This is a genomic window from Rhodococcus sp. NPDC003322 (genome assembly GCF_053589555.1).
Window position 1 is genome coordinate 55,500 of sequence record NZ_JBSFSC010000009.1, and the last position, 54,061, is coordinate 109,560.

A 54,061-nucleotide genomic window follows, 5' to 3' on the forward strand; every position below is an offset into this window, starting at 1 on the left:
CGTGCGCGGGCGCGGTCGCGGCGACCGCCGTGGAGAGCGGTTGCGGCATCTGCACCCACAACGCCATCCCGCCCGGGCCGGGATCGCAGCGCCAGTCGGGCAGCTCGGCGGCCAGCGCGTCGAGCAGCGCCGCCCGCTGCCCGTACAGCCGGTCTCGGCGCGCCGGCAGCACCCGGTCCGGCTCGGCGAGCAGTTCCGCGGCGGCGAGCTGCTCGAGCACCGCGGTCCCCAGGTCGAGGGCGGCACGGACGGCGAGCAGCCCGTTGATCGTCGACGCGTCCGCCCGGATCCAGCCGATCCGCAGCCCGGGCCAGAACGCCTTGGACATCGATCCGATGGTGACGACGTCGGCACGAGCCCCGATCGCGAACCGCGCCACCGGCGTCGGCGTCGGGGCGTCCAGGCCGAGATCGGTCATCGTCTCGTCGATCACGAGCGTCATCCGGGTGTCACCCGCGATCCGCACCAGCTCGGCGCGGCCCGCGTCGTCCAGGCAGAACCCGGTGGGATTGTGGAAGTCCGGGACGAGATACGCGAGTTTCGCCGCGGTCTGACGGGCCGCAGTGCGCAGACCGTCGAGGTCCCAGCCCCGAGCCTCGAGCAGCAGAGGCACCGGAACCGGTCGCGCCCCGCGCCGGACGATCGCTTCGATGGCGTTGGTGTAGGTCGGATGGTCGATCAGTACCCGCTCCCCCGGCCCGGTGAGCAGCCCCAGGAGCAGCACCAACGCCTGCTGGGCACCCGTGGTGATCATGATCTGCTCGGGATCGGTGGGGACGCCGCGGTCCCGGTAGCGCTGCGCGACCGCCTCCCGCAACGAGGGCAGCCCGTGTGGTTCGAGACCGTGGGTGCCGAGCTGTCCGGGGAGCCGGTCGAGGGCCGCGGCGTAGGCGTCGCGGATCGCGTCTGCGGGTGCGGACATCGCGGCGCAGGTCAGGTCGAGGACTCGGCCCGGCGCCGGGCCGCCCCGCGGCGGTACGACCCGGCCGGTGCGCGGCGAGGCCGCGCCGTCCGGCATCGCAACGGTGCTGCGCGAGCCCTGCCTGCTGGCCAGGTAGCCGTCCTCGCGCAGCACCGCGTATGCGGAGGTGATCGTGGTGCGGCTGAGGGCGAGGGCGGCGGACAGGTCCCGCTCGCTGGGCAGCGCGACTCCCAGCGGGATCCGGCCGTCGGCGACGAGCAGCCGGATCGCGTCGGCGAGGGCGCGGTAGGCGGGGCGGCGCCCGGTCCGGCCCACCGTCTCGTCGGACTGCCACCGGCCGAGGTCGCGGGCCAGGGAGCTCGCCCCGATCACCCGCATGGGAAACCTCCGTGTCGCGTCATGAGAGCCAGTATTCGCAAACTGGACCTGTCTTTCAAGACCAGTTGCGGCGCAGAGTGGACGCATGTTGCCCGCACTCACCTTCGTCGCAGTCCTGACCCTCCTCGTCTGCGGGTGCCAGATCGCTCGCCGCCGCGGCCGCAACGTTTTCCGGATCGACCAGTTCGCACCGGCCGCTCCGCTGGTGGGACGGCTTCCGGAGGACCGAGACACGGACCGCGCCCTCCGCGACCTCGATGCCGCCCGCTCGCGCCGGGAGGCACCCCCCTCCCGCGTCACCGTCCGACACTGAACCAGTCCAGTTGTCGACAACTGGACCTGTCGGACCCGAGTCGCATACTGGACCGGTGACCCGCTATGCGCTCTTCGACACCGCCCTGGGCCGCTGCGCCGTGGTGTGGCGCGAGACCGGTGTGGTCGGGGTGCAACTGCCGGAGGGTTCCGACACGGCCACCGTCGCCCGCCTCTGCGACTGCTTCCCCGACGCGACTCCGGACGAACCCGACGCTCCCGCCCGCCGGGCCGTCACCGGCATCACCGCGCTCCTCGCCGGCGAGCCGGACCCGCTCGCAGACGTCGACGTCGACCTGGCCGCCGTCCCCGATTTCGACCGCCGGGTCTACGCCGTCACCCGCACCATCGGCCCCGGCCGCACCATGACCTACGGGGAGGTCGCGGCCGCGATCGGCAGCCCCGGCGCCGCGCAGGCCGTCGGGCAGGCGTTGGGACGCAACCCGATTCCGATTCTGGTGCCGTGCCACCGGGTGCTCGCCGCACACGGGGCGGTGGGCGGGTTCTCCGCGGCCGGCGGCACGATCACCAAACGCGCCCTGCTCGCCGCCGAGCACACCCCTGGCTTCGACGACCCCACCCTGTTCTGATCCGCGGTCGAACCGGTAGCGGTCAGGGCATCGCGCCCGTGACGAGTGGCGCAATGACCCGCCGCGCCAGATCCCGGGCGGCCGCGTCGTCGTCGAGGTCCAGGTGGGCGCTCGGTACCAGCAGATAGCCCAACGTCACCCGGATGACCGCCTCGGCACGCAGGTTGGCGTCGCCGCCGGGCAGTCGGCCTTCCTGCTGGGCCGCGACGATGCGGGCCGCGATGAATCGATGTCCGATCTCGAGCGCGGACGGGGTTCCGGTCGACAGCATCGCCAGCAACTCCCCGCCACGGTCGACCCCACGCACGACGAAGCGCCGCCGCAACCGCAGACAGGCCAGGAATGCCTCCGCGATCCGCTCGGTCGGGTCGGTGACGGACGTGAACGTGTCGGTGATCCGGTCGAGGAAGGCCCGCAACGCGTGGGCCACGGCCGCCTCGAACAGCGAATCCTTGCCACCGAATCGGCGGAACAGGGTGGCGCGGCTGATTCCGGACCGCGCGGCGACATCGTCCATCGTGGCAGCGCGAGTGCCCTGCTCGGCGAGTACGCCGAGCGCGGCGTCGTACACGGCGACGTCCTCCAACTCCGACGGTTCCGGCGATCCCGCATGCCCGATCGCACGCTCGAACAGACGGGGAAGCGAGGCACCGGGACGAGTCACGCGACCAGTATCGACCATGCGACTATTATGCTATCAATAGTCGCATGACAGCAGGATCGGCCGCCACTGACCGTGAGATCCCGAACGACACAGCACCACTCGGCCCCGATTCGGTCGCCTGGTCGGTGTTCGGCGACCTGACATTCGTCCTCGGTGCGACCCACCGACTGCTCGTCGACGTCGCCCACCCGACCGTCGCGACCGGTGTCCGCGAGTTCTCGGTGTTCGCGACCGACACCTACGGACGTGCGCAGCGCACCCTCGACATGATCATGGGGGTCGTCTACGGCCGTGAGGATGCGTTGGCCGCGGCGCGGGCGCTCAGGGAACGGCACCGCGACATCAAAGGCCGCGGTCCCGACGGCAGACGATGGAGTTCGCTCGACGCCGAGGCGTTCCACTGGGTGCATGCCAGCCTGGTCCACGGCGTTCACGTCCAGCAGCGGGTGCTGGGCCGTGGCTGGCGACCGGGCGAGGCCGAGCAGTTCTACCTCGAGATGCGTCGGGTCGGCCGGATGTACGGGATCCGCGAACGGGACATGCCCGCCGACTGGCCGAGCTTCCTGGCCTGGTTCGACGAAATGACCGCATCCCGCCTCGAACGCTCCGACGTCACCGATCAGGTGCTCGCCGTGGCCGGCTCGCCGTCACCACCCCCGATTCCGGTGCTGCGGCTGCCGGTCCTGTGGAACCACACCGTCCGTCCGATCGCGGGGGCGGTCCTCACCCTGGTCACCGCCGGGCTGCTGACACCCGAACTCCGGGAGCTGTTCGGGCTTCGGTGGACCCGCGGACACCACCTGGCATTCACGGCCGTCGCCGCCGTCTCCCGCACCGTGATCCCGCGGCTGCCACGAACACTGCGCCTGGTGCCGCAGGCGCGCAAAGCCGTGAAAGCGGCACGCTCGGCCGACCTTCCCCACACCGGCGCGACTCCGTACGAGGTGCTGTCGATCCGTAGCGCCGACGGAACCCGCCTGCACACCGAGATCCACGGCAACGACACCGGACCGACCGTCGTCCTGGCCCACGGCGTCCTGTGCTCGACCGAGTTCTGGCACAACCAGATTCGCGACCTGGCCGACGACTTCCGGGTGGTCGCCTACGACCACCGCGGCCACGGACGCAGCGAGGCGCCGAAGCACGGACACTACAGCCTGGACCATCTGGCCGCCGACCTGCACGCGGTGCTCGCAGCCACCGTTCCCGACGGCGAGACCGCCATCGTCGCAGGGCATTCCATGGGCGGCATCGCCGTCATGCACTGGGCGGCGCGCTATCCGGAGGACGTCTCCGCGAAGACCCACGCAGTCGCCCTGGTCAACACCACGCCCGGCGAGATCCTCGACCACGTGCGGTTCCTTCGTGGCCCGCATGTGTTGAGCGGCACCCGCCGCCGGGTCGCACACGTGGCCGCACCCCTTGCCGGCCTTCCCCTGCCCGAACGGATTCCGCTCCGCCGACAGCTGGTGGCCCGCGTCTCCGTCGCCGCGGGTGCGGACGCCACCGTCGGGCGCCGGCTCGACCGCGTCATCGGAGCTACTCCCGCCCGTGGCCGGCGCGGCTACGGGACGATGCTGGTCGACCTGGTCGACAGCCTCGACCCAGCGGCAGTCACGGTGCCGACGGTCGTGATCGCCGGGCGGCACGACCGGATCGCCCCACTCCCCCGGTCCCGGTACATCGCCGAACGGCTGCCCGCCCTACTCGAACTGCACGAGGTCGACAGTGGGCACTGCGCACCGCTCGAACGGCCGGACGAGGTGACAGCCGCCCTCCGCGACCTCGCCACACCCGCATCGGTCGCCGAGGCAGCCCGATGATCCGAACCAGGAGGCACACCATGTTCCGGGCGACCCGTATCGTGTCCGCGATGGCGTTGGCGATCGCCGTCCTCGGGGTGACGCCGGTACACGCGGCACCGCCGGAAGGATTCGACGACTTCACCGGTGTGTGGCCGACAGCGGTCGCCCCCGCGACCTGCCGCCCCGGGGACCCTGTCGAGACCGGCATCCAGGGCGAGGTTCCGCTCGCCGACCGGGTATCCGGCCGCAGCCGCGAAGGCTACGGCTGCAACATCGACGTCGTCGGGCAGTACCAGGGCGTTGGCGCCGGGCCGGTCAGCCCCAGCTACCGGCACTGCTCGTACATCGCGTCGACGTTCCCGACCAATCTGCTCGGCCCCGACGCGGGCGTGCACGTCGTCGACGTGAGCGATCCGACCGCTCCACGCCGCACGGCCGTGCTCACGGAACCCGCGATGCTCGGCGGCACGTGGGAATCGCTCAAGGTGCACGAAGGACGCGGGCTGCTGGTGGGCACCGGTGTCGGGTTGATCGAAGGCGGGGGATTCATCTCCGTGTACGACATCTCCCAGGACTGCGCCCACCCGAGGCTGCTGAACACCACGACCGGGTCGCTGCCGAACATGCCGATCGCGATCACCACCCATGAGGGGGCGTTCTCGCCGGACGGCAACACCTACTGGGCGTCCGGCATCGCACCGGGGTGGGTCAGCGCCGTCGATCTGACCGACCCCGCACAGCCCATGGTCGTATGGGGCGGGCTCACCGGGGTCGCCGCGCACGGGATGGGGTTCACACCGGACGGCAACACGATGTTCCTGTCGAACCTGGCGGGCCTGTCCGTGATCGACGTCTCCGCGGTGCAGAACCGCGCACCCCGGACCGTGATCGGCCATCCGCTCCCCCATCTCGGGCAGAAGTTCTGGACCGACGGGCAGATCAGTCAGCACAGCATCCACGTCACCTACGACGGCCGGCCGCACCTGTTCGCCGTCGACGAGGGAGGATCCGGCGGGGTCAAGCTGTTCGACATCGCGGACCCGGCCACCCCGAGGTGGCGCACCAGTGCCAAACTCGCGATCAATCTTCCTGAGCATCAGGATCGTTGGGCGGCGAGCGCCGCGGGCAACGGCCTGTTCGGATACGACGCCCACTACTGTTCGGTGGACCGGGTCGACGATCCGACCACGTTGGCGTGCAGCTGGATCCAGTCGGGCATCCGAGTGTTCGACGTGCGCGACCCGGACCGTTTCCGGGAGATCGCGTACTTCAACCCACCCGCCCAGACGGGGCGGCATCGTGAGCTGCCGAACTCGCTGCACGCGACGCTCGGCGCCATCCTCGGTCCGCCGATGATCGGCACCCTGGCGACGGCCCGGGCCGTCATCCAGGGCCAGACGGGTACCGACGGGATCGTCAACGACCAGAGCCGGTTGGTGGGTGCCGACCTGTCGGCCGACTGGTGTCTGTCCCCGCCCGAGTTCCACGGCAACCTGCTCTACGTCGCCTGCATGGACAACGGGTTCATGGCGTTGGAACTGGATCGCGCGGTCTACCCGCGATGAGTGCCCGGGCGATCGTCGCAGCAGTACTGTGCTCCGCAGTGGGATTCGCCGTCGGCGTCGCCGTCGGTGGCGACGAACCGGAGCCGACACCGCTGCCCGTGCTCGGCGAGGAGGACGCCGCGTTCGCCCAACAGATGTCGGCGCACCACCAGCAGGCGATCACGATGGTGCAGATGCTCGGCCCGGAGGCCGCGCCCGACGTACGAGCACTCGCCGAACAGATCCGGTCTGCGCAGTGGCGCGAGATCGGAACCCTGACAGGCTGGCTGGAGCTGGCCGGAACACCGCAGTCTCCGGAGTCCGACGGCCACCGGCACGAGGGAACGGGCGGCATGGCCACCGGCGAGGAGCTGACCCGCCTCGCCGGCTCCGCCGGAATCGAGCGCGACGTGCTGTTCCTACAACTGATGATCCGCCACCATCAGGGCGGAATCGAGATGGCGGCGGAGACTGCGCGGACCACGGACCTCCCCGCCGTACGGACCCGGGCGGTGGCGATGATCGAGGACCAGCGTCAGGAGCTCACCCTGATGACCGTGTCGTTGAACGCGCGCGCCGCGTCGGTGTTGCCGTACCCCTGACGGCCACACCGACGCGACGACCGGGTCGGTCGATCAGCCGAGCACGTCGTGCCGGACGATCGTCTCGTCACGACCGGGGCCGACACCGATGCAGGAGATGCGCGCACCGGAGAGCTCCTCGAGCCGCAGCACGTAGTTCTGCGCGTTGACCGGCAGCTCCTCGAAGGTGCGGCAGTGCGAGATGTCCTCCCACCAGCCCGGCATCTCCTCGTAGATCGGCTTGGCGTGGTGGATCTCGGTCTGCGACATCGGCATCTCGTCGTAGCGGACCCCGTCCACGTCGTAGGCGACGCAGATCGGCACCGTGTCCAGCGTCGAGAGCACGTCGAGCTTGGTGAGGAAGTAGTCGGTGATGCCGTTGACGCGGGTCGCGTAGCGGGCGATCACCGCGTCGAACCAGCCGGTCCGGCGGGCGCGGCCGGTGGTCACGCCGACCTCGCCGCCCTGCTTGGCCAGGTACTCGCCGTGGTTGTCGAACAGCTCGGTCGGGAACGGACCGGAGCCGACGCGGGTGGTGTACGCCTTGAGGATGCCGAGCACCGTGGTGATCCGCGTCGGGCCGATGCCGGAGCCGACGGCGGCGCCACCCGAGGTCGGGTTCGAGGAGGTCACGTACGGGTAGGTGCCGTGGTCGACGTCGAGCAGGGTGCCCTGCGATCCCTCCAGCAACACCGTCTCGCCACGCTCGAGGGCACGGTTCAGCTCGAGCCGGGTGTCGGTGATCCGGTGCTTGAAGCCCTCCGCCTGGGTCAGCACCTCCTCGACGACCTGCTGTGGGTCGAGGGCCTTCCGGTTGTAGATCTTCGCCAGCACCTGGTTCTTGAATTCCAGTGCGGCCTCGACCTTCTGGGTGAGGATCTTCTCGTCGAGCACGTCGGCGGCACGGACACCGACGCGGGCGATCTTGTCCTGGTAGCAGGGGCCGATTCCGCGGCCGGTGGTGCCGATCTTCCTGGCGCCGAGGTAGCGCTCGGTGACCTTGTCGATGGCCACGTGGTACGGCATGATCAGGTGCGCGTCGGCCGAGAGCAGCAGCTTCGAGGTGTCGACGCCCCGCTCCTCCAGACCTGCGAGTTCCTCGAGCAGCACTCCCGGGTCCACGACGACGCCGTTGCCGATCACGTTCGTCACGCCCGGGGTGAGGATGCCGGACGGAATCAGGTGCAGCGCGAACTTGTCGCCGTTCGGCAGGACCACGGTGTGGCCAGCGTTGTTGCCACCCTGGTACCGCACGACCCACTGCAGGCTGCCGCCCAGTAGATCGGTAGCTTTGCCCTTACCCTCGTCGCCCCACTGGGCTCCGATGAGGACGATTGCCGGCATGACGTCTCCTAGAGTCGACAGACATCTGCGCATCTCAGCGCAGAGGCCAGCCGTCCGTGGACAGTGGCCGGGACGACAGTTTAGCCCAGCGGGTTCGGGACGCGCGCATCACATCCGGGTTCAGGCCGCGGAGTGTTCGTGCAGCCACGGCGCCGGACTGACCTGGACGGCCAACCCCGCCTCGTCGGTGGCGGACCGCACGACGCAGGTCGGCGGCGCCCACACCGCCCCGTCGGGCTGCACATAGATCGGGCGGTCCGGGTCACCGCCGAGCAGATAGCTGATACAGGCGTTCATCCGGAACCTGCCCGTCCCGTGCGCGGCGATCCGCGATGGGGCGCCTGGCACGTCGTCGGCCTGAGCCGATTCCTCCGGGTCGAGGACCAGTTCCTCGTTCGTCGTGTTGACCATGGTGACGCTGACGGCTGTCATCGGATCTCACCTCGGATGGGTCGTCCGGTTGGGTCACACACTGATTCTCACGATCTGGGGGCACCGAACGTTCGACCGCCCGGCGCGGACACGGTCACTCGGCGACCAACGCGAACCCGGGTCGTCCGTCGTTGTCGCCGGGCACGATGCCTGCGATCACCACCCCGGGACCCGAGCGGACGGCACCGTCCACCCGGTACGTCCCCTCCGGACCCGGCCGCGGTTCCACGGTTGCGGTCCCGCCGACCAGGGAGAGCATGTTGAACCACACCACCCGCACCGGCCCCGGCGGCGAGTCGGCGGGCAGGTCCGCGGTGACGTGCACCACGTCCGGTTCGACGGTGGACCGCTCGACGTCGGCGTGCACGACGTGGGAGCCGATCGCCGGCTGAACCTGGAACGGGTGACTGAGAGCGGTGGTGGGCGTGGACATCTGCCCGATGCCCAGTTCGAGGAGATCCTCGGCGGCACGCAGGTCCGCCGAGGATTCGGCGGTGCCGCCTCTTCGCATCTCGCTCACCACCGAGGTGAGCCCGGATCGGCAGAACCGGGTGACACGGGTGGGAGAGCGGCGGGTCGCGTCGGTGGTCAGCATCGGATGCTCCGATTGTCGGCTGTTGCAGCCGGTCTGCCGCTGTGGCAAGGGGTCCGGCCGCACCTATCAGGATAGAACCGCCAGGTCTCGAACACACCGGCAATTCGGCAACCATCGGACCACCGGATGGAGACCGTCGCGGCGGCGTTCGTATCGTCGGGGGCGACCGACGCCGCGGACCGACCGGAGCTGACCTTGACCCTTCACGTACTCGCCTGTGGTGATCCGGCGGTGCCCGCACCCCTGACGTCGCTGCCCGTCACGGCCGCACCGGCCGTACCCGCCAAGCCCGACTTCGACGCTCTGCTACCGGTTCTCGACGACGACCCGGATGCCCGGCTCGTCGTCGTCGGGAACGACGGCGCCCTCGCCGCGACGCTGACCCGGCTGATGCGCAGCGAGCGACTGCAGGTCGAGGTTGCGTACGTCGCCGCCGAGCGAACCCCCGGCACCAGGTTGTACGGGCTGCCCACCGGCGAGCGGGCGGCGCGCCTGGCGTTGGACGGCGCGGCGGCCGCGTTGCCGTTGATCCGCGACGACTCGGGCACCGCGCTCGTCGGCGAGGCGACGATCACCGGGCCCGACGGCGGCGCGCTCGTCGGCGAGGCGTACGCCGATTCGGAACGCGTGTTCTCCGGGGAGATCCCGGTGCTGCGCGTGACCCCGACCGTCGAACTGCCCGGGGTGCGGGCGAGCGCGGGCAAACGCCTGCTGCGGCAGCACTGGCTGCCCGCCCGGGCGGTGCAGCTCGGCGCGGTCGGCGCGGTCGTGACCCGGGACGGCGTCACCACCCCGCGCGCGCTCAAGCGGTGCAGCTTCTATCGGGACACCCGGGAGTGGCTGCTGGTCCGCTGACGGCGGTGCCGTCGATCCACAGCTGACGGCGGTGCCGTCGGCGCCGCGGCGATACTGGGGTCATGACGTTTCCCGACACCCGCCGTGCGCGGGTCCGGCCCAGCCCGGTGTTCCTGGCGGTGCTGGCCGTCGCGGTCGCGGGCGGAGTGGTGGCGTGGCGCGCGGCACCGAAGTCGACGGCCGCGAGTGTCGGGGTGTTCCTGCTCGTCGTCGCAGGCTGGGTGGTCACCGTCTGCCTGCACGAGTTCGGCCACGCGTACACGGCGTGGCGGTACGGCGACCACGAGGTCGCGGCCCGCGGCTACCTGACGCTGAACCCGCTCAAGTACAGCCATCCGCTGCTCTCGATCGGTTTGCCGGTGCTGTTCATTGCGCTCGGCGGCATCGGCCTGCCCGGTGGGGCGGTGTACCTGCGCACCGACCTGCTGCCGCCCGGGGCGGCCCGCCGGATTTCGCTGGCGGGGCCGGCGGTGAATGCGCTCGCCGCGGGGCTGCTGCTGACCGTGATCAGGTTGTTCGCCGACACCGAGAGCCACCCGGTGTTCTGGTGGGGACTCAGCTTCCTCGCATTCCTGCAGGTGATGGCGACGGTGCTGAACCTGGTCCCGATCCCGGGGCTGGACGGCTATGCCGCACTGGAGCCGTCACTGTCGCCGAAGACCCGCCACGCCCTCGAGCAGTACAAGGGCCTTGGCATGCTGGCGTTGATCGCGCTGCTGTTCGTGCCGTCGATCAACCGGGTCTTCTTCGACGCCGTCTACGGCCTGTTCGAGCTGTCCGGGGTGCCGGGTGTGTGGGCCCAGTACGGCAACTACCTGATGCGCTTCTGGTTGTGACCGCACCTGTCAGGCGGATCGGCTCCAGGCGTCGAGGACGATCCGCGCGGCCGTGACCACTGCGACGGGCTGGTCGAACACCGGGTGGTGTCCGGCTGCGGGCAGCTCCACCACCAACGCGTCCGGCCCGAACATGGGGCGCATCTGGTCGAGCAGTTCGTGGGTGATGATGCCGTTCTCGCTGCGGAAGTAGGCGACACGGCATCCGGCGGTGGTTCCGTCGAGGCTGCTGCGTCCGCCCTTGCCGATCCGGCTGCCGTCGAACTTCCAGCTCCAGCCGCCGTCGACCTCCTTCAACGAGGTCCGGGCGATGTGGTCGAAGACGTACGGCTCGGCGGTGTCCTGCGGCGGCACCAACCGGAACCGGGCCACGGCGGCGTCGACGCTGGGGTAGACCTTCGTCTTCGCGGTCAGCCGCTGGCTGCGCATCTCCTGTTCCTCGGGTGTGAGATCGCGGATCGGGGAGTCGAGGATCATGACCCCGTCGAGTCGATCGCCGTAGCGGGTCGACGCGTGGTACGAGACGATCCCGCCCATGCTGTGGCCGATGAGTGTGGGGCGCCCGGTGATCCCGCCCGCGACTGCCACCGCGAGCACCTCTTCCGCCCAGAGGTCGAGGGTGTAGTCCTGCCGGTGGTCGCTGTCGCCGTGGCCGGACAGGTCCAGTGCGACGACGCGACGGCCGACCGTGAGTTGCGGCGCGACGTGATCCCACCAGCGCGAATGTGCCATGCCGCCGTGCACCAGCACGATGCCGGGCCGGTTCTCCTCACCCCAGGCGCGGTAGGCGATCGACGCGCCTGCAACGGTGACGTGGCCGGTCTCGACCGGGGCGGCGAGGGCGTCGACGAACCATTTCGGGGCCGACTCGTTGACGATGCTCATCATCCGAAGTTACTTCGTCCACCCCGATCCGTCGCAGGCGGCTGCGCCACCCGTGCGCACTTCTGGTGGCTCCCACCACCAAAAGTGCGCACGGGCTGGGGCACCTCCCGCTTGCGGGGGACGGAGCTGCCTACAGCTCGGTGACCCAGCCGTGCAGGGTGTCGGTGCGCAGGGCGGCGGCGTGCCGCTTGCGCAGCGCCTCGCCGATCGCGCCCGGCCGGCCGGTGCCGACGACGCGACCGTCGACCTCGAGGACGGGGGCGACGCCGGCGGAGGTGCCGGTGACGAACACCTCGTCGGCGATGTACAGCTCGGTGAGGTCGACGGTGCGCTCGACGACCGGGATGCCGTCCTCGGCGGCGAGGGTGAGCAGGGTGCGCCGGTTGATGCCGTCGAGGATGTCGCAGGACGGGTCCGGGGTGATCAGGGTGCCGCCGCGGACCAGGAAGATGTTGGCGGCGCTGACCTCGCACACGTGCCCGTTGCCGTCGAGGAAGACCGCGTCGTCGTAGCCGGCGTCGATGGCGTCCTGCTTGGCGAGTACGGAGTTCACGTACGCGCCGTTGACCTTCGCACGGGACGGGATCGCCGAATCCGGGATGCGGCGCCACTGACTGGTCTTCAGGCGCATGCCGTTCTGCGGCACGATCGGGACGGCGTCGTAGACGAACATGCTGACGGTGGTGTGGCAGCCCCGGACCCGCGTGCCGGGGATGGGCTCGTCGACGTGCACGCTCGCCCGCACGAACACGTCCTCGGTGGGTGCGTTCTCCGCGACGAGTTCGGTTGCCGCCGACACGAACCGGTCGTAGTCCCAGTCGGCGGCGAACCCGTCCATCCCGATGATCTTGCAGGACTCGACCATGCGCCGGTAGTGGTCGGTCAGCCGGAACGCGGTGCGCCGGTCCCCGTCCACGTGCACCGGGAAGACGGTGTACACGCTCAGGCCGTAGAGCAGCGCCGACGTCGCGACGCTCAGGGCCGCCTCCGGGGCGTCGACGATCCGGTCACCGAAGTACACGCGAGGATGTGGGGTAGCCATGGCGGGGAATGCTAGCGAGAGCACCCCGGCGCGGGAAGCGAATTCCGGCGCGGCGCCGCATCCCGCAACCGGGCCGCCCTGAGCGGCACACTGACCGCATGCTGCATCTGCGGATCCTGACTCCGTCCGATCTGACGGACGAGGCGGTACGGATACTCGAGGACGAACCCGGGGTCAGTGGACTCGCGGTGCTGCGCGGTGTGGCGGTGCGCCCGGTCGGCGACATCGTGCACGCGGACATCGCCCGCGAGGTCGCCAACGAGGTGATCGAGCAGTTGCGCGGCACCGGCCTGCACCACCGCGGCAGCATCGAGATCGAGCCGGTGCACGCGTGGCTGTCCCGCGACGGACTCGACGCCGAACTGCGCAGCCCGGGCAGCAGCGCCGACACCGTGGTGTGGGCGGAGGTGGCGCAACGTTCCTACGAGGACGTCGAGCTCAACTGGACGTACCTCAGCTTCATGACCCTCGCCACGCTGCTGGCCGGGATCGCGATCATCACCGACTCGCAGATCCTGGTGATCGGCGCGATGGTGCTCGGTCCGGAATTCGGTGCGATCGCGGCGCTCGGGGTCGCCCTGGTCAGGCGCCGGTACGTGCTGCTGGCGACGGCGGTGCGCACCCTGGCCGTCGGGTTCGTGGTCGCGATCGTGGCGACCGCGCTGGCGGCGCTGGCAGGTCGGGCGCTGGGCTGGGTCACGCTCGAGGACGTGACCGGCCCGCGCCCGGACACGGCGTTCATCTACACCCCGGACAAGTGGTCGTTCATCGTCGCGGTGATCGCCGCAGCGGCCGGTGTGCTGTCGCTCACGTCATCGAAGCTGGGCGGGTTGTCCGGGGTGTTCATCTCGGTGACCACGGTGCCCGCGGCGGGCAACGTCGGTCTCGGGATCGCGTTCGGCGCCGGCCACGAGATCTGGGGAAGCACCCAGCAGTTGCTGCTGAACCTGACCGGGATGGCCCTGGCGGGGTGGGCGACCCTGGCGATCCAGCAGGCCGTGTGGTCTCGGGTGGCGGTGCGCCGCGCCTCCGCGCTGGACCGGCGACGCCGGATGTTGTGACGGCTCAGCGGTTGCGCCGGGCCAGCGCCTCGCCGATCGCGCGGAGTCCGGCGCGCAGCGCCGCGGGCGCCAGCACCTCGACCCCGTCTCCGAGCGCGGTGAGCTGATGCACGGCAACGTCTTCCGCCTCCAGCCGCAGGTCCACCTCCACCCAGCCGTCCGCGTCCGCGGCACCGGGTGTCACCCGGGCGGCCTCGGCCCCGACCACCACAGGCAACGATCGCCACGCGGCCGGGGACAACCGCACCCGGCACGGGTAGCGCAGCAGGGAGCGGTCGAACTCGGCGGCCGACGACGCCCACCAGGCGGCCAGGTCGAAGCCGTCGGGGCGGTGCGCACGGCTGTCGAGAATCGTTGCGTCGGTGATCCGCTCGACCCGGAACGACAGGGCCCTGTCTCGGTGGGCCGCGACCAGGTACCAGACGCCGGCCTTGGCGACCAGGCCGAGCGGGTCGAGGGTACGGGTGGTGGTGCGGGTTCCCTTGCGGTAGCCGATCCGCAGGCGCGTCCCGTCCAGCACGGCCCGGGCCACCACCGCGAGATGCGCTGTCCGATCGGGGGTCCCGAACCAGCCGGGTGCGTCGACGTGCAACCGGGACCGCCACAGCTGCGCCCCGGCGCGCAGCGGGAGCGGCATGGCCCCGAGCAACTTCGCCTCCGCGGACGCGGTCTGCTCCCCCAGCCCGAGGTCCGCGGCGAGCGCCGGGATGCCGAGCAGCATCAGCGCGGACGTCTCGGCTGCGGTCATCCCGCTGAGCTTGGACTGCCAGCCGTCGAGCAGTCTGATGCCCCCGCCGGGCCCGGTCTCGGTGTAGAGCGGCACCCCGGCGGCCTGCAGCGCGGCGACGTCGCGGTAGACGGTGCGCACCGAGACACCCAGTTGCTCGGCCAGCCGGTCGGCGGTGCTGCCGGGCCCGCCCTGGAGGCGCAGCATCAGGTCGAGCAGTCTGCTGGATCGCACGGGCGGAGTCTACGAACAATTCATGACAGAAGATGTCAGGAATTGTCCCGCAGACTGGACGCCATGACGACCTGGCAGCAGTTCTCCGACGAGGCACCCGACCTGGCCGACGCGATCCGGGCCCGCCTGACCGCACACAAACACCACGTACTGGCGACCCTGCGGGCCGACGGGTCGCCGCGGGTCAGCGGCACCGAGGTGGAGATCTTCCGCGGACTGCTGGTCCTCGGCTCGATGCCGCAGGCCCGCAAGGTCCTCGACCTCCGGCGGGATCCGCGCTTCGCACTGCACTCGAACCCGGGTCACCACACGATGGACGGCGGCGACGCCAAGATCTCCGGCCGCGCCCGCGAGCTGACCGGCGGCGAGAAGGAAGCGATCCTCGACAGCTACCCGGAGAACCCGGGCGGCGATGCGCACATCTTCGAACTCGGCATCGAGGAGGCCGTGCTGACCACGGTGTCGGACGACCGACTGCACGTCGATCTGTGGCGTCCCGGCGCCGGCGTCACCAGGCGCAGCCGGTGAGCGCCCCGGACCTGAGCGGCCGGGTCGCGCTGGTCGCCGGCGCGACCCGTGGCGCGGGCCGGGCCATCGCGGTCGAGCTGGCCCGGGCCGGGGCCACCGTCTACGCGACCGGGCGCAGCAGCCGCGCGGGGCGGTCGGAGATCGACCGGCCGGAAACCATCGAGGAGACCGGCGAACTCATCGCCGCGGCCGGCGGCAACGGTGTGGCGCTGCGGGTCGATCACCTCGAGCCGGACCAGGTGCGGGCCCTGATCGACCGGATCGACGCCGACCACGGCCGCCTCGACGTCCTGGTCAACGACATCTTCGGCGGCGACCGCTACGCCCAGTTCGGCACCACCCTGTGGGAGCACGACCTCGACGGCGGCCTGCGGATGCTGCGGATGGGCATCGACACCCACGCGATCACCAGCCACTTCGCGCTCCCCCTTCTGATCCGCAGGCCGGGCGGGCTGGTGGTCGAGATGACCGACGGCACCGCGGACTACAACGTCGCCTACCGGCACCAGGTCGGCTTCTGGTACGACCTGGTCAAGGCCGCGGTGCAGCGGATGACCACGGCGCAGGCGTACGAGCTGGCGCCGCACGGCAGCTCGGCGGTCGCGGTGACGCCGGGCTGGCTGCGGTCGGAGACGATGCTGGACATCTTCGGGGTGACCGAGGACCACTGGCGCGACGCCCTCGAGCAGGAACCGCACTTCGCGATCTCCGAGTCGCCCACGTTCGTCGGACGCGCGGTGGCGGCGTTGGCCGCGGATCCGGATGCCGGTGGGTTCAGCGGCGAGGTCGTCTCGAGCGGGCAACTGGCGCAGCGGTACGGATTCACCGACGTCGACGGCTCTCGGCCCGACTGCTGGCGCTATCTGGTCGAGGTGCAGGACCGCGGCCTGCCCGCGAACACCGACGGCTACCGCTGATCGACCGTCCGCCGCCGTGTCACCAGGTGAGGTTCTCCGCGCAGCGGCTGCCGTCGGCGGCGGACTCCACCTGCACGGTGGCGTGCCCGAGCCCGTGACCGTCGAGGACCGTCTTCGCTGCCCGCAGCACGGACTGGGTGTCGGTGTCGGTGGTCAGGTGCACGGTCGCCACGTCCATGCCGGTGGTGAGCGTCCACACGTGCAGGTCGTGCAGGTCGGTGACCCCGGGCAGGGCGAGGAGGTCGGCGCGCACGGCGTCGACGTCGACGTTCGCGGGTGACGCCTGGGTGAGGATGCGGAGGGCGGCGGCGGCCAGTTTGACGGCCCGCGGCACCACCCACAGCGAGATCAGCACGCCGACGACGATGTCGGCGTAGGTCCAGTTGAAGGCGAGCACCAGGGCGCCTGCGATCAGGACGCCGACGCTGCCGACGGCGTCGGCGAGCACCTCGAGGTAGGCGCCGCGGACGGCGAGGGAGTCCTCCGCGTCGCCGCGCAGCAGCCACATCACCACGAGGTTCGCGGCCAGCCCGGCGGCGGCGGTGAGCATCAGCGGCAGCCCGGGGATCTCGGGGGCGTCGCCGATCCGCCCGATCGCCTCGTACATCACCCACACCGCGACGGCGAGCAGGAGGACGGCGTTGGCCATCGCGGTGAGGACCTCGGCGCGGTGCCAGCCGAAGGTGCGGGCGGCGGCCTTGGACCCCTGCCGCGCGAGCAGCAGTGCGACCAGACCCATGGACATGCCGACCACGTCGGTGAGCATGTGGCCCGCGTCGGCGAGCAGCGCCAGCGATCCGATGGCGAGACCGACGACGACCTCGAGCACCAGGAATCCGACGAGGATGCCGAGAGCGAGGACCATCCGGCGGATTCGCGCCGCGGGCGGTCCCGCGATGCCGGGTTCGACGGCGCCGTGGCCGTGCGCGTGTCCGTGTCCGACGCCCATCACCCGGCTCCTCGCTCGTTCGGTCGGCCCGTGTTCTCCGGACCCGGAGCCATCATATGCACATATTCGCATATATCGAAAGGGCTACTCCGGCGGGTAGGCGGGGTTGGGCACGGTCGGCGGCAGGGTCGCGATCGCGGAGATCCGGCTCAACCCCGCCACCTGAAGCAGGTCCACGATCAGGGACCGGATCTGCGCGAACACCACGGTCGCCGAGATGCCCGCGTTCTCCACCAGTTCCGCCTTCGCGCCGACCGCGACCGAGCGCAGCACCCGCGCCGCCTCCGCCCGGTCCGGCTGCTGCCCCGGGTCGGCGAGCACCACCCGCCGCAGCACGTCGACCGCGTGCGAGAGCTTCTCCACCTCGTCCACCAGCCGCGGGTCGAGGATCTCGTCGTCCCGCACCAGGGTCAGCGACCGGCGGGCCAGGACGCGGATGTTGCGCATCGCGTTGTCGATCGGGTCCGCCGCCGCGGCGAGCCGGTCGAACCGGGACCGCGAGTTCCAGTACAGCGGCGAGAGCCGGCTGATCTCCCGCCCACCGCTCAGACTCGACCGCAGCCCTTCGATGGAGGACTGGGTGGCACGGGCCTTCTTCAAGCCCTCCTTGATCGGTTTCGGATCGTTGGCGACGAGTCCGTCCGCGACCAGCTGCAGCACCTCGGACGCGGTGCCGAGGATGTCCGCGGCGTTCTTGCGGGCTCGCAGCACCGGATGCGACGGCACCAGGGTGACGACCAGGAAACCGACGAGGCCGCCGATCAGGGCGTCGATCATCCGGTCCGCCCCGCCGCCCTGCTGTGGCGGGATCAACGTCGCCACCAGCACCGCGGAGGTCCCGGCCTGCATGGAGATGATCGGGCCGCCGTCGAGGAAGATCGCGGTCGACATCGCCAGGGCGACGACGAGGGTGATCTGCCAGGCTCCGGTGCCGATGATCGAGATCAGGGTGTCACCGACACCGATACCGACGGTGACGCCTGCGATCAGCTCGGCCGACCGCCGCACCCGGGCCCCGAGCGAGAGCCCGAGGGACACCACCGCGGCGATCGGCGCGAAGAACGGATTGTGGTGGTGGAAAAGGTCGTTGGCGACGAACCAGGCCAGGCCCGCCGCCAACGCGCACTGCAGCACCGGGAACGCGGAGGCGCGGACACGAGCAGCGGACGCCCGCAGCCGTTTCCGCGCCCGGTCACGGCTGTAGACGGGAAATCTATTCGACGCCAAGTGCTTCGGCAGCCCGCGGGTCGCAGTCCTCCAGCAGGTCCAGGCACCGGGCGTGCTCGTCGGACTCGCCGATCACCTGCGCGGCCCGGGCCAGGGCGGCGACGCAGCGCAGGAACCCGCGGTTCGGTTCGTGACTGTACGGAACCGGACCGAAGCCCTTCCAGCCGTTGCGCCGCAACTGGTCGAGCCCGCGGTGGTAGCCGGTGCGCGCGTAGGCGTAGGCCGTGATCGTCTCGCCGTCCGCCAGCGCCGCCTCCGCCAGGTACGCCCAGGCGATCGACGCGGTCGGGTGGTCGGCGGCCACCTGCTTGGGGTCGGCCTTGTTCAGGAGTTCGGACTCGGCGTCCTCGTCGCCGGGCAACAGAGTGGGCTGGGGGCCGAGCAGATCACCGAAAGAGGTCATGCCGACCATTGTGCGCGCAGCCGAACTTCGGCTGCGCCCCGACACCCCGCGTACGACGCCTCGGACCGGGTCGCTCACGTCGTAGGCTGCTGACCGTGCGCGAGGTCCGCGCCACCCGAGACCGTCACAGAACCAGGGGGCGAAGGCCGTGCCGAACCACGAACCCGAGTCCGGGCAGGACCCGGCGGACACCCCCGACGAGGCTGCCCCGGATCCGTCCGACGCCGCGACCACCGTCATCCCGCACGCGACCCGCGCCACGCCGACCCGGGTCGGCCCCGGAACGGCCGCGGGCGGGGCGCCTGCGGCGGCCCGGATCCCCGAACCGCCATCGGCACCGTCCCGGCGGCGCCGGTGGCCGCTGGTTCTCGGGGCCCTCGTGCTGCTCGGCGCGCTCGCGGCCGGCGCGGCACTGCTCTACGACCGCGTCTCCGGCGACGGCACCGAGACCGCGGTCCGAGCGGCGATCACCGATTTCGTCGACGCCCTCGACCGCGGCGACCTCGCGGCGCTGCGGGCGGGCAGCTGCGGCGAACTCGCCGCCTACTACGGACAGGTCACCGACGCCGACTTCGCGGACGTGTACCGGTCGGCGAACTCCGATCGTGCGGTCCCCGTCGTCACGAGCATCGACGCGGTGTCCGTCACCGACGACACCGCCCTCGCCCAGGTGACCGTCCACACCGCGAACGATCCGGCCTCGAGTTCGGTGCGCTCGTTCGCGCTCGAGCGGCAGGACGGCGTGTGGAAGGTGTGCAGCTGAGAACGTGGGCCGTCACAGGTCCGACAGCGGAGGGAAGACGGCAGCGACACCTGCCGGGTCGCGATGGAGCACCCGCCGCACGTCACCGCTGACCCGGGACAGGTCACCGTTCGCGATCGCGGTGTAGGAACTGACCCAGCCGTCGACCTCCCACTGCTGCGCCCCGTAACGGGCACGCGAGGCGTACGCCTCGTCGAGCGTCTCGCGGTGGTAGCGGATCGGCCGGCCCAGCGCCGCCGTCAGCGCTTCCGCCACGTCGGCCAGTGACAGCGCCGCCGGGCCCGTCAGGTTCAGCGTGTGCCCGTCGTGGCGGTCGCCGGCGAGCACGGCGGCGGCCACCTCGATCACGTCGGCGCGCGCGACCATCGCGGCGCGTCCGTGTCCGGCCGGACCCCGGATGAGGTCGTCGTGACCGACCAGCGCGGGCATCAGGTCCAGATACAGGTTGTCGCGCAGGAACGTGAACACCAGGCCGCTGTCACGGATGGCCTGCTCGGTGTGCCAGTGGTCGCGCCCGAAGGTGAACGTGCAGTCCGGTGCGGCGCCGACGAACGAGACGTAGACGATGCGCCGCACCCCGGCGGCGACCGCCGCGTCGACGGCCCGCCGCTGCAGGTCGGCGCGGTCGGGGCTCTCGGTCGCCGAGACCATGAAGAAGGTGTCCGCGCCGCGCAGCGCGTCGACGAGCGCCGGGTCGCCGAAGCTCGCCCGGATCGCGGTCGCGCCCTGCCTGCCGTGGAGGCGGGACGGGTCGCGGGTGATCAGCGTGGCCTGCGTCCCGGCCTCGGCGAGCAGATCCGCAACTCCCCCACCGATGTGCCCGCCGGCCCCGGAGACGGCGATCCGCTCGCTCATGTCCCCACCCTACGGCCGCGAAAAGACGAAAGTGCAGTTCCCGTTCGCATCGGCCGGGTGGCCGCGACGGGAACTGCACTTTCGGGGGGAAGAACTATCCGGCGGAGACCGAGCGTCCCGCGGACTTGAGGTCGTTGCAGGCCTCGATGACGCGAGCGGTCATGCCGGCCTCGGCCTTCTTCAGGTAGCTGCGCGGGTCGTAGACCTTCTTGTTGCCGACCTCGCCGTCGACCTTCAGGACACCGTCGTAGTTGGTGAAGAAGTGGCCGGCGATCGGGCGGGAGAACGCGTACTGGGTGTCGGTGTCGACGTTCATCTTCACGACGCCGTAGCGCAGCGAGTCCTCGATCTCCGACTTCAGCGAGCCCGAGCCGCCGTGGAAGACGAAGTCGAACGGCTGGGAGCCGGCGGCCAGGCCGAGCTTGGCGGTCGCGGCCTCCTGGCCCTCCTTGAGCACCTCCGGCTTGAGGACGACGTTGCCCGGCTTGTAGACGCCGTGCACGTTGCCGAACGTGGCGGCCAGCAGGTACTTGCCGTTCTCGCCGACGCCGAGCGCGTCGACGGTCTTCTCGAAGTCCTCACGGGAGGTGTAGAGCTTGTCGTTGATCTCGGCCTCGACGCCGTCCTCTTCGCCGCCGACGACGCCGATCTCGACCTCGAGGATGATGTTCGCGGCCTTCGACAGCTTCAGCAGGTCCTGCGCGATCTGCAGGTTCTCGTCGATCGGCACGGCCGAGCCGTCCCACATGTGCGACTGGAACAGCGGGTTCCGGCCGGCGTTGACGCGCTCCTGAGAGATGGCCAGCAGCGGGCGGACGAAGGTGTCCAGCTTGTCCTTGGGGCAGTGGTCGGTGTGCAGCGCGATGGTGACGTCGTACTTGGCGGCGATCACGTGCGCGAACTCGGCGAGTGCGACCGCGCCGGTCACCATGTCCTTGACGCCGAGGCCCGAGCCGAACTCCGCGCCGCCGGTCGAGAACTGGATGATGCCGTCACTGCCGGCGTCCGCGAAGCCCTTGATGGCCGCGTTGATCGTCTCGGACGAGGTGCAGTTGATGGCGGGGAAGGCGAAGGAGTGCTCCTTGGCCCGTCCGAGCATCTCGGCGTAAACCTCGGGAGTTGCGATGGGCACGGCAGCTGACCTCCATGTCGGCGTGTCGGATGGGCGCAGTCGGTCGTGTCGGTGCGCACCTGGTCCTAGCAGTATGGCAACTGCGACCCACGACGTCTCGTGCGAGTCCGCAGATCGGGCACTAAGCCCCCTCTCAGACACCGCCGGTACGCTGATGCGCGTGATTGTGCAGGCAGCCGCTGACCTCGTGACCGATGGCCGGGACTCCGTGACGAACCTGGCACTGCTGCCGGGCTTCCTGGATCCGGTGAACCTTCTGAACTCGTTCGGCACCTGGGTGCTGGTCGGCCTGCTGCTGGTGGTGTTCATCGAGTCCGGCCTGCTGTTCCCGCTGCTGCCGGGTGACTCGTTGCTGTTCACCGCGGGCCTGATCGCCGCGTCGAAGTCCACCGAGGTGGAACCGTTCGCGCCGCTGTGGGTGCTGCTGGTGACGATCCCGATCGCCGCGATCCTCGGCGACCAGGTCGGCTACTGGATCGGCGCGAAGGGCGGCGCCGCCCTGTTCAAGTCGGACGACGCGAAGTTCTTCAAGAAGAGCTACATCGACGAGTCGCACGCGTTCTTCGAGAAGCACGGCCCGATCACCATTCTCCTCGCCCGCTTCGTGCCGATCGTGCGCACCTTCGCTCCGCTGGTGGCGGGCGCGTCGAAGATGAAGTACTCGGTGTTCCTCACCTACAACATCGTCGGCGGCATCGCCTGGGGCGCGGGCGTCACCCTGCTCGGCTACCTGCTCGGCCAGATCGGCTTCATCCGCGACAACGTGGACCTGATCTTCATCGTCATCGTGCTCGTCTCCGTCATCCCGATCGCGGTCGAGGTCGGCAAGCGCTACCTCGCGTCGCGTCGCGCCCCCGCCGCCGACGCCCCGGCGACCACCGTCGCCGACGAACGCACGCCGTAGTCGATGCCGCTGGCCGTCGCCGACCTCGGACCGTTCGACAGTGTCGGGCCGGTCGTGGTGTGGCTGCTCGTCGTGACCTTCGTTTTCCTCGAGTGCGCCTTCATCGTCGGACTGTTCCTGCCCGGTGACTCGATGCTGCTGACGGCCGGGATCGTGCTCGCCGGGCACTCGGCGGGGACGGCGCACGTGTGGTCACTGTCGGCCGGCGCGGCCGCGGCCGCGATCGCCGGCAATCAGGTCGGCTACGTGATCGGGCACCGCAGCGGACACCACCTGGCGGCCCGCCGCGACGGCAAGTACCTCAACACCACGAACCTGCACAAGGTCAACGCGCTGCTCGACCGGCACGGGTTCTGGTCGGTACTCGTCGCCCGGTGGATCCCGTGGGTGCGGACCCTGTGCCCGCTCGTGGCCGGCGCCGCCCGAATGAATCACCGCGCCTACACCGTCGCGAGCACGCTCGGGGCGCTCGCGTGGGCGCCGGTGCTGTTGCTGCTCGGGTTCTACGCGGGCGAGTTCCTCGAACAGGTGCCGTGGCTGATGCCCGCGGTGCTGGCGGTGCTGGTCACCGCGCTCGTCGTCGGGACGGTCGTCGGGGTGCGGCAGTACCGCCAGGAACTCGAGAAGCCGCCGGAGGACTACGCGGTCGAGTGAGCCCGCCGGGTGTTCGCGAGGATCGCGTCGTGGACGTACCACGCGAATCCGGGTGCGATCCCGTCCCACTGATCGACGACGGCGGGGTCGGCGACGTACTCCCGCGCCACTTCGACGTGGCGGTCGGCGCCGCAGTCGTGGAACCAGCGTTCCAGGTGCCGGCGATGCTGCTCGGCGGCGTCCATCGCCTGCTCGCCGTCGGCGGGCACGCCGGCCGCCATCGCCTCGGCGAACGCGGCGATGGCACTCTCCGCCTCGGCCTTGATCTCGTGCCAGTCCTCGGCGGTGTACGCCGACGTGGCCCGCCACTCGCCGCCGGCGCCGCGGGCGGCGGCGAACAGATCCGCGAACCGGTCGGTGCCGAAGATCTCGAGTTGTTGTGCCGGGGAGAGTGCAATGCCCAGGCGCCGGGCCTCGATCTCCCGTTCCAGTTCGGTGAGCAGGTGCGCGGTCCGGGCCTGCCGCTGTCGCAGCAGGCGGTGCTGGCGGCGCAGGTGGGTGTCCGGGTCCGGGTCGTCGATCAGCGCGGCGATCGCGTCGAGGGGAAAGTCGAGCGCCCTGTAGTAGAGGATGCGCCGCAACCGGTCCAGGTCGGTGTCGGTGTAGCGGCGGTGGCCCGCCGAGGTGCGCGCGTGCGGAGTCAGCAGCCCGATCTCGTCGTAGTGGTGCAGGGTGCGCACCGACGTCCCGGACAGCTTCGCGACCTGCCCGACCGGGTACTCACCCATGGCGACGGGTTCGCTCGAGTGCCTCGGCGAGCAGGTCCGCCGCGAGCTGCCCGCACCGCGGACCCGGGTTCAGGATCGAGATCCACGACTGCGCGGCGTACACCGGATGCGGCAGCAGCCGGTCCGACTCCCGGTAGTCGTACTCGCGGTGATGGTCGGCGTGCTCCTCCGGTCCGTGGCCGAGCAGGTCCCGGAACCGGTCCCGGCCGACGTGGACGTTGAGCCGGTACACGCCGGGGCGGTCCAGGTCGGACGCGGTGTCGAACCCGGGGTAGTCACCGGTGACGATCGTCGCGAACGGGGAGCGGTCGTCGGGGGCGCCGTCGGCCGGTCCGCGATCGGCGTAGACGAACACGTCCCCCCACGCGACCTCCGGTGCGCCGTTCTCCGCTCCCGCGACGAGGATCCGGACCCCGTCCATCGCGGCCGCCCGGGCCACGGCCTCGTCGAGTGTCCAGGTGTTCTGCGATGTGCTCATGTCGGCCACGGTAGAACCTCACGCTGCGTGGGGTGCAAGCGTTTCCCGGGACGGGTCCCGGGCTCCCTCGATAAACTGGCTGCGCAGCAAGGGTTTCCCCGGCAACGGTTCCCGGTCGCCGTCTCCTCGCGACGACGAGACCACGAAGGGACGTCACCGATGTCCGAATTCCCGCCGATCGCGGAGTACGCCTTTCTGTCCGACTGCCGGACCGTCGCACTACTCGCCCCGGACGGAAGCGTCGAGTGGCTGTGCCTGCCCCGCCCCGACTCGGCCAGTGTGTTCGGCTCGCTGCTGGATCGATCCGCGGGGTTCTTCAGGCTGTCGCCGGCGAACATGACGGTGCCGTCGCAGCGCCGGTACCTGCCCGGGACGCTCGTGGTCGAGACGACGTGGTGCACGCCGACGGGGTGCCTGGTGGTCCGCGACGCCCTCGCCATCGGGACGTGGTCCGGTGCGCGCCGGATACCCGGGCACCGGCGGCCGCCCGGCAACTTCGTCGCCCTCGGCATGATGGTGCGCACCGCGGAGTGCGTGGAGGGCACGGTCGAGACCACGGCGAACTGCCTGCCCCTGTTCGACTACGGTCGCGACGCCGGATCGTGGGCGTACGTCGGCGAGGGCTACGGCCACCTGCGGTGCCGTGCTGTAGGCGCCGCGCCCGACCTGACGCTCACGCTGACGAGCAACCTGCGGTTCGCGATCGGCGGCGCCAGGGCGGGCGCGCGCACCGACCTGACGGCGGGAGAGCACGCGTTCGTCGCGCTGGCGTGGGGCGACCTGTCGCCGCCGCGGACGTTCGAGGAGGCGGAAGAGCGGATCGAGACCACCGGGCGACTCCACCGGGCGTGGTTGCGGCACGCCGCGCTGCCCGATCACCCGTGGCGACCGCACCTCGAGCGCAGCGTCATGACCCTCAAGGGGCTGACGTACACGCCCTCCGGCGCGATCATGGCCGCGGCGACCACGTCCCTGCCGGAAGCTCCGGGTGGAGAACGCAACTGGGACTACCGATTCTGCTGGATCCGCGACTCGTCGTTCCTCCTGCGGGCACTGTTCGATCTCGGACACGACTGGGAGGCGGTCGAGTACTTCGAGTTCCTGATGGACGCGATCACCGGCGGCTCGCCCGGCGACGGTTCAGCCGGGGCCGCACTGCAGATCATGTACGGCATCGACACCGAACGGGACCTGACCGAACGCACCCTCGACCACCTCGGGGGCTACGACGGAGCCCGCCCCGTCCGCGTCGGCAACGGCGCCTACGCGCAGCGCCAGCACGACATGTGGGGTCTGACGCTCGACTCGATCGCCACCCACGTCCGGCACGCCAGCCGACTCGGTCCGCCCGCCTGGACCCTGGTGACGAGTCTGGTGGAGGGTGCGGTCGCGGCCTGGCGGGAACGCGACCGCGGGATCTGGGAGATGCGGGGCGAGCCACACCACTTCACCGCGTCGAAGGTGATGTGCTGGGTGGCCCTGGACCGGGGCGCCCGGCTCGCCGCCGACCGCGGCGACGCCACCGATGCGGCGCGGTGGCGCGCGATCGCCGACGAGATCCACGCCGACGTGTGCGCGCACGGCGTCGACGACCGCGGCGTGTTCGTCCAGTACTACGGGGCCACCGCGCTGGATGCGTCCGCGCTGCTCGTGCCGCTGATGGGGTTTCTGCCGCCCGAGGACGAGCGGGTCCGGGCGACGGTGACGGCGATCGAACGGGAGCTGACGTCGGACGGGCTCGTGCTGCGTTACCGGGCGGGGACCGACGACGGGTTCACGGACCCGGAGGGAGCCTTCACGATGTGTTCGTTCTGGCTGGTGTCGACGCTGACGATGATCGGCGAGACCGAGCGAGCGCACCGGCTGTGTGCGCGACTGCTGTCCCTGGCCAGCCCGCTCGGGCTGTTCGCCGAGGAAATCGACCCGCTCACCGGCGCACAGCTCGGCAACTTCCCCCAGGCGTTCACCCACCTCGCGCTGATCGAGGCCGTGACCCGGCTGATCCGGGCCGAGGCGTGACCGGGTCCGAGCTGCTCAGACCCGGAACCGGCGGGTCGGCCGCGGCTCGAGCGTGCCGGCCGCGACGTACGCGGCCTCCATGAGCATCCACCCGCCCAACTGGACGGACAGGTCCCGCTCGGCGATGTCGGAGGCGTGCACGGTTCCGCCGGAGAAGGTCGCGATCCCGGCGCCGAGGCCGGGCAGCCGCGCCGTTCGGGTCCAGTCGCAGCCGAACAGGGGCTGGCCCTCGATCTGCAGCCGGTTGTCCCACGCGGCTTCCGCGGAGTCGAGGACGATCTGGGCGGCGATGCGCCGTGCCCGCTGGTCGGGCTCGCTGTCGCCGGGCAGCCGCGCGGCGACGTGTGCGAGGTACCGGGCGAGGATGCCGTCGAAGAGGCCGCCGTCGCCGCCCCCACCGCCGGCGATCACCCCGTCCACGGTCAGGTGCTTGTCGATCGCGTCCACGAGATCGTGTACCCGTCGCCGGTGCCGTGGCTCGTCCAGACGCAACGCCAGCTCGGTTTCCATGCCGAGCGCGACCCCCTGGCAGTACGTGTAGACGGCGCGGTCGAGGACGCCGGCGGGCACCGGTCTGCCGGAGGGGAACCGGATCCCGTCGAGGATCAGGCCCGTCGCGGGATCCTTGAGCGTGTCGTCGATCCAGTCGGCCATGGCCTGCGCCCGCAGCAGGCGACCGGTGCGGGCGAGCAGGATCGCGGCGGGACCGTTGGCCGGCGCGTTGTAGAAGTCCGAGCGGGTGCGCCACGGGATGCCGCCCCCGGACTCCGGCGCCCACGCGCTGAACACCTGCGTTTCGAGGTCGCCGATCGCGACCCGGAAGTCGAGATGGTGCAGCCGCTGCGCCCGTTCCAGCGCGATACCGAGCCACGCCATGTCGTCGTAGTACTGGTTCGTCCACCCGGTGATGTTCCGGATCCGGTGGGCACGACCGATTTTCGTGATCCTGCGACGACGGCGCGAGGTCGGGTTGCGGTCGGCGGCGTCGATGACGCAGTCCAGCAGATGGGCCTGCCACCAGTAGTGCCAGGTGAAGAACAACCGCTCCCGGCGAACCGGCGGCCACGCGACCACCGCCAGACTCGTGCCGGGCAGCGCCCACAGTCGCCGGAGATGCCGGGTGACCACCGCCTCCTCGGCGGCGTCCGCCCGCGCCGACCACTCGTGCTGCATGACAACCGATCTTGCCTATTCGAGGGACGATTCGCTACCACGACCGGCCGAGATCGGCGTGTTGCCGAATCCAGGCGTGCATCGCGATCCCCGCGGCCACCCCGGCGTTGATGCTTCGGGTGGAACCGAACTGCGCAATCGAGACAGTCATCGCGGCGGACCGCTTCGCATGGTCACTGACGCCCGGGCCTTCCTGCCCGAACAGCAGGATGCACTCGCGCGGCAGGTTCGCCGTCTCCAGCGGGACCGAGCCGGGCACGTTGTCGACGGCCACGACGGCGAGGTCCGAACTGGCGGCGTACTCGAACAGTTCCTCGGCGGTCGGGTGGTGGACGATGTGTTGGTAGCGGTCGGTGACCATGGCGCCGCGCCGATTCCATCGTCGCCGGCCGACGATGTGCACGGCGGCCGCGGCGAAGGCGTTGGCGGTGCGGACCACCGTGCCGATGTTGGCGTCGTGCCCGAAGTTCTCGATCGCGACGTGGAACGGGTGCCGCCGGGTGTCGATGTCCGCCATGATCGCGTCCCGGCTCCAGTACCGGTAGGCGTCGACCACGTTTCGCCGGTCCCCCGAGATCAGCAGTTCGGGGTCGTACCGAGGGTCGTCCGGCAGCGGCTCGCCGCGTTCGACCAGCCACGGTCCGACACCGTGCGGGTGCTCGCCCCATTCGGTGGGTCCGGGCTCGTCGCCGTGTTCGGGCCGATTGCCGTCGACGCCGTCGGAACCGCTCGTGCTCATGGGTTCATTGTCCCGCCCGCCTCGCACCCTCCGAAGTCCGGGCACCCGGAGACACGACTGTGGGCGGGTGCCGCGCAGTCGCGACACCCGCCCACAGTCGAGAGGGGGGCGTTACCCGGCCTGGTCTCAGGCGGCGTCGGCGGACAGGCTCGCGACCGAGCCGCCCAGCTCGACGAGGCCGGAGGCGGCGTCACCGAAACCAGTGAGCAGGTTGCCGAAATCGCCGAGAGCGGAGAGCAGGCCGATGATCTGATCGATGTCCATGAGCGTCCTTCGCGTCAGCACGGCTGGGCCGTGGAGGTTTCGCATCACCGGATGGCGACGACGACGCGTTGAACAGTAAGGGCAAGGATAGGCTTACCTCAACACGCTCGAATGTGAGTTGACCCACACGGTCGGTCAGAAGGTCTCGTTGGAGTTCGACGAGATCCGGAAGCCGTGCCCGGTGTCGTCCTTGCGGCAGGTGATCCCGTCCGCCGCGGACACGCAGGTGAATCCGAACGACGCCACGGTCTGCCCGACCGGCAGCACCGGGTCGGTGCCGCCGGAGGTGTACACGAGCCCGCCGGAGCACAGGAACTCGGCCGGGCCGGTGCCGGTCACCCGGATGCCGCTGCCCCAGTTCACCATGCAGTTCTCCGGTCGCGGCGGGACCGGAGTGGTGGTCCCCTGGCAGCCCGCCTCCGTGCGGGTGGCCAATTCGATTATGCCGCACTGAAATCCACCGGCCGGGGCGGTGAAGTAGACCGCCTCGTTGCGCCGGTAGGTGGTGGTCGGCGGTGCGGTGGTGGTGGTCGGCGGCGCGGTGGTGACGGTGGTCGTCGTGGTCGGTACCGCGGTCGTTGTCGGCGCGGCCGTGGTCACCGGCGCGGTGGTCGTGGTCGTCGGCGCTGCCTCGTCGGCATCGGATGCGCCGCAGGCCGTCACCACCATTGCCGCGGCCGCCGTTCCCAGTACCGCCAGCACTCGACGCGAACCCACCAGCACTCCCCTTCCGTACGGATCGCGAACGACCCTACGGCCTGCCGTCGGTCGGGCGAAACCCACTGTCAGGTGTGCGTGATCCGGCGGTTGAGGGCCCGGCTCGCCCATGCCGGCGCGAACCGGGACGCGAGCAGCATCAGGAGGGCCTGAGCCCCGACGGGATAGTGAACCTTCGGCATCACCCGGGGCCGTCGGCGCACGGCGGACGCGATCTCGTCCGCGACGTCGTCAGCGGTCAGGTGGATGCCGAGCGAGGCCACCGCCCGCGTGTCCATGTCGTCGGTCATCGCGGTGCGCACGAACAGCGGCCAGATCGCGAGCACCCGAATTCCCGATGCCCGCCACTCCAATTCGAGGGCCTCGGTCAACCCGCGGATGGCGAACTTGGTCGCGCTGTACGTGGCGAGTTCGGGTTGCCCGTAGATCGCCGAAGCCGAGCACAGGTTGACCACGACCGCGCCCGGCGTTGCCGCGAGATACTCGTGGGCGGCCGCGCATCCCGCGACCACCCCTCCCACGTTGACGTCGACCATCGCCCGGTGCGCGGCCGGGTCGGTCTCCGCGAACGGGCCCGAGGACAGCACGCCCGCGTTGTTGACGAGGACGTCGAGCCGGCCTCCGGAGTCCGCGGTGAACTCGGCGAGCCGCTGCCGCCACTGCGCGGCATCGGTGACGTCGAGGGTGCCGGTGTGCACCGCACCACCGTGCGCGCGGATCTCGTCGGCGAGCACCGCCAACCCCGGTCGGTCGACGTCGAACGCCCCGACGAGGTACCCGTCGCGGGCGAACCGTCGAGCCGTCGCACGTCCGATACCGGCTGCCGCACCGGTGATGACCACCGCTCGCTTCGTCATGTCGCGAGGGTAGTTCGCGCGCCTACCCTGGAGGTGGAGGATTCGATGTTCCACGAACGGATCGCGCGCGTGGTGCTGGCCGTCACCGCCGGGTATCTCGTGATCCTCGGGTTCTGGCTCGGCTGGCTGCTGCCGCACACCCCGCCGGCGACGATCCCGTTCCAGCTCTGCGGACTGCTCGCCGCATACGGTTCGGCGCTCGGTCTCGGCATGATCTGGGCGGATCGGCCACCGCGCGCCGATCGCCGGATCGAGCGTCGCGGCCTGGAGGGCTGGGCGACCATCGACCGCTCCCGGTTCCTCGCCGTCACGCCGCGCCACGGGCACCTGACCTCACTGCACCTGCAGCTGACGGTGCCCGGCGAGCAGTCGTACTCGGGAAGCATCGTCTACGAGGTACCCGAGGGCATGGACAAGCGGTTCGCCCCCGGCAAGGTCGTGTCGATCCGCGTCGACCCCCGCGACCGCGATCGCATCGTCCTGTTCCCCTAGGACGTCATCCCCTCGACGAGCAGTGCCTGTGCTGCGGCATAGCTGGCGAGGATGACGCCCTCGGCGGCGCGCCGGCCCGCGGTCCCGCGCACGAAGAGGCGCCGCACCACGATCAGCGCGTCGGATCCGGTGAACAGCAGCCCGCCGAGACCGAGCCGGCTGCGCGGGTCCGCGTTCGGGACCACGTTGCCCGCGACGACCCGCGCGCCCGGAGCCAGTGACGGATCCGCGGACAGCGTCGACGTGGTGCCGAGCACCGCGCCGTACGCGGTGAGCGTCGGCGCGACCCGACGCGCCCGCGCTCGCAGCAACCCGGCGGCGCCGAGCCACCCGAGCAGCCGCGGCACCAGCGCCGGGGCGGTCGGGCGGGCGCCTCGCCGAGCGAGCACGGTCGAGTACCCGACCTGCATGACCGCGAACGAGCGCGCACCGTTCATCAGCCGGGTGTCGTCGTCGGGGTCGATCATGAACACGTCACCGACGGTGGCCGCGGCCAGGGAGCCGAGCAGGACGGCGGTGTCGACGCGGTCGATGTTGCCGCGCCGGCGCAGCACCCGCGCGGCCAGCGCCGGCGCGATCAACGGCTTCGCGACCAGTTGCAGCTTCTCGTTCTCGACGACCGCACCGACGACCGTCGCCGCGGTCGCACCGAGAAACACCGCATGTTCGAGCTTCATCCCCACCTCCGGATCCGGGTACTGCGGTGAGGGTAGCTGCCGGGCGATGGCCATATCCTCGGATCATGACGTTCATCAAGATGTGCGGACTCCGGGACGAGGCCACCGTGGATCTGGCGGTCGGGCTCGGGGTCGACGCCGTCGGGTTCGTCTTCGCCGACAGCCCCCGCAAGGTGACGCCGGAGCAGGCGGCGCAGCTGCGGACCCGGGTTCCCGAGGGGGTTCTCCCGGTCGGGGTGTTCGTCCGGATGGGCCTGGACGAGATCGTCGCCGCCGCCACGGCCGCGGATCTGGACCACGTGCAGGTGCACGACCTGCGCTCGGCCGCGGATGTGTCGGCGCTGCACGACGCCGGGCTGACGGTGATCCGCGCGGTCAACACCGGCGGCGCGGAGGATCTGGCCGACGATCTCGGAGCGGACCTGCTGCTGGTGGACGGCGCCGTCGCGGGTGCCGGGGTGACGTGGGACTGGCAGGACCGCAGTGCCCTGCCGTCCGGCCGGTGGATCCTGGCCGGTGGACTCACCCCGGAGAACGTCGCGCGGGCGGTGACAACGTCCGGGGCCTGGGGGGTCGACGTGTCCAGTGGCATCGAATCGAGCCGTGGCGTCAAGGATCCCGCGCTGATGTCGGCCTTCGCGGCGGCGGTCCGCTCCGGCACCTGACCCATTTCCGACCCTGCTCCGGGTCTCACACACGGTTTACATACATAGTTTACCTATGCAATAATCTTGACTCATGGCGACGACAGGCGACCCGGAGGCAGTCAGCGACACCGAGGCCCACCTGCGCCGGGTGCTCGCGGAACTGGTGACCAACTCGTCCCGCTTCACCCGACTCGCCTCGTCCATGTCCGCCGACACGTGGTCCCGGCCGTGGATGCGCGCGCTGTCCCTCCTCGAGGAGTACGGCGCGCTGCGCGTCAGCGAGGTCGCCCGACTGGACAGTTCCTCGCAGCCGACGGCGACCGCCCTGCTCAAGCAACTCGGCGCGGCGGGACTGGTTCGGCGGCAACGCGATCCCGAGGATTCCCGGGCCGTGATGATCGAGATGACCGATGCCGGACGCGCATGGCTGGCCGAGGCACGCGACAACATCGGCGCCACCCTCGCCGAGCATCTGCCGGGCATCGACGCCGGGCAGATCGAACGACTCTCCCTCAGCCTCCGCGATCTCCGCGAGGTCGTGAAGGAGTCGAGAAAACAGCAATAGCAGACGATTTCACGCAAAGGAGGTGTCCGTGACCACCACCGCCACGGCCCCCGCATCCGAAGCGGAGGACACCAGCATCCTGCATCAATCGAAGGCGGTGTGGGCGGTCGCCTTCGCCAGCGTCATCGCCTTCATGGGCATCGGTCTGGTCGACCCGATCCTCAAGCCGATCGGCGAGGACCTGCACGCCACACCCTCCCAGGTTTCACTGCTCTTCACCTCGTACATGCTCGTCACCGGCGTCGCCATGCTGGTCACCGGTGCCATCTCCAGCCGCATCGGCTCGAAGAGGACACTGCTGTCCGGTCTGGCGATCATCGTCGTCTTCGCCGCGCTGGCGGGCACCTCGGACACCGTCGGCGGCATCATCGGCTTCCGCGCCGGCTGGGGCCTGGGCAACGCCCTGTTCATCGCCACCTCCCTCGCGACGATCGTCGGCGCCGCGTCCGGCGGTGTCGGGAAGGCGATCATCCTGTACGAGGCGGCACTCGGCGTCGGCATCGCGGTGGGTCCTCTGGTCGGCGGCGTGCTCGGCGACATCAGTTGGCGTGCACCGTTCTTCGGCGTCGCCGCGTTGATGGCGGTGGCGTTCATCCTGATCGTGGCGATGCTCCCGGCGGCCCCGGTCCCCAAGTCCGGGCACACCTCGCTCGCGGCGCCGTTCCTCGCACTGCGCCACCGAGGACTGCTGACCGTCGCCATCACCTCACTGCTGTACAACTACGGCTTCTTCACCCTGCTCGCGTACACCCCGTTCCCGCTCGACATGGGTGCGTACCCGATCGGTTTCATCTTCTTCGGATGGGGCCTGGCACTGGCGATCTCGTCCGTCTTCCTGGCGCCGCGACTGCAGCGCCGGTTCGGCACGCTCCCGATGATGATGGTGGCGCTGGGACTGTTCGCCGCCGACCTCGCGGTGATGGCGATGTTCACCGAGACGAAGGCCGTGTTGATCGTGTGCGTCGTCCTCGCCGGCCTGTTCCTCGGCGTGAACAACACGCTGATCACCGAGACCGTGATGATCTCCGCGCCGGTCGAGCGTTCCACCGCCTCCGCGGCCTACAGTTTCGTCCGCTTCGTCGGCGGCGCCGCCGCGCCGTGGGTGGCGGGCAGGCTCGGTGAGCACCACGCGAACCTGCCGTTCTGGGTCGGTGCGGCATGCACGGTGGCCGCGATCCTCGTGTTGTCCACAGGGCGAAAGATCCTCGCGCACGTCGACGACCACGACCCGGCACCGCACAGCGTCGAGGAGGCGACCGCGGTCGCCGTCGGCGACGCCGACTGATTCCCACCGTCGGCGACGCCGACTGACCGCCCGTGGATGGGAGGTCCGCGGCCCGGTTTCGCGTGAAACCCGGCCACGGACCTCCCCTTCCGCATTCTTCCCGGTGCACCGCCCGGTTGGGCTTGCGATCGAACGTGTGGCAGCATGAGCCGGCGCCGACGGCGGACCGACTCGTCCACTCGCTCGGCCGGGGGAATCGACAGACGAATACAGGGGGACATCCATGAACATCCGTCGCTGTGCCGTGCGCGCGTTCGGGGCCACTGCCATCGCCGCCACCGCTCTCACGGGCGTCGGCGCCACCGCGACCGCCGCGCCGACGCCCGCGCCGGTCGTGTACTCGACGCTGGCCGGCCCGACATTGGCGGCGATCGGCCAGAACTCGTTCTGCCACGGGCTGATCGACACGTCGATCGAAACCGACCCCGCCCGCCCGGGTGTCGCAATCGTCGTGTTCACCTCGCGCGGCATGCACGGCCTGACCCCGGACTGGGCGGCCGATCCGTACTGCCGTTTGGATGCCGAAATCGTCTACGGAACCGCCTTCGGCGTCGCCCAGGTCGCATCGGTCCCCCTGCGTTTCGGTGAGAGGCCGGGAGAAACGGTGCGCAGCGAGGTCGTTCCCGGTTCCGGACTCGCCGTGATCTCCGTTCAGGCGACCTTCACCAACGCGAGCTGGACCCAGCTGCGACCCCAATTCGGTGTCACGGTCAAGGGCAACCTGATGATCCCCTGATCCCCCCTGTCTCCGGCCGACACGCCGGAGCCGGCTACCGAACGCGACTCACCAGCGGTTGTGGACGTCCTCTGCCCAGCCGACGACGTCCTCGACGCGTACCCAGGCGCCCGAGTCGTCCCGCACCTTCCCGGACCAGTGGCCGAAGCACTGGTGTGTCTTGGACGCGAAGACCTTGAGGTCGGTGACGGACTCCTTGAGGTGAAACGGGGTGAACGTGAGATCGACTGTCTCCCCGGCGATTCGCCACGGGGCCATCCAGTCGCCCCGGTCGTAGGTCCAGACCAGTTCCTCACTGATCTTCGACAGGTGTCCGTCGACGAGCAGTGAGTTCTCCACCGATCCGGTGCCGTCGGTCCACTGGCCGCCCACCTGGATGCCGATCACCCGGCCGTCGGTGCGGCCCGATCCGGCACCCCAGTTCCAGCGCACCGAATACGGCCAGCGGCCCCGACCGTGGTCGAGGGTCGCCCAGGACTCGCCCTCGGGCACATCGTGGGCGACACCGTCGACGCGAATGCTTCCCGTCGCGGGCCGGGCGACGTCCTTGACGGTGTACTGGAAGAGCCGCTCGGTCCAGGGGACGACCACGCCGAGGCATTCGTGTCCGTCGGGCCGGTGGGCGATCACGTCGATCTCCACCCGCTCGCCTCGGGCCCGCAGCCGGGTCCCGCCGTCGACCTCGTCGATGTCGATCCGCACCTTCTTGGTACGGGAGCGGGCCGGGCCGGCGCCGAGGGTCGCGGGCAGGGTGGCGCTGCGTCCGCCCACGCCGATCGCGTCGTAGGAGATCGCCTGTCCGGTGGTCCGATCGAGCAGCCAGATGCCGTGCACGGCCGCGTAGTCGATGTCGGAGAGCACGAGCGCGACGACGTGGGTCGGCGTGGTCACCGCCCAGTACTCCCACCGTTTGTTGCGACCCTTCCCCACGCGGCCGCGGCCGATCCCGTCCGTGGTGATCAGGGGTGTCCGCGTCCACCCGACCGCGTCGGGGTTCAGGCGCCCGTCGGGCAGGGTCAGCGGGACCGGCTCGGTGATCTCGCGTTCGGACACGGCGAGTGGGAGCGCCGGCCCGCCGGCCGCGTGGTCGTGCCGCTGGCGCAGACGCCGGTTCGAGGCGCGGACCGCCTCCGCGTCGACCTTCAGCACCCGGCGGTCGTAGGTCATCAGACCGTTGGTCTCGTCCTCCACGTCGGCGAGCTGGGTGTAGACGAAGGCCGTCAGGCCCTCCTCGACGGCAGGCCCGACCTGCGCGTGCTGCAGCCGGAGGAACGCGCGCTCGAAGGCCCCGCGGTCGGCGTACTTGCGGTAGCCGAACTCCTTGTCGTTCCACACGTGTCCCGGCACCCGGTGGGAGTAGCCGCCGTACTCCGACAGCACGGCGGCGCGCTCGTCCACGGCGTCGGCGCGCGAGAGCCGGTAGGGCCGGAAGTAGACGTGCCGGCTGGCCATGTCGCCGCCGCGCTGGTCGTGCCAGCCGCTGACGTGGTCGACGGGCCGGGTCGCGTCGAGCGCCTTGACCCGCTCGGTGGTGGCGTTGGCGTCGAACTGCCCCCAGCCCTCGTTGAACGGCACCCATGCCGCGATGCTGGGAACCGAGCGCAGCAGTGTGACCGTCGCGTCGAGTTCCTCGAGGAACTCGGCCCGGCCCGCGGCGTCCTGCCGTCCGAACAGCGCGTACCGCGAGTCGTCCAGTTTCACCGGCAGGAGCACGGGCGCGGTCACGACGGCGGTCCGGTAGCTGCGGCCGCCGTTGACCATGTCCTGCCAGACGAGCATTCCGAGCCGGTCGCAGTGGTGGTACCAGCGCATCGGCTCGATCTTGATGTGCTTGCGCAGCATCGTGAAACCGAGTTCCTTGGCCGTCCGGATGTCGTGCACGAACGCTTCGTCCGACGGCGCGGTGTACAGGCCGTCGGGCCAATAGCCCTGATCGAGCAGGCCCGCATGCAGGTAGGGCGCACCGTTGAGCAGCAGCCGCGTGCGACCGGACGCGTCGGGCCCGAGCCCGAACGAACGCATCCCGACATAGCTCGAGACGCGGTCGGCGGCGAGCGTCACCTCCACGTCGTACAGGAAGGGGTCGTCCGGCGACCACCGGCGCACGTCCTCCCCGAGCCGCAGCCGGGTCCGGGCACCGACCGCGACGGTCTCGCGGACCACCTCGCGCCCGCCGGCGCCGACCGCGACCTCGGCCACGGATGCGCCTGTCCCGCCGGCCACCACACAGACCTCGACCTCACCGGTCTCCAGGTGCGGGACCAGTTCGAGCCGGTCGATCCACCGCTCCGGGACCGACTCGAGCCAGACGGTCTGCCAGATCCCCGACTGCGGCGTGTACCAGATGCCGCCACGATCGAGCTTCTGCTTTCCCCGGCTCCGCCAGGACGTGTCGGTGACGTCGCGGACCCTGACGACCAGCTCGTGGGTGTCGCCGCTGTCGAGGGCGTCGGTGATGTCGAGCGCGAAGGGCAGGTAGCCGCCGTGGTGCCCGCCGACCGACGTGCCGTCGACCCAGATCTCGCAGTCCTGGTCGACCGCGCCGAAGTGCAGCAGCACCCGGTCGCGGACGAAACCGTCGGGCAGGATGACGGTGCGGCGGTACCAGAGCGCCTCGTCCGGCTGCAGGGTGCGGTTCACGCCGGACAGCGGCGCCTCGGGTGAGAACGGCACCACGATCTCGCCGTCCCACCGGCCGGGTGGCGCGGTGACCCCGACCGAAGTGAAGGCGTGCTCCCACCGGCCGTTGAGGTTGAGGTACGAGTCGCGCACCAGCTGCGGGCGCGGGTACTCGGGCAGGACGTTGTCGGGGTCGAGGGCGTCGCCCCACACGGTCTTCACGAGGTGGCCTCCAGTGACTTCGGCTCGGGCGTCGGGTCCGTACCCATCGTCCGCAGCAGCAGGACGGGGATGACGATCAGCGCCACCACGACGGCAGCGGCCGGGAAGATCCACGGGGTCGGCACCTGCTTCACGACGCCGAGGTCGACGTAGGTCTCGTCGGCGCCGGCGATCACGGCGGCGCCGAGGAACGGGCCGATCACCATCGGGATGAGGACGGCGAAGATCATCCGCAGACCCTGCACCTGCCCGGCCCGGTCGGGCGGCGTGAGGTTGCGGACGGTCGCCGAGATGGCGGCCACCCCGAGCATGAACCCCGACATCATCACGATCCCCACCACGATGACGCTGAGCATGCCGCGCGCGGGAAACATCAGGAGGAGCCCGACGGCGTACATCACGGCCACCGGCAGGATCGCCCGCGAGGGACCGACCCTGTCCAGCACCCGCCCGCCGACAACGCTGATCACGGCCGCGCCGAGCAGGACCGAGGCGAGCACGATCGCGTACCCGTCGATGTCGAGGTACCGCTGGACGTAGATGATCAGATACGGCAGGAACACCTGGGTGCTGGTGCCGAGGACGGCCCAGGCGAGCAGGGCCACGTACAGGCGCGGGTTGTCGCGCACGGTGCTCGGCCGCAGTCCGTGCACGACCGAGGACAGGTAGCTGCCACCGGGTTTCGGGTGGCGCGGCTCGCGCAGTCCGAACCACGCGATGACGCCGACGAGGGCGGTGACGCCGCCGATGCTCGCGAAGAACAGGCTCCACTGGCCGTCCTGGGTCATCGGGTCGAGCGCCCCGAAGACCACCAGCATCGCGAGCAGCGGCATCGTGGCGAGGACGCCGTCGACCTTGCCCCGGTTGCCGGGGTGGGTGGAGTCGGTGACCCACGCGTTGAAGGCGGCGTCGTTCGCGGTCGACCCGAGGACGCTCATCACGCAGTCGAGCAGCACGATGGCGACGACCGCGACGACGACTGCGTCGAGCATCGGCAGCATCGACGCGGCGGAGTCGACACTGACCAGCCCGAATCCCGCGGTGCAGGCGCCCCACAGCACGTAGCCGGCCGCGATGAACTCGCGACGCCGGCCGGTGCGGTCCGACGCGGCTCCGGCGAGCAACGTCGCGATCGTCGCGGCGACGGCACTGGTCGCGACGAGGGTCGCCAGCGCCGTCGGCGAGTCGGTGATCGTGTCGTAGACGAACACGTTGAGGTACATGTTCTCGACCGTCCAGGCCAGCTGGCCGGTCAGGCCGAGGAGGACCACCCAGGTCCAGAGGCGGCGGTCCGCCGGGCGTTCGTGCATCACGCGACAATAGGTGGCGCGTGCCACGGCGGTGGCCCGAACTCCCACTTCCCGGAATCAGCCGATGCGACGGGCGGGACCTCCGCCGGCGTCGACACGCAGGAAGGCGGGGTCGCCGAGCCCGCGCGAGCGGGCTTCCGAAAGCACCTCTGCGGCAACCCGGTCCACCTCGGGCGCCTCGACCAGGGCGATCGCGGAGCCGCCGAAGCCACCACCGGTCATCCGGGCGCCGTGTGCTCCCGCGGCCAGCGCGGCGTCGACGGCACTGTCCAGTTCCGGGCAGCTCACCTCGAAGTCGTCGCGCAGCGACCGGTGCGAGGCCGTCAACAGCGGACCGATCTCGCGGAGCCGTCCGGATTCCAGGAGCGGCAGCACTTCTCGCACCCGGCCGATCTCGGTGACGACGTGCCGGGCCCGGCGCACCAGCTCCTGGTCGCCGCGGCCGCCGATCTCGAGACCCTCGTCGGCGGCCACCCGCAGGGACGGAACGCGCAGCGACGCCGCCGCCGCCTCGACCGACTTCCGGCGCTGCGCGTACTGCCCGTCCACCAGTTGGTGCGGGGCGCGGGTGTCGATCACCAGCAGCGCGAGCCCGGCACCGGCGAGGTCGAACGGAATCGGCGCCGCCGTGCCGTCGGCCGAGTCGACGAGCAGTGCGTGACCGGCCGTGGCGCGCAGGGAGATCGCCTGGTCCATCCCACCGGTCGGGGCGAGCGCGATCTCGTTTTCCGCGGCCACGCAGCAGGACGCCAGCCGGGCTCGGCCGCGATCGTCGGTGGGCAGGCCTGCGAGGTCCGCGACCGCGATCGCCAGAGCGCACTCGAGCGCCGCGGAACTCGACAGCCCGGCCCCGATCGGGACCGACGACTCGACGGCCACGTCGACCCCGAACTCGACGCCGACCAGCCCGACGCGGCGCATGGCCCACACCACCCCGGCGAGGTAGGCCGCCCAGCCGGACGGCACGCCGGGCGCCACGTCCGCGACCGCGCCGTCCCACGGATCCAGCCCCGACCGCAACCGCAGCCTGCGGTCACCGCGACCGCGGACGGCGACGGCGGTGCGGTGCGGCAACGCGATCGGAAGCGACAGCCCGTCCGCGTAGTCGACGTGCTCGCCGATCAGGTTCACCCGTCCGGGCGCCGTCCACACCCCGTCCGGCAGGCCGCCGAATTCGGCACCGAACCGTGCGGTGACCGCCGCCGCCAGCTCGGCGTCGGAAGCCGGTGTCAGCCAGTCGATCACGATTCCCCCGCTTCCCGTGCGCCGACTCCGGACGCGGCCGACCCGGGCGCGATCGCGCGGAACCGGGCGGCGACCGCCTCGGGCGTGGCGTCGGAGATCCACGCCCCCATCCCGGATTCGGAGCCGGCGAGGAACTTCATCCGGTGCGGCCCGCGCATCAGAGAGAACACCTGCAGGTGCAGCCGTCCCAGCTCCCTGCCCTCCCCCACCGGGGCCTGGTGCCAGCCCGCGATGTAGGGCAGCTTGTCGACCCCCTCGAAGAACCGGTCCAGCCGGGCCAGGATGTCGCGGTACACCACGGCGAGTTCGTCGAGTTCGTCCTCGGTCAGTTCGGTGAGGTCGGCAACGTCGCGGTGCGGGGCCAGGTGCAGTTCCACCGGCCATCGGGCGGCTGCCGGGACGTACGCGCTCCAGTGGCGCGCCTCGATCACCATCCGGGTGCCGGCCTTGCGTTCGGCGTCGAGGACGTCGCGCAGCAGCACCCGGCCGGTGCGCGCGTGATGGGCGCGCGACTGTCGCAGCAGTGCCTCGGTCCGGGCGGGTAGCTCGGGGTAGGCGTAGATCTGGCCGTGCGGATGGCCGAGGGTCACCCCGATCTCCTCTCCGCGGTTCTCGAAGCAGTACACCTGCGCGATACCCGGCAGGGCGGAGAGTGCGCGGGTCCGGTCCACCTGTGCGGCGAGCACGGTGCGCACCCGGGACAGGGGCAGGTCCGCGAATCCGAGCTCGTGGCGGCTGGTGAAGCACACCACCTCGCACCGGCCCGCCGCGCGGCGTTGCGGCCACAGATCCATCCCGTCGACGTGGTCGGTCACCGGCTCGGCGGTACGCGCGAACGACGGGAAGCGGTTCTCGAACACCGCGACGTCGTAGTCGTCGGCGGGGATCTCGGTCGCCGGCCCGCCGGGCCGGGTCGGGCACAGCGGGCACTCGGCCACGGAGGGCAGGAAGGTGCGGCTGTTGCGGTGCGAGGCGAGCGTCACCCACTCGCCGGTGAGCACGTCGTAGCGCATCGTGGACGTCGCCGCGACCGGGGCGAGGTCGCGTCCGTCACGCAGTTCGCGGGTGGCGACACCACCGGCATACGGCTCGGTGTCGTCGAAGTAGATCAGCTCGCGCCCGTCGGCGAGGGTGGTCGTGGTCTTCCGGATCGGCACCGGCCCACGATAGGCGCCTCCGGCGCTCGTGCGTGGTTTGCGGGTCCCGGGACCCGCAAACCGCGCACGAGCAGCGGAGCTGCCTAGAGCCCCAGGTCCGAAAGTCCGAGCAGGGAGCGGTACTCGACGCCCTCGGCGGCGATCACGTCGTCGGCGCCGGTGGCCCGGTCGACGACGGTCGCGACACCGACGACGATCGCGCCGGCCTCACGCAGCGCCTTGACGGCGGTCAGCGGCGAGTTGCCGGTGGTGGTGGTGTCCTCGACGACGAGCACCCGCTTGCCGGTGACATCGGGTCCCTCGATCTGCCGCTGCATGCCGTGCGCCTTGGCGGCCTTGCGCACCACGAACGCGTCGATCGGCCGGCCGGGGGCGTGCATCACGGCGAGCGCGACCGGGTCGGCGCCCATGGTCAGGCCGCCGACGGCGTCGAACTCCCAGTCCGCGACCATCTCGCGCAGCAGCTTGCCGATCAGCGGTCCGGCGCGGTGGTGCAGCGTCGCGCGGCGAAGGTCCACGTAGTAGTCGGCCTCCTTGCCGGATGACAGGGTGACCTTTCCGTGGACCACAGCCAGCTCCCGTACGAGCCCGGCGAGCTCAGCTTTCTCCGTCATCGACCGCTCCTTCTCACGTGCGTTGTCGGCATGCCAGCCTAGTCGGCTGCGCGGCACGGACGAGGGGCGGGACCGCCGGGTTCTAAACGCCGGCGCCCTCCCCCAGCGGCACCGGCTCGCCGGTGGGGACGTGGAGTTGCATGGCCTCGAACAGCGGAACCGCGCGAGCACCGACGAGCCGGGCGATCGGTCCGGTCGCGATCCCGCGCACCAGCGCGTTCGTCGCGGCGGCGTGATCGTTGTAGACGCGGGCGGCCCCGGCGAGGCGTTGCTCGGTGACCTGCAGGTCCAGGACGGGCCGCTGGACGGTCCAGTCGTTCTTGATCCGCGGGTCGCGGGCGGCCTCGGTCATCACCTGGTGCAGCGCGGCCGACAGTGCGTTCTCCGAACCGGCCTGCTCGCCGAGTGTGAGCCCCTGGGTGCGGACGCCCATCGCGAGCGACCGTGCGCCGGCCAGCGGTGCGACGGTGGCGGAGTCCATTCCTGCCGTGCGGGCGGCGGCGACGAGGAGGTCGGTCTGCTCGTACCGGCGGCTGAGTTCGGCGTCGAGCAGGTTCCTGCTCGCGGTCAGGTTCGCCTCGCAGCGACGCGTCCTACGGACAACCGTCAGCGCCAAGCAGCACAGCACAACGGCAACTACAGCCACTATCGCCACAACAGTCACGAGCGGGAAATCTACTCACTTTGGACATCTCACGCCACACCAGTAACACGCCCCGGTTCCGAGCCCGGCAGTCCGGGGAGATCAGTCGTCGGCGCGCAGGTCCAGCGGATGCGGCAACGGCCGCCCCGGGTCGTGGATGGTGTCCGACGGAAGGCTCGCCGGCTGTGACACCGGGGGCAGCACGTGCAGGATCCCGGACAGACGGGAGACGGCCTCGATGGCGGCGTCCCAGTCCCGGCCGCTGCTCGTGACCGGCAGCGATCCGAGGGTCCACTCCCCCTCGCTCCACAGCATCTGCACCTGCGGCGGCACCGTCTCCGCAAAGGTGACCATCCGCTGGTCACAGACCCGTCGCGCGATCTCGAGGTCGGTGGCGAACACCACCCGCGGCCCGATCGCGCCGAGCAGGTTCAGGTCGGCGTCCTTCGGCGGCGGCGTGGACTTCAACCGGAGGTCGATGTCGACGTCGGAGCCGACCGTCCGCCGCACCGCGACGATGGTCACCGCCTCCGGCAGGTCGAACAGCACGAAGTCCTCGCCGCGTCGGGTGCCCTGGACGACGTCGACCGCGCCGAGGTACTCCTGACGGGCCAGCGCGGCCCGGTGCCAGTTGGACGGCAGTTGGTCGTCGGACTCGTTGTAGATGTACCCCTGGGCCTTCGCCCAGATCTGCCGGACGCGTCCGTACTGCTCGCGGCGGCTGCGATCGACGTACAACAACACGATCGCGCCTGCGAGCGCGATCGCCGAGAGTCCGAACCAGATGAGCGTCATCGCTCGTCACCATATCCAGCCGAAGCGCCGTGCGCGTCACTCGGCTCGAAGTCGGTGTCGTCAGTTGCCACCGAAGTCCCCCAGGTCCGGGATCGAGGTGCTGATGATGACCCGGGCCGCCACCGTGCCGTCGGCACCGCGATCGCCCTGCACCAGAACGGTCTCACCGACCTTGAGGTCGGCCACGGAACTCGCACCGAGCGCGATCACCCTGGTTGACGCGTCCGTGGTGACGGTGACCTGCGAGCCGCCGATGCCGTCGAGAATCAGGGTGCCTCCGGCGTTCGACTTGACGCTGCCGACCGCCGCGCCCGCCGCGCCGATCGCCTCACCGACACCACCGGGGATCCGCGAGAGGTCCGGGGGCTCGATTTCCGGTTCCGTGGTGCGCGGCGGTGTCGTCGGGCGCGGGGTGACCGGCGGCTGGGTGCGCGTGGTCGTGGGCGCGGACGCAGTGTCGGCGGTGTCGCCGCCGGAGCTGAGCAGCATCGCACCGAGGCCGACGACCGCGGCCAGCAGCAGTGCGGCGACCGCGACCGCGGCGATCACGACACCCTTGCCCGGTCCCTTCTTCTCGCCGTCGGGTCCACCGGCCCCGTCCGGCGCAGGGAAGGACTGCGGCGGGATCGGTGGCTGACCCTGGTACCCGTCGTAGGTCGGGTACGCCTGCGTCGCGTTCGGCGGCTGCCCCTGATATGCGTCGTACGTCGGGTACGCCTGCGTCGCGTTCGGCGGCTGCCCCTGATACGCGTCGTACGTCGGGTACGCCTGCGTGGGGTTGGACGCAGGCTGCGCCGGATACCCCGGCGCGGGGTAGGCCTGGGTCGGGTGCGCCTGGGTCGGGTACGCCTGAGTCGGGTACGCCTGAGTCGGGTACGCCTGGGTGGGACTCTCACCCGCCGCGCCGCCGTACGCCTGATGGGGGTCCGCGGTGAACCCGATCTGTTCGGTCGGCTGGTCGGGGGTCGCCGGCACGGGGCGCTGCGCCCACTCCGACGTCGGGTCGGGATCTACGGGCAAAGCCTCGGTGCCGTCTGGTGTGCGCTGATCGTCCGGGTTGCTCATGATTCGGGCCTGCTCTTTCCGCCGGTTCTGGCCGACCCTCCAGGATAGGAACGCATTCTGAAAGCATCCTGAGATCCCCACCCCGGGCGGGCCGCGCTCCGTTCTCGCCGACGCCTGCCCGCCTCCCGGCGGGGCATCCCCGGCCCCGGGGGGCAGACGCTGTAAGTTCACCACTCGAGTCGAGCGTACGGGGCGCGGAGGTGGTGAGGGTGGCGGGTAGATCCGATCGACCGGAGAAGACCGCGATGATCGTGGCCCGGCGGATCGTGGCCGAGATCGCCCGGAAGAACCTGCGACCCGGCGATCGCCTGCCCCCCGAGCGGGTGATGCTCGAGGAGTACGAGGTCGGCCGCGGCACGCTGCGGGAGTCCCTCCGATACCTGGAGTTGTCGGGGGCGTTGTCGCTCAAGCCGGGCCCCGGCGGGGGGCCCACCGTCGAGAAGCCGGATGCGTCGAATCTGCTCGACAGCATCGCACTGCTGTTGCAGTTCGAGAAGGCGTCGCTCGACACCCTCCTCGAGGTGCGCATGAGTCTCGAGCCGATGAATGCCCGGCTGGCCGCCGAGCGCATCACCGACGAGCAGCTCACCGCGCTCGACGAGTCGGTGACCCGGATGGGCGAGAGCCTCAAGGACCTGTCCCTGTTCCACGAGACCAGCAAGGACTTCCACGACATCCTGGCGTGGGCGTCGGGCAATGCCCTGTTCGGCTACCTGATCGACGCCCTCGACGGCATCTTCGAGGGCCCGATGTTCGCCGGCTATCCGCTGCAGTACCGAAAGAGGGACCTGGCCGCGCACGAAAAGGTTGTCGCGGCGCTCCGTGCGCGCGATGCAGATCTGGCCGAGGAAGCGATGCTCGCGCACATGAACGAGATGGCGAGGAATCTTCGCAAGCTCGGACCCGAGGTGCTCGCTCGGCCGGTCACCTGGGAGACCGCCCAATAGCGTTGCGCGGGAACACGGCCCCTCCGTAGCAGCCGTCTCCGTATTCGCCGCACCCGGATCTCGGCGCCACCGGCGCCACGGAAACGGCCGATTGGTCACGCACCCGCCGCGACGGGCATCACCACCTCGCCATGCTTATTATTATCATCATTACTATTCTTCCGGCGAGAGGTGCCCACGATGACGGATGCAGTGCTGCTCGAACGACGTGACCGGACCCTGCTGATCACGATCAACAGACCCGACTCCCGCAACGCCATCAACGCCGAGGTGAGCCGCGGGCTCGCGGCGGCGGTCGACGAACTCGACGAGGATCCCGGGCTGTCCGTCGCGGTGCTGACGGGATCCGGCGGAAACTTCTGCGCCGGAATGGATCTCAAGGCGTTTCTCGCGGGCGAGACGATCCTGGTGGAGGGGCGTGGCCTGGGCTTCACCCATCGTCCCCCGGCCAAGCCCATCATCTCCGCGGTCGAGGGTTACGCACTCGCGGGCGGCACCGAACTGACCCTCGCGACGGATCTCGTGGTGGCGGCGACGAACGCCCGGTTCGGCCTGCCCGAGGTCAAGCGCGGCCTCGCCGCCGGCGCGGGCGGACTGCTCCGCCTGCCGACCCGGATGCCGTACGCGAAGGCGATGGAACTCGCACTCACGGGTGACACCTTCACCGCCGAGGACGGCTACGAGTACGGGCTGATCAATCGGCTGACCGAGCCGGGCGAGGCCCTCGGGGCCGCACTCGAACTCGCGGACCGGATCACCGCGAACGGGCCGCTCGGAGTCGCCGCGACCAAGCAGATCATCGTCGAGGCGGCCGCGTGGTCCCCCGACGAGGCATTCGACCGTCAGCGCGAGGTCCTGCTGCCGGTGTTCGCGTCGGAGGACGCGAAGGAAGGCGCCAGCGCTTTCGCGGAGAAGCGGGCCCCGGTCTGGCGGGGACGCTGACCACCCCACCGAGACGCTCGCGGGCCCGGACCGGTGACCGGTCCGGGCCCACGTGCGGGCGCGATCTCAGGCCGACGTGACGGACGCGGCCATGCCCTGACCACCACCGATGCACATGGTCAGCAGCGCCCGCCCGCCACCGCGGCGCTGCAGTTCGTGCAGCGCGGTGGTCAGCATGCGAACCCCGGTGGCGCCGATCGGGTGCCCGAGCGAGATGCCGGAACCGTTGACGTTCAGCCGTTCCCGGTCGTCCCACCCCCAGCCCTCGAGGACACCGAGGACCTGGCAGGCGAACGCCTCGTTGAGTTCGACGAGGTCGAAGTCCTCGAAGCGACGTCCGGTGCGCACGAACAGCTTCTCCACCGCCGCGACCGGGCCGAGGCCCATCAGCGCAGGATCGCAGCCCGCGGCCGTCCAGCCTTCCAGGAACCCGATCGGCTCGAGCCCCAGCTCGTCGAGGCGATCCTCGGAGACGACGAGAACCGATGCCGCGGCGTCGTTCTGCTGGCTCGCGTTGCCCGCGGTGACCACCCCGCCGGGCGTGACCGCCCGCAGCTTCCCGAGTGACTCCACGGTCGAGTCGGGACGGATCCCCTCATCGCGCGCGAACGTCGTCACGTTCCCCTTGCGGTCGGTGATCTCAACCGGAACCACCTCGGCATCGAATCGCCCTGCCTCCCATGCCTCGTGGGCACGGCGATGACTCTCGGCGGCGAGCGCGTCGGAATCCTCCCGGGTGATCCCGTACTTGGCGGCCACGTTCTCGGCGGTTTCGATCATTCCGCTGATCCGCCCGAAGCGCCATTCCGGCTGCGACCGTTCCCGGCCGCGGTCGAGTCGGTCGAACAACTGCAGACCGCCGGAGCGGGCACCCCAGCGCGCGCCGGTGGTGTAGTGCTCGATGTTGCTCATCGACTCGACGCCACCGGCCAGGACGACGTCCGCGGCGCCGGTCTGCACCATCATCGCCGCGGTCACGAGCGCCTGGAGTCCGGTGCCGCAACGACGGTCCGTCTGCAGGCCGGCGACCGAGATCGGCAGGCCCGCATCGAGTGCGGCCCAGCGGCCGATGCACGGGGCCTCGGAACTCGCGTACGACTGCCCCATCGCGACATCGTCGATGAGCTCCGGGTCGATCCCCGACCGCGCCACGGTCTCCTTGATCACCGTGGTGGCCAGGGTGACGGCCTGCACGTCCCTGAGTGCGCCGCCGAATCGTCCGACCGCAGTCCGGACGGGGGCAACCAAAGCTGCGCGTGTCATGTGAAGTTCCCTCTCAGTCGACGAGGACGCGGATGGTCTCGGCGACCAGCGCCGGACGCTCCGCGCCCTCGATCTCGATGGTGTACACGGTGATCAGGTTGGCGCCCTTGGGTGTGCGCTCGAGAGATTCGATGCGGGCACCGCACCGGATCCTCGAACCCACCGGCACGGGTGCCGGGAAGCGGACCTTGTTGGCGCCGTAGTTGATCTTCATGCGGACGCCGTCGACGTCGAAGATCCGGTTCCCGAGTGCCGGGAGGAGCGACAGCGTCAGATAGCCGTGCGCGATCGTTCCGCCGTACGGTCCCGCCGCCGCCCGCTCGGGATCGACGTGAATCCACTGGTGGTCGTCGGTCGCGTCGGCGAAGGCGTCCACGCGTTCCTGGGTGACCTCGATCCAGTCGCTGTAGCCGACGTGATCTCCCACGGCAGCCTCGACCTCGTCGATTCCCCGGAATACCTTCATGATTCACAACTCCTGTCGTCGATGCGGGGGTCTGTGCCGATCGGACCTCCGCAGGGTCACGCGATACGTGTAGTGCTCCGGCAGAAAGAAGCTCACGGACAACTCGGTCGCCTCGCCGAGTCCGTTCGTGTACAGCCGGTCCACCCGGAGCAGCGGATTACCTACCGCACAGTCCAATTCGCCGGCCACGACCTCGGTGGCCGGCGCGACCGTGATCGACTGGGCGGCTTCGGCGATCGGACTCGTCAGATGGGGTTCGAGCAGACCCATCACGGTGTTGCGACTCCTCGCGCCGACGGCCAGCTCCGGGGCCTCGAGGAGGTGGGCGGCCACCGCGTCGGGCAGGTACACGGTGGTGTACGCGAACGGGACCGTGTCGTGCAACCGGCGCAACACCACCGAATACAGCAGATCGGTGTCCAGCCGGAGCCGGCTGGCGGCGTCGATGTCGACCCCGCGCCGCGGCGGCACGAGGATCTCCATCGTGGTGTCCGACGCGAGTTCGAGCAGGTCCTCGATCGACCCGAGCTGCCGACGGTAGCGGCGACCCGACTCGTCGACGAAGGTCCCCCGACCCGGTACTCGATAGACGACACCGTCCGCGACGAGGTCGGCGAACGCACGCCGGACGGTCTGCCGGCTGACCCCGTGCTGCCGAACGAGTTCCGCCTCGGTCGGCAGCCGGACGCCGTCGGCGTAGGCGCCCGACGCCACCTCGTCGCGAATCCGGCGGACGAGCTGCGCGTAGGCCGGCCCCGTACCGTTCATGTCACAGCGCTGTTCATGTCACAGCCGGTCACAGACCGCCGCGGGCCACGAGCTGCCCGGCGATCACGTTGCGCTGGATCTCGTTGGTGCCCTCACCGACGATCATCAGCGGCGCGTCCCGGAAATACCGCTCCACGTCGTACTCGGTGGAGTAGCCGTAGCCGCCGTGGATGCGCACCGCGTTCAGGGCGATCTCCATCGCCACCTCCGACGCATACAACTTGGCCATGCCCGCCTCCATGTCGCAGCGGTCCCCGGCGTCGTACTTCTCGGCCGCATGCCGGGTGAGCTGGCGGGCGGCGGTCAGCTTCGTCGCCATGTCCGCCAGGTAGTTGCCGATCGACTGGTGCTTCCAGATCGGCTGCCCGAAGCTCTCCCGCTGCTGCGCGTAGGCGAGCGAATCCTCAAGCGCCGCGGCGGCAACACCCAGCGCGCGCGAGGCCACTTGGATGCGGCCCGTCTCGAGACCCTTCATCATCTGCCCGAAGCCCTTGCCCTCGGTGCCGCCGAGAATCGCCGACGCCGGGATCCGGTAGTTGTCGAACGACAGCTCGCAGCTCTCGACACCCTTGTAGCCGAGCTTGGGCAGATCCCGCGAGACCGTCAGGCCGGGACCGTGTTCGACCAGCACGATCGAGATCCCCCGGTGCCGCGGCTGCGCCGCCGGATCCGTCTTGCACAGCAGCGCGATGACACCCGAGCGTCGTGCGTTGGTGATCCACGTCTTCGCGCCGGTGATCACCAGGTCGTCCCCGTCACGCTTGGCGTTCGTGGTCAGCGCCTGCAGATCCGAGCCGCCACCCGGCTCGGTCAGCGCCATCGTCGCGCGGATCTCACCGGTCGCCATCTTCGGCAGGTACGTGCGCTTCTGCTCCTCGGTACCGAACAGACCGATCAGCTTCGCGACCACGGTGTGCCCACCCATCGCCCCGGACAACGACATCCAGCCGCGCGCCAACTCCTCGGTGACCTGCACGTAGCACGGCATCGACACCGGCGCACCGCCGTACTCCTCCGAGATCGCCAGACCGTAGATGCCGATCTGCTTCATCTGCTCGATCCACTGCTCGGGGTACTCGTTGGCGTGCTCGACCTCCTGCACCGTCGGCTTCACCTCACGGTCGACGAACTCTCGCACCGTCTTCACCAGGAAGGCTTCTTCGTCGTTCAGGTAGTAGCTCACGCGGGACGTCCTCACCGTGTAGCGGGCTCGCCGAGCCCGGAAAGAATTTGTACGGCCATGGTCGAGCAGCCGGAAGAAAATGTCAATCATGATAAGCATTGACATGGTCTTGTCGTGGCTGGAAGACTCCCGAAAGGGCCCGCCGGACCGCCCCGACCCGCGCCGGCGGGGAGTCTCCGCCACATCACCATGGCCGTACATTTGTGCATGTCACGCACACGATCGAGAAGGAACCGCCACGTGAGAGAAGTACGTCGACGAGCGGCCCTCGTCGCCCCCGGATCCGACGAGCGCAAGGCACGCAAGGCGCTCGGGGCGGCCGCGGACGAGGTGGTTCTCGACCTCGAGGACGCCGTCACCACCGCGCTGAAGGACTCCGCGCGCACGCTCGTGTCGGACCTGATCCGCGAACACGGCGGGCAGCGCACCGTCTCGATCCGCATCAACGGCCCCGACACCCGATGGTTCGCCGACGACCTGCGGGCGTGCGCCGCACTCGGCGACGCACTCACCTCGGTCGTGATCCCGAAGGTGGAGAGCCGCGCCGCATTGGTCGAGGCCGACGCGATCCTCACCAGCGCCGGCGCCGCGGACCTTCCGGTGCAGGCACTCATCGAGACACCGACGGGAATCGGCGCGATCGACGAGATCGTCACCGGCCCGCGCCTGACCGCCGTCATCATCGGATACGCCGACCTGGGCGCCGTCCTCGGCCGTTCCCGCACCGCGACACCGCAGCAGTGGCTGTTCGTCCAGGACCGGGTGCTGCACGCCGCGCGCGCCGCCGGCATCCAGGCCGTCGACGGCCCGTTCCTCGGCATCGCCGACGACGCGACCTTCCGTGAGTCCGCCCGGTGGGTCGCCGACCTCGGATTCGACGGCAAATGGGTCATCCACCCCGCCCAGATCGCCACCGCCCAGGAGACTTTCACCCCGACCGCAGACCAGGCCGACCAGGCCCGGCGCGTCCTGACCGCACTCGAGGAGGCGGAGGCCCGCGGCGCCGGCGCCGCACAGCTCGACGGCCAGATGCTCGACGAGGCCGTCGCCGTCGCCGCCCGCCGCACCCTCTCGCTGATCGGAGCCTGATTTGACCACCACCACCCGCGCGGTCGGCGGACCGTACTTCGACGAACTGGCGGTGGGGCAGGTGTTCGACACCGCCCCCGGTGTGACGCTCACCGACGGGATCGCGGCCACCCACCAGGCGATCCTCGGGGACCGCCTGCGCCTGCCGCTCGACGCACATCTGTCCGCCGTCGTCGCGGGCGGACCGGTGGCGCACGCGGGCCTCGTTGCGGACGTCGCGATCGGCCAGTCCACGCTGGCCACCCACCACGTCAAGGCCAACCTGTTCTACCGCGGCCTGCGCTTCCACCGGCTTCCCCACATCGGTGACACCCTCTACACCACAACCGAAGTCGTCGGCCTGAAGCAGAACTCCGTCAGGCCCGGGCGCCCGGCCACCGGTCTGGCCGCGCTGCGCATCGGCACCACCGATCAGCACGGAGAGGTTGTCCTCGACTTCTACCGCTGCGCCATGCTGCCGCTGCGGCCCGGCATCGATCCCGGGCTCCCCGGACCGGCCGACGACCTGTCCGAGATCGGACCGCAGGAGGAGCAGGTGTGGGCCGCCCCGCCCGGGCTGGACCTGGCGGCGTACCGCGAGCGGGTGCCCGGCACGCACTTCGACCCGACTCTCGTCGGCACGGTGTTCACCTCGAGCGGCGATGTCGTCACCGGCGCACCGGAACTCGCGCGGCTGACCCTCAACATCGCCGCGACCCACCACGACGAACGGGTCGGCGCCGCAGGTCGGCTCGTGTACGGCGGCCACACCATCGGGCTCGCCCTCGCCCAGGCCTGCCGGGCCCTGCCCAACCTCGTGACCGTCCTCGGCTGGCAGTCGTGCGACCACACCGGCCCCGTCCACGAGGGCGACACCCTCACCAGCGAACTGCACGTCGAATCCGCCGAGGCGCTGGCCACCGGCGGTGTGCTGCACCTGCGTTCCCTTGTTCACGCCCACCGCGGTGGCGAGCCACCCAATGCACGCGGCGACGAGGCTCCGGTGCCGGTGCTCGACTGGCGATTCACCGCCCTGTTCGCGTGATCCACAACCACTCCCGAAAGGCATCTTCATGAGCAGCACCGGACGTCTGGCCGGCAAGATCGCGCTCGTCACCGGCGCGGGTTCGGGCCTCGGCCGCGCCTCGGCCCTCCGATTCGGCGCCGAGGGCGCCGCCGTCGCCGTCGTCGACCTGGATCCGGCTGCGGCCGCCTCGGTTTCCGACGAGATCGCCGCCGCGGGCGGACGCGCACTGCCGGTCACCGCGAACGTGACCTCGGACGCCGATTCGCAGCGCATGGTGGCCGAGACCCTCGCCGAGTTCGGTCAGCTCGACGTGGTGTTCGCGAACGCCGGCGTCAACGGCGCGGGCAATGCGGCCGACACCACCGAGGACGAGTGGGACAAGGTGATCGCGGTCAACCTCAAGGGTGTGTGGCTCACCTCGAAATACGCGCTACCCCACATGATCGAGCGCCGCACGGGGTCGATCATCAACCAGGCCAGCATGGGTGGACTGATCGGCCTGCCCGGGATCTTCCCGTACACCGCGGCCAAGGGTGGCGTCGTGGCGATGACGAAGCAGATGGCCGTCACGTACGGACCCGACAATGTCCGCGTGAACGCCATCTGCCCCGGCACCATCCCGACGCCGCTGGTCTACCAGTCTCGGGTGGACCGCGGTGCGGCGGCGCCGGACGCGGATCAGATCGCGCTCGACGCCGACGCCGCGTCACGCTTCCCGCTGCGCCGGCTGGGCACCCCCGACGACCTGGCCTCGATCGCTCTTTTCCTGGCCAGCGACGAGGCCGACTGGGTGACCGGCGGCATCTACACGGTCGACGGTGGACGTAGCGCGTTCTGACGATCAGCACAAAGGCTCGGGGAGGGAACGGAATTCCGTTCCCTCCCCGAGCCTTTGTGTCTGATGTTCGAGTGTGCGCTACTGCGTCGTCAGCCCTCCGTCCGCCGTGACCGTCGAGCCGGTCATGTACGAGGACTCGTCGGAGATCAGGAAGGCGATCACCGCGGCCATCTCGTCGACCTCGGCGCGCCGGCCCAGCGGGGTGCGATCCAGCGCGGAGCTGGTGACGCCACCGCTCTCGCGGGCCTTGCGGGCCAGCGGGGTGTCCACGACACCGGGGCACAGGGCGTTGGCGCGCACGCCGCGGTCCGCGTACCCGATCGCGATGGACCGGGTCAGGCCGAGGACACCGGCCTTGGAGGCGTCGTAGCTGCAGGTGTTGGTGTTCGCGGAGATCAGCGAGGCCACCGACCCGATGGTCACCACCGACGACCGAGGCGCCTCGAGCATGTGCGGCAGCGCGGCCCGCACGGCGAGGAAGGAGCCGGTCAGGTTGATCCCGACGACGTCGTTCCAGTCCTCGAGGCTCATCTCGTGCACGAGCGAGGACCGGGCGATACCCGCGCAGGTGACGATGCCGTCGAGGCCACCGAGCTGAGCGGCCGCGTGTTCGACGGCAGGCCCGACGGACTCCGCGTCGGAGACGTCGGCGGCCACGGCCACGGCCGTGCCGCCGGCTGCGACCAGCTCGTCCGCCAGTGCCTGTGCCGCGTCACCATCTCGGTCGAGGATCGCGACCGCGGCGCCCTCGGCCGCGAGCCGCCGGGCCGCCGCGGCACCGATGCCGCCGGCGCCGCCGGTCAGCAGGACCTTGCGTCCGTCGTTGCGTGCTGAACTCATGCTGTGCTCCTTCAGGTTTCGCGGGTGTCAGCTGATCCGCAGACCGCAGTCGACGGGAATCGAGACGCCGGTGACGTAGCGGGACTCCTCGGATGCCAACCACAGCACCGCGTTGGTGATGTCCTCGGGCTCGACCCAGGCGAGGTCCATGACGTTGCGTCCGCGGGCACGCTCGCGCAGGTCCTCGATCGTCGGGTTCTCGAGGTCCGGGCAGAAGACGCGGAGAGTCGACTCGCTGAAGAGCATGTCGGTGCCGACGTTGCCGGGATGCACGGCGTTGACGCGGATTCCCTGCCCGCCGTACTCGGCGGCGAGGGTCTGCATGAGACCGATCACACCGTGCTTCGAGGCGTTGTAGTGCGCGACGTTGCGGGACCCGCTGTACGTGACCACCGAGCTGGTGAGGACCATCGATCCCCCGCCGGTCGCGAGCATCTGCGGAATCGTGGCCTTCGCCGTCTTCCACACCCCGGTGAGGTTGACGTCGATCATGTCCTGCCACTCGTCCTCGGTGAGCTCGACGGTGGGACGGC

At 70.5% G+C, this 54,061-nt stretch carries 59 protein-coding genes (2 of these 59 only partly in view); 24 read left to right on the forward strand and 35 right to left on the reverse strand.

Features of this window, described 5'->3' with window-relative positions:
• A protein-coding gene (gene yczR / locus ACWDUM_RS26955; RefSeq protein ID WP_450136364.1) for a MocR-like transcription factor YczR crosses the window boundary here: on the reverse strand, positions 1 to 1,300 show its 5' portion. The gene continues 179 nt to the left of window position 1, outside the view; the window shows 1,300 of its 1,479 coding nt (coding positions 1-1,300); the start codon lies at positions 1,298 to 1,300; its stop codon lies off the left edge, out of view.
• 85 nt (positions 1,301 to 1,385) lie between these two features.
• Between yczR and ACWDUM_RS26960 the strand changes: the two genes are divergently transcribed.
• The gene (locus tag ACWDUM_RS26960; protein ID WP_450136365.1) at positions 1,386 to 1,613 is read left to right on the forward strand and encodes a hypothetical protein; all 228 of its coding nucleotides are present in this window, start codon (positions 1,386 to 1,388) and stop codon (positions 1,611 to 1,613) included.
• Between the two features lie 55 nt (positions 1,614 to 1,668).
• On the forward strand, positions 1,669 to 2,202 hold the full coding sequence (locus ACWDUM_RS26965; protein WP_450136366.1) for a methylated-DNA--[protein]-cysteine S-methyltransferase: 534 nt from the start codon (positions 1,669 to 1,671) through the stop codon (positions 2,200 to 2,202).
• Between the two features lie 22 nt (positions 2,203 to 2,224).
• On the opposite strand, the gene ACWDUM_RS26970 is transcribed toward ACWDUM_RS26965, so the two are convergent.
• A complete protein-coding gene (locus ACWDUM_RS26970; protein ID WP_450136367.1) occupies positions 2,225 to 2,866 on the reverse strand; it encodes a TetR/AcrR family transcriptional regulator in 642 nt (213 codons plus the stop codon).
• A 44-nt stretch (positions 2,867 to 2,910) separates the two neighbouring features.
• On the opposite strand from ACWDUM_RS26970, the gene ACWDUM_RS26975 reads away from it, so the two are divergent.
• Genes ACWDUM_RS26975 through ACWDUM_RS26985 form a run of 3 tightly spaced genes read left to right on the forward strand, consistent with a single transcriptional unit; the run spans position 2,911 to position 6,817 of the window.
• A complete protein-coding gene (locus tag ACWDUM_RS26975) occupies positions 2,911 to 4,689 on the forward strand; it encodes an alpha/beta fold hydrolase (RefSeq protein ID WP_450136368.1) in 1,779 nt (592 codons plus the stop codon).
• A gap of 20 nt (positions 4,690 to 4,709) precedes the next feature.
• The gene (locus tag ACWDUM_RS26980) at positions 4,710 to 6,236 is read left to right on the forward strand and encodes an LVIVD repeat-containing protein (RefSeq protein ID WP_450136369.1); all 1,527 of its coding nucleotides are present in this window, start codon (positions 4,710 to 4,712) and stop codon (positions 6,234 to 6,236) included.
• A 38-nt stretch (positions 6,237 to 6,274) separates the two neighbouring features.
• Positions 6,275 to 6,817 (forward strand): DUF305 domain-containing protein, encoded by a 543-nt coding sequence (locus ACWDUM_RS26985; protein WP_450136370.1) that lies wholly within the window; start codon positions 6,275 to 6,277, stop codon positions 6,815 to 6,817.
• Between the two features lie 33 nt (positions 6,818 to 6,850).
• Here the strand turns inward: ACWDUM_RS26985 and ACWDUM_RS26990 are convergent, their stop codons facing one another.
• From ACWDUM_RS26990 to ACWDUM_RS27000, 3 genes are all read right to left on the reverse strand, one after another.
• Positions 6,851 to 8,140, reverse strand: a complete 1,290-nt coding sequence (locus tag ACWDUM_RS26990) for an adenylosuccinate synthase (protein ID WP_450136371.1) — start codon at positions 8,138 to 8,140, stop codon at positions 6,851 to 6,853.
• A 120-nt stretch (positions 8,141 to 8,260) separates the two neighbouring features.
• A complete protein-coding gene (locus ACWDUM_RS26995) occupies positions 8,261 to 8,572 on the reverse strand; it encodes a hypothetical protein (protein WP_450114669.1) in 312 nt (103 codons plus the stop codon).
• 94 nt (positions 8,573 to 8,666) lie between these two features.
• Positions 8,667 to 9,167, reverse strand: a complete 501-nt coding sequence (locus ACWDUM_RS27000) for a hypothetical protein (RefSeq protein ID WP_450114668.1) — start codon at positions 9,165 to 9,167, stop codon at positions 8,667 to 8,669.
• Positions 9,168 to 9,293: 126 nt separating this feature from the next.
• Between ACWDUM_RS27000 and ACWDUM_RS27005 the strand changes: the two genes are divergently transcribed.
• On the forward strand, positions 9,294 to 10,022 hold the full coding sequence (locus tag ACWDUM_RS27005) for a hypothetical protein (protein ID WP_450136372.1): 729 nt from the start codon (positions 9,294 to 9,296) through the stop codon (positions 10,020 to 10,022).
• 62 nt (positions 10,023 to 10,084) lie between these two features.
• The gene (locus ACWDUM_RS27010) at positions 10,085 to 10,858 is read left to right on the forward strand and encodes a site-2 protease family protein (protein WP_450136373.1); all 774 of its coding nucleotides are present in this window, start codon (positions 10,085 to 10,087) and stop codon (positions 10,856 to 10,858) included.
• Between the two features lie 9 nt (positions 10,859 to 10,867).
• On the opposite strand, the gene ACWDUM_RS27015 is transcribed toward ACWDUM_RS27010, so the two are convergent.
• Both ACWDUM_RS27015 and ACWDUM_RS27020 read right to left on the reverse strand, forming a co-directional pair.
• A complete protein-coding gene (locus ACWDUM_RS27015) occupies positions 10,868 to 11,743 on the reverse strand; it encodes an alpha/beta fold hydrolase (RefSeq protein WP_450136374.1) in 876 nt (291 codons plus the stop codon).
• A 130-nt stretch (positions 11,744 to 11,873) separates the two neighbouring features.
• Positions 11,874 to 12,785 carry an aminotransferase class IV gene (locus ACWDUM_RS27020; protein WP_450136375.1) on the reverse strand — a complete coding sequence of 304 codons (912 nt, stop codon included), beginning with the start codon at positions 12,783 to 12,785 and terminating at the stop codon, positions 11,874 to 11,876.
• A 98-nt stretch (positions 12,786 to 12,883) separates the two neighbouring features.
• Here ACWDUM_RS27020 and ACWDUM_RS27025 point away from each other — a divergent pair, with 98 nt between their 5' ends.
• A complete protein-coding gene (locus ACWDUM_RS27025; RefSeq protein WP_450136376.1) occupies positions 12,884 to 13,846 on the forward strand; it encodes a DUF389 domain-containing protein in 963 nt (320 codons plus the stop codon).
• A 4-nt stretch (positions 13,847 to 13,850) separates the two neighbouring features.
• On the opposite strand, the gene ACWDUM_RS27030 is transcribed toward ACWDUM_RS27025, so the two are convergent.
• Positions 13,851 to 14,807, reverse strand: coding sequence for a helix-turn-helix transcriptional regulator (locus tag ACWDUM_RS27030; RefSeq protein ID WP_450136377.1), 957 nt, complete (start codon positions 14,805 to 14,807; stop codon positions 13,851 to 13,853).
• Positions 14,808 to 14,870: 63 nt separating this feature from the next.
• On the opposite strand from ACWDUM_RS27030, the gene ACWDUM_RS27035 reads away from it, so the two are divergent.
• Entirely contained in the window at positions 14,871 to 15,335 is a 465-nt protein-coding gene (locus ACWDUM_RS27035; RefSeq protein WP_450136378.1) for a pyridoxamine 5'-phosphate oxidase family protein, read from the forward strand.
• Complete coding sequence (locus ACWDUM_RS27040; RefSeq protein ID WP_450136379.1) at positions 15,332 to 16,252, forward strand: SDR family oxidoreductase; 921 nt, start codon at positions 15,332 to 15,334, stop codon at positions 16,250 to 16,252. Before ACWDUM_RS27035 ends, ACWDUM_RS27040 begins: the two co-directional genes overlap by 4 nt.
• 19 nt (positions 16,253 to 16,271) lie before the next feature.
• Here the strand turns inward: ACWDUM_RS27040 and ACWDUM_RS27045 are convergent, their stop codons facing one another.
• The 3 genes from ACWDUM_RS27045 to ACWDUM_RS27055 form a co-directional block, all read right to left on the reverse strand.
• On the reverse strand, positions 16,272 to 17,201 hold the full coding sequence (locus ACWDUM_RS27045; RefSeq protein ID WP_450136380.1) for a cation diffusion facilitator family transporter: 930 nt from the start codon (positions 17,199 to 17,201) through the stop codon (positions 16,272 to 16,274).
• 84 nt (positions 17,202 to 17,285) lie between these two features.
• Entirely contained in the window at positions 17,286 to 18,377 is a 1,092-nt protein-coding gene (locus tag ACWDUM_RS27050; protein WP_450114728.1) for an FUSC family protein, read from the reverse strand.
• A 37-nt stretch (positions 18,378 to 18,414) separates the two neighbouring features.
• Positions 18,415 to 18,831 (reverse strand): DUF3151 domain-containing protein, encoded by a 417-nt coding sequence (locus ACWDUM_RS27055; RefSeq protein WP_450114650.1) that lies wholly within the window; start codon positions 18,829 to 18,831, stop codon positions 18,415 to 18,417.
• A 148-nt stretch (positions 18,832 to 18,979) separates the two neighbouring features.
• On the opposite strand from ACWDUM_RS27055, the gene ACWDUM_RS27060 reads away from it, so the two are divergent.
• On the forward strand, positions 18,980 to 19,594 hold the full coding sequence (locus ACWDUM_RS27060; RefSeq protein WP_450136381.1) for an Rv0361 family membrane protein: 615 nt from the start codon (positions 18,980 to 18,982) through the stop codon (positions 19,592 to 19,594).
• A 12-nt stretch (positions 19,595 to 19,606) separates the two neighbouring features.
• Here ACWDUM_RS27060 and ACWDUM_RS27065 read toward each other — a convergent pair whose 3' ends face one another.
• Together ACWDUM_RS27065 and fbaA are read right to left on the reverse strand one after the other, a co-directional pair.
• Complete coding sequence (locus ACWDUM_RS27065; RefSeq protein WP_450136382.1) at positions 19,607 to 20,449, reverse strand: NAD(P)H-binding protein; 843 nt, start codon at positions 20,447 to 20,449, stop codon at positions 19,607 to 19,609.
• A gap of 94 nt (positions 20,450 to 20,543) precedes the next feature.
• Positions 20,544 to 21,581, reverse strand: a complete 1,038-nt coding sequence (gene fbaA, locus ACWDUM_RS27070; RefSeq protein WP_450114647.1) for a class II fructose-bisphosphate aldolase — start codon at positions 21,579 to 21,581, stop codon at positions 20,544 to 20,546.
• A gap of 154 nt (positions 21,582 to 21,735) precedes the next feature.
• Here fbaA and ACWDUM_RS27075 point away from each other — a divergent pair, with 154 nt between their 5' ends.
• Both ACWDUM_RS27075 and ACWDUM_RS27080 read left to right on the forward strand, forming a co-directional pair.
• On the forward strand, positions 21,736 to 22,485 hold the full coding sequence (locus ACWDUM_RS27075; RefSeq protein ID WP_450114646.1) for a VTT domain-containing protein: 750 nt from the start codon (positions 21,736 to 21,738) through the stop codon (positions 22,483 to 22,485).
• Between the two features lie 3 nt (positions 22,486 to 22,488).
• A complete protein-coding gene (locus ACWDUM_RS27080; protein ID WP_450114645.1) occupies positions 22,489 to 23,139 on the forward strand; it encodes a DedA family protein in 651 nt (216 codons plus the stop codon).
• Here the strand turns inward: ACWDUM_RS27080 and ACWDUM_RS27085 are convergent.
• Together ACWDUM_RS27085 and ACWDUM_RS27090 are read right to left on the reverse strand one after the other, a co-directional pair.
• The gene (locus ACWDUM_RS27085) at positions 23,124 to 23,867 is read right to left on the reverse strand and encodes a MerR family transcriptional regulator (protein WP_450136383.1); all 744 of its coding nucleotides are present in this window, start codon (positions 23,865 to 23,867) and stop codon (positions 23,124 to 23,126) included. The genes ACWDUM_RS27080 and ACWDUM_RS27085 overlap by 16 nt on opposite strands.
• Positions 23,860 to 24,345: a DUF6194 family protein gene (locus ACWDUM_RS27090; RefSeq protein WP_450136384.1), complete on the reverse strand. Its 486-nt coding sequence runs from the start codon at positions 24,343 to 24,345 to the stop codon at positions 23,860 to 23,862. Before ACWDUM_RS27090 ends, ACWDUM_RS27085 begins: the two co-directional genes overlap by 8 nt.
• Positions 24,346 to 24,504: 159 nt before the next feature.
• Here ACWDUM_RS27090 and ACWDUM_RS27095 point away from each other — a divergent pair, with 159 nt between their 5' ends.
• Positions 24,505 to 26,364, forward strand: a complete 1,860-nt coding sequence (locus ACWDUM_RS27095; RefSeq protein ID WP_450136385.1) for a glycoside hydrolase family 15 protein — start codon at positions 24,505 to 24,507, stop codon at positions 26,362 to 26,364.
• A gap of 15 nt (positions 26,365 to 26,379) precedes the next feature.
• Here the strand turns inward: ACWDUM_RS27095 and ACWDUM_RS27100 are convergent, their stop codons facing one another.
• From ACWDUM_RS27100 to ACWDUM_RS27120, 5 genes are all read right to left on the reverse strand, one after another.
• On the reverse strand, positions 26,380 to 27,537 hold the full coding sequence (locus ACWDUM_RS27100) for a glycoside hydrolase family 76 protein (protein ID WP_450114641.1): 1,158 nt from the start codon (positions 27,535 to 27,537) through the stop codon (positions 26,380 to 26,382).
• Positions 27,538 to 27,571: 34 nt separating this feature from the next.
• On the reverse strand, positions 27,572 to 28,276 hold the full coding sequence (locus tag ACWDUM_RS27105) for a TrmH family RNA methyltransferase (RefSeq protein WP_450114640.1): 705 nt from the start codon (positions 28,274 to 28,276) through the stop codon (positions 27,572 to 27,574).
• Positions 28,277 to 28,402: 126 nt separating this feature from the next.
• On the reverse strand, positions 28,403 to 28,540 hold the full coding sequence (locus ACWDUM_RS27110; RefSeq protein ID WP_450114639.1) for a hypothetical protein: 138 nt from the start codon (positions 28,538 to 28,540) through the stop codon (positions 28,403 to 28,405).
• A gap of 135 nt (positions 28,541 to 28,675) precedes the next feature.
• A complete protein-coding gene (locus tag ACWDUM_RS27115) occupies positions 28,676 to 29,257 on the reverse strand; it encodes a DUF6636 domain-containing protein (protein WP_450136386.1) in 582 nt (193 codons plus the stop codon).
• Between the two features lie 68 nt (positions 29,258 to 29,325).
• Positions 29,326 to 30,114 carry an SDR family oxidoreductase gene (locus ACWDUM_RS27120; RefSeq protein WP_450136387.1) on the reverse strand — a complete coding sequence of 263 codons (789 nt, stop codon included), beginning with the start codon at positions 30,112 to 30,114 and terminating at the stop codon, positions 29,326 to 29,328.
• 45 nt (positions 30,115 to 30,159) lie between these two features.
• Between ACWDUM_RS27120 and ACWDUM_RS27125 the strand changes: the two genes are divergently transcribed.
• Positions 30,160 to 30,606: a hypothetical protein gene (locus ACWDUM_RS27125; RefSeq protein WP_450114636.1), complete on the forward strand. Its 447-nt coding sequence runs from the start codon at positions 30,160 to 30,162 to the stop codon at positions 30,604 to 30,606.
• On the opposite strand, the gene ACWDUM_RS27130 is transcribed toward ACWDUM_RS27125, so the two are convergent.
• Positions 30,603 to 31,283, reverse strand: a complete 681-nt coding sequence (locus ACWDUM_RS27130) for a lysoplasmalogenase (protein WP_450114727.1) — start codon at positions 31,281 to 31,283, stop codon at positions 30,603 to 30,605. The two genes, ACWDUM_RS27125 and ACWDUM_RS27130, sit on opposite strands and share 4 nt — an antisense overlap.
• A 65-nt stretch (positions 31,284 to 31,348) precedes the next feature.
• On the opposite strand from ACWDUM_RS27130, the gene ACWDUM_RS27135 reads away from it, so the two are divergent.
• The 4 genes from ACWDUM_RS27135 to ACWDUM_RS27150 all read left to right on the forward strand — a co-directional run bounded on the left by ACWDUM_RS27135 (position 31,349) and on the right by ACWDUM_RS27150 (position 34,516).
• Entirely contained in the window at positions 31,349 to 31,948 is a 600-nt protein-coding gene (locus ACWDUM_RS27135) for a phosphoribosylanthranilate isomerase (protein ID WP_450136388.1), read from the forward strand.
• A 73-nt stretch (positions 31,949 to 32,021) separates the two neighbouring features.
• Positions 32,022 to 32,495, forward strand: a complete 474-nt coding sequence (locus ACWDUM_RS27140) for a MarR family winged helix-turn-helix transcriptional regulator (RefSeq protein WP_450114634.1) — start codon at positions 32,022 to 32,024, stop codon at positions 32,493 to 32,495.
• Positions 32,496 to 32,523: 28 nt separating this feature from the next.
• Positions 32,524 to 33,780: an MFS transporter gene (locus ACWDUM_RS27145; RefSeq protein WP_450136389.1), complete on the forward strand. Its 1,257-nt coding sequence runs from the start codon at positions 32,524 to 32,526 to the stop codon at positions 33,778 to 33,780.
• Between the two features lie 223 nt (positions 33,781 to 34,003).
• Complete coding sequence (locus ACWDUM_RS27150) at positions 34,004 to 34,516, forward strand: hypothetical protein (RefSeq protein ID WP_450136390.1); 513 nt, start codon at positions 34,004 to 34,006, stop codon at positions 34,514 to 34,516.
• Between the two features lie 48 nt (positions 34,517 to 34,564).
• Here ACWDUM_RS27150 and ACWDUM_RS27155 read toward each other — a convergent pair whose 3' ends face one another.
• The 8 genes from ACWDUM_RS27155 to ACWDUM_RS27190 all read right to left on the reverse strand — a co-directional run bounded on the left by ACWDUM_RS27155 (position 34,565) and on the right by ACWDUM_RS27190 (position 44,186).
• The gene (locus ACWDUM_RS27155; protein ID WP_450136391.1) at positions 34,565 to 37,357 is read right to left on the reverse strand and encodes a DUF2804 family protein; all 2,793 of its coding nucleotides are present in this window, start codon (positions 37,355 to 37,357) and stop codon (positions 34,565 to 34,567) included.
• Positions 37,354 to 38,667, reverse strand: a complete 1,314-nt coding sequence (locus ACWDUM_RS27160; RefSeq protein ID WP_450136392.1) for an MFS transporter — start codon at positions 38,665 to 38,667, stop codon at positions 37,354 to 37,356. The genes ACWDUM_RS27155 and ACWDUM_RS27160 overlap by 4 nt, the downstream gene beginning before the upstream one ends.
• 57 nt (positions 38,668 to 38,724) lie before the next feature.
• Complete coding sequence (galK, locus tag ACWDUM_RS27165) at positions 38,725 to 39,912, reverse strand: galactokinase (protein WP_450136393.1); 1,188 nt, start codon at positions 39,910 to 39,912, stop codon at positions 38,725 to 38,727.
• Complete coding sequence (gene galT, locus ACWDUM_RS27170) at positions 39,909 to 41,063, reverse strand: galactose-1-phosphate uridylyltransferase (protein WP_450136436.1); 1,155 nt, start codon at positions 41,061 to 41,063, stop codon at positions 39,909 to 39,911. The genes galK and galT overlap by 4 nt, the downstream gene beginning before the upstream one ends.
• Before the next feature lie 89 nt (positions 41,064 to 41,152).
• Positions 41,153 to 41,683, reverse strand: coding sequence for an orotate phosphoribosyltransferase (gene pyrE / locus ACWDUM_RS27175; RefSeq protein WP_450117157.1), 531 nt, complete (start codon positions 41,681 to 41,683; stop codon positions 41,153 to 41,155).
• Positions 41,684 to 41,765: 82 nt separating this feature from the next.
• A complete protein-coding gene (locus ACWDUM_RS27180; RefSeq protein ID WP_450136394.1) occupies positions 41,766 to 42,299 on the reverse strand; it encodes a LemA family protein in 534 nt (177 codons plus the stop codon).
• A gap of 129 nt (positions 42,300 to 42,428) precedes the next feature.
• Positions 42,429 to 43,121, reverse strand: coding sequence for a hypothetical protein (locus tag ACWDUM_RS27185; RefSeq protein ID WP_450136395.1), 693 nt, complete (start codon positions 43,119 to 43,121; stop codon positions 42,429 to 42,431).
• Between the two features lie 60 nt (positions 43,122 to 43,181).
• On the reverse strand, positions 43,182 to 44,186 hold the full coding sequence (locus tag ACWDUM_RS27190) for a DUF5666 domain-containing protein (protein WP_450136396.1): 1,005 nt from the start codon (positions 44,184 to 44,186) through the stop codon (positions 43,182 to 43,184).
• A 209-nt stretch (positions 44,187 to 44,395) separates the two neighbouring features.
• Here ACWDUM_RS27190 and ACWDUM_RS27195 point away from each other — a divergent pair, with 209 nt between their 5' ends.
• Both ACWDUM_RS27195 and ACWDUM_RS27200 read left to right on the forward strand, forming a co-directional pair.
• On the forward strand, positions 44,396 to 45,133 hold the full coding sequence (locus tag ACWDUM_RS27195; protein WP_450136397.1) for a FadR/GntR family transcriptional regulator: 738 nt from the start codon (positions 44,396 to 44,398) through the stop codon (positions 45,131 to 45,133).
• Positions 45,134 to 45,313: 180 nt separating this feature from the next.
• Positions 45,314 to 46,075: a crotonase/enoyl-CoA hydratase family protein gene (locus ACWDUM_RS27200; protein ID WP_450136398.1), complete on the forward strand. Its 762-nt coding sequence runs from the start codon at positions 45,314 to 45,316 to the stop codon at positions 46,073 to 46,075.
• 66 nt (positions 46,076 to 46,141) lie between these two features.
• Here ACWDUM_RS27200 and ACWDUM_RS27205 read toward each other — a convergent pair whose 3' ends face one another.
• Genes ACWDUM_RS27205 through ACWDUM_RS27220 form a run of 4 tightly spaced genes read right to left on the reverse strand, consistent with a single transcriptional unit; the run spans position 46,142 to position 49,755 of the window.
• The gene (locus tag ACWDUM_RS27205) at positions 46,142 to 47,338 is read right to left on the reverse strand and encodes an acetyl-CoA C-acetyltransferase (protein WP_450136399.1); all 1,197 of its coding nucleotides are present in this window, start codon (positions 47,336 to 47,338) and stop codon (positions 46,142 to 46,144) included.
• Between the two features lie 13 nt (positions 47,339 to 47,351).
• Entirely contained in the window at positions 47,352 to 47,804 is a 453-nt protein-coding gene (locus ACWDUM_RS27210; protein WP_450117150.1) for a MaoC family dehydratase, read from the reverse strand.
• A gap of 3 nt (positions 47,805 to 47,807) precedes the next feature.
• Positions 47,808 to 48,572, reverse strand: coding sequence for a GntR family transcriptional regulator (locus ACWDUM_RS27215; RefSeq protein WP_450136400.1), 765 nt, complete (start codon positions 48,570 to 48,572; stop codon positions 47,808 to 47,810).
• A 28-nt stretch (positions 48,573 to 48,600) separates the two neighbouring features.
• Complete coding sequence (locus ACWDUM_RS27220; RefSeq protein ID WP_450136401.1) at positions 48,601 to 49,755, reverse strand: acyl-CoA dehydrogenase family protein; 1,155 nt, start codon at positions 49,753 to 49,755, stop codon at positions 48,601 to 48,603.
• A 207-nt stretch (positions 49,756 to 49,962) separates the two neighbouring features.
• On the opposite strand from ACWDUM_RS27220, the gene ACWDUM_RS27225 reads away from it, so the two are divergent.
• Genes ACWDUM_RS27225 through ACWDUM_RS27235 form a run of 3 tightly spaced genes read left to right on the forward strand, consistent with a single transcriptional unit; the run spans position 49,963 to position 52,688 of the window.
• Positions 49,963 to 50,844 carry an HpcH/HpaI aldolase/citrate lyase family protein gene (locus ACWDUM_RS27225; protein WP_450136402.1) on the forward strand — a complete coding sequence of 294 codons (882 nt, stop codon included), beginning with the start codon at positions 49,963 to 49,965 and terminating at the stop codon, positions 50,842 to 50,844.
• Position 50,845: 1 nt separating this feature from the next.
• Positions 50,846 to 51,868: a MaoC family dehydratase gene (locus tag ACWDUM_RS27230; RefSeq protein WP_450136403.1), complete on the forward strand. Its 1,023-nt coding sequence runs from the start codon at positions 50,846 to 50,848 to the stop codon at positions 51,866 to 51,868.
• 28 nt (positions 51,869 to 51,896) lie between these two features.
• Positions 51,897 to 52,688: an SDR family NAD(P)-dependent oxidoreductase gene (locus ACWDUM_RS27235; RefSeq protein ID WP_450136404.1), complete on the forward strand. Its 792-nt coding sequence runs from the start codon at positions 51,897 to 51,899 to the stop codon at positions 52,686 to 52,688.
• Positions 52,689 to 52,766: 78 nt separating this feature from the next.
• Here ACWDUM_RS27235 and ACWDUM_RS27240 read toward each other — a convergent pair whose 3' ends face one another.
• Complete coding sequence (locus tag ACWDUM_RS27240) at positions 52,767 to 53,528, reverse strand: SDR family NAD(P)-dependent oxidoreductase (RefSeq protein WP_450117144.1); 762 nt, start codon at positions 53,526 to 53,528, stop codon at positions 52,767 to 52,769.
• A gap of 27 nt (positions 53,529 to 53,555) precedes the next feature.
• Positions 53,556 to 54,061 carry the 3' portion of a mycofactocin-coupled SDR family oxidoreductase gene (locus ACWDUM_RS27245; RefSeq protein ID WP_450117143.1) on the reverse strand. Its footprint extends 334 nt past the window's final position, so the window shows 506 of its 840 coding nt (coding positions 335-840); the start codon falls outside the window, past its right edge — the gene reads right to left on this strand; the stop codon is at positions 53,556 to 53,558.

What these genes read in the sequence shown, in the direction of transcription:
- ACWDUM_RS27210 (WP_450117150.1), bottom strand. Translation starts at nt 47,804, where the DNA reads ATGAAGGTATTCCGGGGAATCGACGAGGTCGAGGCTGCCGTGGGAGAT.
- pyrE (WP_450117157.1), bottom strand. Translation starts at nt 41,683, where the DNA reads ATGACGGAGAAAGCTGAGCTCGCCGGGCTCGTACGGGAGCTGGCTGTG.
- ACWDUM_RS27075 (WP_450114646.1), top strand. Translation starts at nt 21,736, where the DNA reads ATGCGCGTGATTGTGCAGGCAGCCGCTGACCTCGTGACCGATGGCCGG.
- ACWDUM_RS27100 (WP_450114641.1), bottom strand. Translation starts at nt 27,537, where the DNA reads ATGCAGCACGAGTGGTCGGCGCGGGCGGACGCCGCCGAGGAGGCGGTG.
- ACWDUM_RS27090 (WP_450136384.1), bottom strand. Translation starts at nt 24,345, where the DNA reads ATGAGCACATCGCAGAACACCTGGACACTCGACGAGGCCGTGGCCCGG.
- ACWDUM_RS27215 (WP_450136400.1), bottom strand. Translation starts at nt 48,572, where the DNA reads ATGAACGGTACGGGGCCGGCCTACGCGCAGCTCGTCCGCCGGATTCGC.
- ACWDUM_RS27025 (WP_450136376.1), top strand. Translation starts at nt 12,884, where the DNA reads ATGCTGCATCTGCGGATCCTGACTCCGTCCGATCTGACGGACGAGGCG.
- ACWDUM_RS27225 (WP_450136402.1), top strand. Translation starts at nt 49,963, where the DNA reads ATGTCACGCACACGATCGAGAAGGAACCGCCACGTGAGAGAAGTACGT.
- ACWDUM_RS27125 (WP_450114636.1), top strand. Translation starts at nt 30,160, where the DNA reads ATGTTCCACGAACGGATCGCGCGCGTGGTGCTGGCCGTCACCGCCGGG.
- ACWDUM_RS27160 (WP_450136392.1), bottom strand. Translation starts at nt 38,667, where the DNA reads ATGCACGAACGCCCGGCGGACCGCCGCCTCTGGACCTGGGTGGTCCTC.
- ACWDUM_RS27150 (WP_450136390.1), top strand. Translation starts at nt 34,004, where the DNA reads ATGAACATCCGTCGCTGTGCCGTGCGCGCGTTCGGGGCCACTGCCATC.
- ACWDUM_RS26975 (WP_450136368.1), top strand. Translation starts at nt 2,911, where the DNA reads ATGACAGCAGGATCGGCCGCCACTGACCGTGAGATCCCGAACGACACA.
- ACWDUM_RS27135 (WP_450136388.1), top strand. Translation starts at nt 31,349, where the DNA reads ATGACGTTCATCAAGATGTGCGGACTCCGGGACGAGGCCACCGTGGAT.
- ACWDUM_RS27045 (WP_450136380.1), bottom strand. Translation starts at nt 17,201, where the DNA reads ATGGGCGTCGGACACGGACACGCGCACGGCCACGGCGCCGTCGAACCC.
- ACWDUM_RS27035 (WP_450136378.1), top strand. Translation starts at nt 14,871, where the DNA reads ATGACGACCTGGCAGCAGTTCTCCGACGAGGCACCCGACCTGGCCGAC.
- ACWDUM_RS27055 (WP_450114650.1), bottom strand. Translation starts at nt 18,831, where the DNA reads ATGACCTCTTTCGGTGATCTGCTCGGCCCCCAGCCCACTCTGTTGCCC.
- ACWDUM_RS27085 (WP_450136383.1), bottom strand. Translation starts at nt 23,867, where the DNA reads ATGGGTGAGTACCCGGTCGGGCAGGTCGCGAAGCTGTCCGGGACGTCG.
- ACWDUM_RS27235 (WP_450136404.1), top strand. Translation starts at nt 51,897, where the DNA reads ATGAGCAGCACCGGACGTCTGGCCGGCAAGATCGCGCTCGTCACCGGC.
- ACWDUM_RS27200 (WP_450136398.1), top strand. Translation starts at nt 45,314, where the DNA reads ATGACGGATGCAGTGCTGCTCGAACGACGTGACCGGACCCTGCTGATC.
- ACWDUM_RS27000 (WP_450114668.1), bottom strand. Translation starts at nt 9,167, where the DNA reads ATGCTGACCACCGACGCGACCCGCCGCTCTCCCACCCGTGTCACCCGG.
- ACWDUM_RS27130 (WP_450114727.1), bottom strand. Translation starts at nt 31,283, where the DNA reads ATGAAGCTCGAACATGCGGTGTTTCTCGGTGCGACCGCGGCGACGGTC.
- ACWDUM_RS26995 (WP_450114669.1), bottom strand. Translation starts at nt 8,572, where the DNA reads ATGACAGCCGTCAGCGTCACCATGGTCAACACGACGAACGAGGAACTG.
- ACWDUM_RS27240 (WP_450117144.1), bottom strand. Translation starts at nt 53,528, where the DNA reads ATGAGTTCAGCACGCAACGACGGACGCAAGGTCCTGCTGACCGGCGGC.
- ACWDUM_RS27020 (WP_450136375.1), bottom strand. Translation starts at nt 12,785, where the DNA reads ATGGCTACCCCACATCCTCGCGTGTACTTCGGTGACCGGATCGTCGAC.
- ACWDUM_RS27120 (WP_450136387.1), bottom strand. Translation starts at nt 30,114, where the DNA reads ATGACGAAGCGAGCGGTGGTCATCACCGGTGCGGCAGCCGGTATCGGA.
- ACWDUM_RS26990 (WP_450136371.1), bottom strand. Translation starts at nt 8,140, where the DNA reads ATGCCGGCAATCGTCCTCATCGGAGCCCAGTGGGGCGACGAGGGTAAG.
- ACWDUM_RS27190 (WP_450136396.1), bottom strand. Translation starts at nt 44,186, where the DNA reads ATGAGCAACCCGGACGATCAGCGCACACCAGACGGCACCGAGGCTTTG.
- ACWDUM_RS27110 (WP_450114639.1), bottom strand. Translation starts at nt 28,540, where the DNA reads ATGGACATCGATCAGATCATCGGCCTGCTCTCCGCTCTCGGCGATTTC.
- ACWDUM_RS26960 (WP_450136365.1), top strand. Translation starts at nt 1,386, where the DNA reads ATGTTGCCCGCACTCACCTTCGTCGCAGTCCTGACCCTCCTCGTCTGC.
- ACWDUM_RS27010 (WP_450136373.1), top strand. Translation starts at nt 10,085, where the DNA reads ATGACGTTTCCCGACACCCGCCGTGCGCGGGTCCGGCCCAGCCCGGTG.
- ACWDUM_RS27185 (WP_450136395.1), bottom strand. Translation starts at nt 43,121, where the DNA reads ATGACGCTCATCTGGTTCGGACTCTCGGCGATCGCGCTCGCAGGCGCG.
- ACWDUM_RS27065 (WP_450136382.1), bottom strand. Translation starts at nt 20,449, where the DNA reads ATGAGCGAGCGGATCGCCGTCTCCGGGGCCGGCGGGCACATCGGTGGG.
- ACWDUM_RS27095 (WP_450136385.1), top strand. Translation starts at nt 24,505, where the DNA reads ATGTCCGAATTCCCGCCGATCGCGGAGTACGCCTTTCTGTCCGACTGC.
- ACWDUM_RS27140 (WP_450114634.1), top strand. Translation starts at nt 32,022, where the DNA reads ATGGCGACGACAGGCGACCCGGAGGCAGTCAGCGACACCGAGGCCCAC.
- ACWDUM_RS27005 (WP_450136372.1), top strand. Translation starts at nt 9,294, where the DNA reads ATGGAGACCGTCGCGGCGGCGTTCGTATCGTCGGGGGCGACCGACGCC.
- ACWDUM_RS27015 (WP_450136374.1), bottom strand. Translation starts at nt 11,743, where the DNA reads ATGAGCATCGTCAACGAGTCGGCCCCGAAATGGTTCGTCGACGCCCTC.
- ACWDUM_RS27105 (WP_450114640.1), bottom strand. Translation starts at nt 28,276, where the DNA reads ATGAGCACGAGCGGTTCCGACGGCGTCGACGGCAATCGGCCCGAACAC.
- ACWDUM_RS27205 (WP_450136399.1), bottom strand. Translation starts at nt 47,338, where the DNA reads ATGACACGCGCAGCTTTGGTTGCCCCCGTCCGGACTGCGGTCGGACGA.
- ACWDUM_RS26980 (WP_450136369.1), top strand. Translation starts at nt 4,710, where the DNA reads ATGTTCCGGGCGACCCGTATCGTGTCCGCGATGGCGTTGGCGATCGCC.
- ACWDUM_RS27080 (WP_450114645.1), top strand. Translation starts at nt 22,489, where the DNA reads ATGCCGCTGGCCGTCGCCGACCTCGGACCGTTCGACAGTGTCGGGCCG.